We start from the raw sequence: 57,671 nt of genomic DNA, 5'->3' as shown, positions 1-57,671 counted from the left end.
GAAGCTTCCACACTCTCGTCCTGAGTGCCCAGGAGGAACTCGGTCGTCAGCCCCAACGCCACCGCGATCTTGTTCAGCTTATCGATCGACGGGTTGGGCTTGTCGCGATTCTCAAGCTCCCAGATGTAACCCTTGCTGGTGTCGGTTCGCTTGGCCAATTCATCAAGACTAAGACCCATCGAGGTCCTCTTGGCGCGAATTTTTTCACCCAGTAACGAGGGCATAAGCACTCCTGGCGCGGCTAGCCGCACATTATAGCGGTATAACGAACATAAAAATACCACTTGACAGAACAGTCAGCGAAGAGGGAGTCTATGCCCGTCGTTCGTTTTATCGAACGATTTCATCCTTCCATACAGGACAGCAGCAACATGAACACTGAAGCCAAGCATCACCAACCTCCGGACCTCTCTACCGTTGTCGTCAACGGTCAAGCCTTTCCGATTGCCGATCTTACCCCCACAGGCCGCCAAATCCTGACTGCCGCGCGCCTGCGCCCCGAAACTGAGCATGCGTTGGTGCTCTGGCCGGAAGACGGCCCGACCAGTGTCATTGAACTGGACGAACTCTGCCCCATTCCGCCATCGGGCTCCCCTTCGCAGTTCTTCGCAGCCAAGACCGATGGCGTGAAGTATTTCATCCTCGATGACACCCGCTACGCCTGGCCTGGTCCCCTCATGCTGACCACCCTGCGCCAAGTGGGTCGCGTCCCGGAAGAGCTGGATGTGTGGATTGAACATCGGGGTGAAAAGCCTGACGAGCAGATCGCCGAGAACGCCGTCATCGATCTGGACCAACCCGGCATTGAGCGCTTCTTCACGGCTCCGCTGAGCATCAAGGTGTTCGTCAACACCCGGGAAGCAGTCGTTCACAAGCGCACTCTGTCCTACTGGGATGTGGTCCGTTTGGAACACCCCGGTGCAAGTCCCCAAGACACCAACACCACTTATACCGTGTCGTATGCGCAAGGCCCGGCTGAAAACCCGGCAGGTAATTTGCTTGACCACCAGACCGTCCACATCAAGCAGGAGATGGAATTTTATGTCGTCCTCACTGATAAGTCGTAGTCCGGAACTTCAACGCCTTCGCGACGAGGGATATGACCTAGACGTCCGGGATAACCACCTGCTCGTCAAGGGCATCGCTTACGCCACGGTTGATAAGACCGTGGCAGTCGGAACGCTTGTCATTGCGCTTCATCTCACAGCGGATGTTGCTCAAACGGCACCTGACCACACCGCATGGTTTGCTGGCCAAGTGCCGTGTGACTCGTTCGGCCAGCCTCTGAACAAGATCATCAACAGCAGCAGCCGGATGGAGCGCGCGCCCGGGCTTTGGGTTGATCACTATTTCTCGTCTAAGCCCAAGAGTGGTCTTTACTCCGGCTATTACGAGCAGGTGTCGACCTACGCCAAGATGCTTTTGGTCCACGCACAAGCCATCGATCCCCGTGCCACGGCAACACCTGGAGCGATTTCAGTTGTCGATCAGTCCCAGTCGGTCTTTGCCTACGAGGACAGCGCTTCACCCCGCGCGGGGCTCTCAGTGCCAACCGCCAAGCTCCGAGGCCAGCGCATTGCGATCGTCGGGCTGGGTGGAACGGGCGCACACCTTCTAGATCTCATCTGCAAAACGCCTGTGACTTGCCTTGATCTCTTCGATGGTGACCGAATCGAACAGCACAATGCTTTTCGCTATCCGGGCGCGGTCCCTTTCTCGGTCCTGAAAGAAGCCCCCTACAAGGTCAACTATCTGGCTCGGGTCTACGGCGAAATCCATACGCGCATCCAAGCTCATGCGGTCATGGTCACCGAGGTCAATGTCCGAGCGCTGCTGAACTACGACACCGTCTTCGTCTGCGTGGATCGCGGAGCGGTTCGTGAGCTGATTGCCAACACACTAGGCGGTTCACAGGTGATCGTGATCGATGTTGGCATGGGCGTGAAGTTGAATGCTGCGAACGAGGTCTACGCCGTCGTTCGCACCACGGTGCTCGATGGGGACAACTGGGATGCCGCCAAAGCCACGCTACCGCTTGGCGAAGGCGGTGAGGATGACCTTTACAACACCAATGCCCAGATTGGCGAACTCAATGCCCTCAACGCCATCCTGGCTATTGAGGCTTGGAAGAAACGCTGCGGCTACTACTCCGCGCGGAAAGGCGGCTACCTCACGACCTACACCACGCATTCGAGTTCAATGGCCTCGACATTGGGTGCCGCATGAAGGTTGACCACTATCAGCACCGCTTCATTGAAAGCTTCCCTCGTCCATTGGACGAGGGAGTGCTCTATGTCTCAACGCGCTTCCCCTGCACTGCGCATGCCTGCGCTTGCGGCTGCGGCAAGGAAGTCATTTCCAATCTTTCGCCAACCGATTGGAAGCTGATCTATGACGGCGTCGGCGTCTCGCTGCGCCCATCGATTGGCAATTGGCAGTTCCCCTGCCGATCTCACTACTGGATCACCGAAGGTCGCGTGGAGTGGTCTTCCGATATGACCCAAGAAGAAATCCAAGCAGGGCGCGACCGTGATCGTCGCGCTAAACAGCGCTACTACGGCTCTGAGTCTATATCAGCACCCCAGCAGAGCCCCGGGACCAATCAAACGCCTCAGCCGAACGGGAAATCGTCGGGCTGGAAATCCCGACTCAAACGCTGGTTCGGCGATTGAGGATACGTATGGCTCAGTCACTCATACCGGAGTTATACAAGCAATGACCGCAACTTCTTCTCAGCCCCCTCTCGGCTTGTAAAGTGGGCGACCCTCGTCGGCGGCCTTGCTGCGCTAGCCACTATGGTGGGCTTTGTGTTGCACGGCTGTGGCCACGTGGCCGATACCACTAACCTCCGTCAATGGGGCATTAATGATGGCCTCTTTGAGCGAAACGCCGATTGGAAGGTGGTCAACGGCTATTACGCGGTGGTCTTTCAAGGGTTGGGGGTGCTCACCGCCATTCCTTGGTATGCAGCGCTCGCCGCTTTTTGATGCTTGCCCTCGGCTTTTTCATGATGCGCATCCCGAGTCGCAAACCTCCCAACTGGATATCTAGTCTGCAACGGCTACCACTTTGGCTGCGCATGGTTGGCACGGCCCTGGGTCAGTCTCTTTTCGCTGTTTATCTGGCGGGCATGCTCTTCATTTTCGGGCTTCTTTTGGTCTCAATGCCAGGCTTGGTTGGTGAGAAGGCAGGCAAAGAACAGGCCGCCGAAGAACGCGCAAAGATTGAAGCGATGCCCGAGGATCAATGGCAAGAACTTTGGCGCCAAGGCCAACGTATCGCGCGCGGCAAGATCGTCACCAGCAGTCCAATGCGCTATGCCATTTACGATCGCGATTTCAATGAGGTCCGCATCTTGCCTAGTGACGACATCGAAATAAGGGTGCCTCAGCAAAAGGCCACACCGGTTCAACACGAAAAGAAGCCCCCAGCGGCAGGGAGGGAATGACCAGCTCTCCACTTCCAATAGGAGGAGGCAGGAAGACAAGATTGACAGCTTCGTGCAAGCGCCTATGTTCCGGGCTAGGGATGGTCTGATCAATGAGACCATCCCTAGGCGTCATCCTTGACTGCAAGTGCGGCCCCCACCTCAATCAGCGCGAAATCTAGCGTCTGATAAACCACCCGAACGGCAGTGGCATAGCCCACTGCCGCAGTGAAAGAAACAGAGAAGAACACAAAAGCTACTATGAGCGGGAAAACGCTCGACTCAACCACCTCAGGCGGCACTGTTGGAGAAAAGACGCGAGCACCGGCAAACCAAAACAGCACACCCCATGCAATGCCCGTGAACACATTGAAGCGTGCCAAGCGCTCAGTAGTTTGAACTTTGACTAGCTGCACGCCGGAGGACAGTCTTTCCAGCTCATCCTTGCTGCGAACCTGCTCACCGATAGCTACTGCAAGCGCACCGATGGCCCTACCGTTGACCCCTGCCAGAATCGTCCGACTTGGGAGTCCAAAATAGACACATAGAGTCGCAAGTATCAGCGCTCCGAACGCTGCCGAAGCACTGAAAGCATGGTCGAACAAGCGGAGATAAACCGCGATGATGATCGTCAAGCCCAGGACCCACACAAAACGCTTCCAGAGAATTCCAAGCCCGCTGAGGATCAGCCAAGGACCAACCAGAAGCTCATCAGAAAGCGCCCGGAGTAGATCGTCCCGTTTTGCAAAGGGCGTGCTCTGGACGACTGCATGTTCAGCCAGCCGAATAACTGACCTGATCTTGTCAAACTCCATCTCGCCAGCCGACATCAACCACCCCGTTCACGAAACAGCTCATAAAACGCCCCGCCCTCATTTCGCATCATCCAAGGTCGTTGCATCTCAACAACTCTGACCACCGCCAACCCGAGCAACAATTATGACGGGCCCATCGAAGGGAGGCACGCGTTAACTGGCAGATGCAGTTCAACCAAAGCAAAGGCCATGGCCTAGGGAACCTCTGAACAACGCACCATAGATACGCGACACTACCCGCCTCATGTTGAGGAGTAATCCATGCAACTGACGTTCGGCGACGCTGAAGGCCTGGGCAAGCGCAAGCAGACCCGCCGGGAGATCTTCCTGGCCGAGATGGAGCAGGTCGTTCCGTGGCAGCACTTGCTCGGTCTGATCGCACCGCACTATCCGGTGTCGGGACGCCCTGGTCGACAGCCATACGCACTGGCGACGATGTTGCGGATTCATTTGCTGCAGCAGTGGTATGCGTTGAGCGATCCGGCGATGGAAGAAGCGCTGCACGAGATCCCGATCTTGCGGAGGTTTGCCCAGCTCGGTGGCTTGGACAACGTTCCGGACGAGACCACGATTCTCAACTTTCGGCGCCTGCTGGAGACCCATGGCCTTGCCGCGCGGATGCTGGACGCGGTCAACGCGCATCTGGCACGCAAGGGGCAGAGCCTGCGGTCGGGCACGATCGTCGATGCGACGCTGATCGCTGCACCCAGTTCGACCAAGAACGCCGATCACGCGCGCGACCCTGAAATGCATCAGACCAGGAAGGGCAATCAGTGGTATTTCGGGATGAAGGCGCACATCGGCGTGGATGAATTTTCCGGGCTGGTGCACCACGTCCATTGCACAGCCGCCAATGTCGCCGACGTCACGGTGACGCACGCATTACTGCATGGCAAAGAAGACAGCGTGTTCGGCGACAGCGGCTACACCGGTGCGGACAAACGCGAAGAACTGCAGACCTGCAAGGCTGCATTTTTCATTGCCGCCAAGCGTTCGACGCTGCAAGCCATCGGCAACAAACGCGAGCGTGCTCGGGAACAGCGTTGGGAACACTTCAAGGCCAGCGTGCGCGCGAAGGTGGAGCATCCGTTCCGGGTGATCAAGCGCCAGTTCGGTTACACCAAGGTCCGCTATCGCGGCCTGGCCAAGAACACCGCACACGTGCTGACCTTGTTTGCGCTCTCCAATCTGTGGATGAAGCGAAAGCAGTTACTGCCTGCCATGGGGAGCGTGCGCCTGTAACCCGGGGAATTCCCAAGGAAAGTGCCAGAAATAGCGGAAGATCCGAAGATCCAAACGCGACTCTCCGGACCGACGCGACATCCCGCACTCTCAGGCCTCGTTATTCAGACCTTCCCTAGATCTGTAGAGCACCGCTCCTGACCCCATCCAGACGCGTGAAGTAGAATCTGGGTCACGAAAAAGAGCCCCGCATGGGGCTCCTGTGTCGCTGGATTGAAGCCTCAATCTCGGCGCCGGGTGCCAATGGCGGGCGGCGTTGTTCCGATCGTTTGGCGGGAACCTTTTGCGACAATCCTAGCTTCCAGCCAAATGCCTAGGCGCACCATCCGTCTGCTGCGCGGTCAACGGTCAGAAATATCTGAGCCACCTCATAGACTTGGCTTCGGGGGACGGAATTTCAACTCCCAATGCCCTGCCTCACCCTCGGCCTGCGGTGGAAGTGCATCCTCGCCAGATGCCTCAGGCGTCAGCACCTCAATCGGCTGCAGAGAGAAGTTCTTCTCCAAGGCCTCAGCCGCCTCCACCATCGCTTTTCGAGCCCGCTTGATCCGCCCCTGCTGGATCGCTTGGATGCGCGGGGAGACATGCCTCTTCGTTCGCGCCAAGCGCCGCTGTGCTCTGGCCACCACTTTCGTATCGGGATCGTATTCTTGCTCATAGAGCTTGGCTTGCGCATCCAGCACGGCCACGCGCGCCTTGTAGGGTCGCACCAGCGCATGGGCATACTTGCTGATTGAGCGAGCAAGCATCTCGGTGTCTTCAAAGAAAAATGGCTTGGTGGCGTAGCTATCCGCTCGCCGGCAAACGAGTGTGGAGTGCGCCCGCTGGAACTCGGGCTCAATCTGGATACCCGGGATCTGCCGCAAGACTTCGAGAGACTGCTGAGCCACCTCTCGCTGGGCTTCGAGCCAATCTTCAATCAGTTGCGCCTCCGCATTGAGCAACTCAGCGTCTTGTCGGCCCGAGGACCGAGCCAGACGCGTCACACGACCAAGATGTCGGGTCTGACCGCTGTAAGGCGTGTAGAGACCCGGGCGAGGCGCTGGCGCACGCGCCAAGCGCTCTTTGATCTGCCGCACCCGCTCTGCGCCTGACAATCGTATCTGCCCAACCGCTGTGCGCCCGTCCAATCCAGAAGCCTGTGCGTTGGCCCGATCCCGAAGTGCTGCCGCATGACTGTGGGACGGTGGCACTTCGTGCACGAGACCACCGCTTTTTTTCATATGCTCAGCGACAAGCTTTGAAAGCGACAAGGCCGCAGCTTGACCGCCCCTACCTCTGACTTCTGCTGTGAACTTGGTTTTGCGCATCACCGCCACTTTGGCTTTCCCCAAGTGCTTGCCAGGCCGGCGCGTGAGTTCGCGGGCGCGTTCAAACTCTCCATTACGCGCGGCTTCGTGTGCCTGTGCTCGGAGACTGCGATGATCTACCCGAGCCGGGTCGCTCGCATTTTTCAAGTGCGCATTGATGACCATTGCAATGTCTTTGCGGATTTGCCGCAGCGCTCGTGTGCCGCCGCCTTGTCGCGCATCAAACTCAGCGCAGGCGCGCTGCCCCAGTCCTCCCGGTCCGACTTGTCGCGCTGACATCAGCAAATGCACATGATGATTGCGCTGATCACCATATTTGCTTGGTGTGTGCACAGCGACCAATACGGCGACCTTGAACCGATTGACGAGCAATTGGCCAAGCGCCAAAGCGAGCACTCTCCGTTGTTGTGGATCGAGTTGGTGCGGAAGCGACACCTCGACTTCTCGGCAAACGCGTGCGTTCTTGCGCGTCTCGGCCGCTTCGTTCGCGTTCCAAAAATACTGCGCATCAAAGCACCACTCGGGCGCTCCTTTCGGCGCAAGCATCTGATGGAAATCGACACCGCCTCGGTGGGAATAATTGTGGCCAAGCCCTGTGCTCGTATCGAGCAGATCAAACCCTGCGCGGTAAGCAGCTGCCGCGACCGAAGAGTCGCCATTGCCTCGACTGAAAGACTTCATTGTTGCGTGATAAATCGCCATTTGTGAAACTCCTGTTTGTGGAGCACACAAAGAAGCGGCACAACATTCCTTGTCGAGAGTTAAGCGAACTCGACAGCAGAGAGACCTTGATCACAAGCTTTTGAAGAGGCCGTGTTGCCTAGCGAAGCATAGGCAACGAGGTGGCGAAAGCCACCGCACCAACGCGCAGCGTTGGCGCACGGTTTCTGCAAAGCAGAAAACCATAAGTGCGCTCTTGCTCTTTAATTTTCTTTTGATTTGTTTTCGCCAAAGTTGGATCAACCATGGCTCTTTGTTACGTATAAATAATAATTATACAAAATAATGAATAAGACCTGTACAAATCTGATTATGGCAATGCCGTGTGTCCCTTTTACGCTGACTGTCCATGCAGAAGTGGTCTCCCGTGGTTTTCAGAAAATCCAAGCAGCAGGACGAATTGCCGTCAGATTGGTAGCATCACCTCTAACGATCGAACGCTAAGTCGCAACAGCTGCGGAAACAAGGAAGCGAAATGCCCAATGACTACTGGGACATGGATGACAAGAACGACCCCAACCTGTTGAACCTTGCCAGCGTGAGCACCTCAATGCTCGTGCCCTTTCCAGTGGGAAAACTGCCAGATGCTTCCGTTCTCTGGCTCAATGAGCGCTGGTTTCATGACTTAGGCATACCCATCCACGACGCGCCAACTCGAGCCCGCATCTCAGCGTCCCTGCTTGAGTGCTTTGCCGTGACCTCTATCGAAGCTCACTGCGTTGCCGGCAGCTTCGGCGGACAGACACTGGGCGCGGATCGCTATGGTGGGAGCGGTGGGGCAATCCACGGAGGGAGTGGCCGCTGTGGCTCCGACGGCATGCTCATCGCCAAAGGAACCGGCCCCACGCCACTGGTCTCCGAGGCCCATGATTGGTCACACTCGCATGGCTGTCTCTATCTTTACGATGCCATTCGCGAGGCAGTTGCTAGCGAGATCCTCAACGCAGAGCTCCCCCACGGGGCAGTCCCCATCGTTGCCATCATCGATGCCGGCTTCTCCCTCGCACGCACCGATGCAGACGAACCGGAGCGTTGCGCCATTCTGATCAGGCCCGCTTTCCTGCGCTTGGCGCATTTCGAGCGCAGCCTGTATTTCGGAACATCAGGCAGCGCAAACAGCGATCAATTTCAAGATAGCCTGCGGGTCAAAGATGCCATCCACTTTGCCGACGAACACGCGCAGCTCGATGCGGGCAATCCCAATGGGCTAGGCGTTGACTTGTCTGAGCTCTACCTGCGCCTTGCCGAGCAGATTGCCGCAAGTCGCGCGCATCGCCTTTGGACCGGACGCCCGACAAGCGACAACATCACATCGAACGCGCAGTTCCTGGATTTCGGCGGCTTCCGCGCAGTTCCCAGCTGGAAGCGTGGCACCGATGGGCATCGTCACTTCTTCGGCGATGAGATGCGTGATGTTCGCCACTCGCTTCCCTCGCTTGCCTATTTCTTCAAGAAGTATTCCCGCTTTGACAAGGCAATCGCCAACATCGATCAGCTGCTTATCCAGATCGAGCATCACATGGAAGCTGCGTTTCTCCATCACTGTGCAGAAGCGTGTGCCTTGCCTGAGTCAAGCCCAGAGGCGTTGCATTTCAAAGCGCTCATTGCGCGCTACTACCGCGAGCAACAGCGCATTGACTATGCGCTCGATCAGCCCACAAAGCACGGCGAGCGCCACGATTGGCTCTCCGACCACATCAAAGGCAAAGCAACCCAGGGCTCTCAGACAGGCGAAGAGATCAACTCGCTCCTGCGCGCACTTCCGAACGCAGCTCTCCATCTTTGTGCGGCCAACCGCTGGCTGAGACCACGACCACGGCTTTCCTATCGCGTCTCCAAGCGCCGCGCGATCAAGCTGGTGCGGTCGATCCTTGCCGATCGGTCGTCGGGACCCGAGCGGGTCTCGGCCTTTATCGCAACCGAGGTCGCGGTGTCACGCCGCGTTTGGAAAGACTTACCGCCACACTGGCTTGTCCTTGGCTACGCAAGCGATCACGTGTCCACCGCTTTGTATTTCTTTGATACGCATCGTATGGCCTATACAGTCCAGCTGGAGGGGCCACGCGTGCATGGCGGAACACTGCTCTTCGGTGCCGAAGTCGCAGATGAGACACTCGGCATCACCAATTCTGGCCATCGAACCGTCGTGCTTGTCGACTGCGAACCCACCAGCTACCTGGTGGGTCTAAGCTTGAACGGGCGTGCATCAATTCCTGCCGCACTGCTCACCTTCCCGGACGCTGCAGTTGCGGCGCAGACATTGAGCTCAACCACCGCCCATGCAACCTAATGCCGTTGATGCGCAGGCGCTTGGCCTGGCAATGCAACTCCTGTTCAAGACTGACCGTAAGAGGTTCAGTATCGCAGCTGCCTATGTATGGCTATGGCCGGCGATTCGCCTAGGCCAGCTCGTCACGATTGAAGACGAAGACGGGGTCTGGACCGGCTACGCCTTATGGGCTTATCTGACGCGTGAAACCGCCAGTCATTTGGTTCTGCAAGATCCCCCGTTCTTGCCGATTAGCGACTGGAACGAAGGTGATCAACTCTGGGTTCTGGATTTCGTGGCTATTCCAGGGCACCACCGACGCCTGGCGAGAGCACTCCGGGACCGCTTGCGCCCTCACTTCAAGCAAGCGCATCGCTTGGTGCGAGATAAGACCGGCGCTATGCTGGGAACCAAGACTCACAGACTTCGCAAAGATGGCTGAGGAAGACACGTTGCTTCCTTGATACGAATGGACGAACCGAAGCGACAAGGCAGTTGCAGCCCATGCAGGAAGTGACATCAAGGCCGACCAAGGCCTGGACTGGATTTTTGTTCCTGGGCTTCGGTTCTGGTTTGCCTTATCCGCTGATCGGCAGCACCTTAGGCTATTGGCTCAGCGAAAAGTCGCTTTCGATCGCAGTCATCGGTGCCTTGGCTTGGACCGCACTTCCCTACTCCCTCAAATTCCTATGGGCCCGCCATCTCGACCAATGTCGTGCGCCGGTCGTTGGAAGCACCATGTCGCACCGTCAAGGCTGGATTGTCTTGTCTTCGATCATGGTCGCCCTCTCTCTCCTGGGCCTTGTCCTGAGCGTCGTCTCCGGGAGCCTTCCGCTCATTGCACTGAGCTGCATCGCAGCCGCGTTTGGCGGTGCGACGCTGGATGCCTCAGTCGATGCGTTTCGGATCGAACAAGAGGCAGTGCACCAGCAGCCAGCCAAGCTCCTCACAGCCTATCAATTTGGCTACCGCGTTGCTCTGCTGCTGAGCGATGGACTGGTGTTCTTGCTCGCAGCGCGGCTGTCCTGGCAAGTTGCTTATGCACTTCTGCTGCCCCTGATGTTGGTGCCCATCTGCGGAACGCTCTTTCTGCGATCTCATCCCGATAGGGTTCTCACCCCAGATCGCGCGAGTGCGAAGAAGCAAGGGTCCCCGCTGATATCCCTTCGACCCTCCACGCTCCAAGGATGGATCGCGGTGGTCGTCTTCATCGGCTGCTATCGCCTACCGGATATTCTTCTGGGTCCCATGATCAATCCTTTCTTCTATGCCCTTGGCATTGGAAAGAGCGTGGTCGGATCCCTCCATATCTGGCTTGGCATCCCAGCAGCCTTCCTCGGAATTTTGGCTGCAGGCACAAGCTTGAAGCGCATGTCCTTGAGCACGACCATCCTTGTTGGCGCAGCTCTCCAAGTCCTTGCCCTCCTCGTTCTTGCATTGCTTTCGTCGAACGAGCAGTCTGCTGAACTGCTTTGGGCTAGCGTTATTCTTCAAAACCTTGCCAGTAGCTATACCGGCATCGCATTGGTTGCTTATATGTCAAAGCTGGTCACGCTTGGACGAGCAGGTGAGCACTACGCATGGCTAACCAGCTTCTACTCCATCTTCGGTAGGGTGCTTGCCGGCTTTTCAGGCCTTGCAGTGGCCTATCTCACCACGCTCTATGGACAAAGCCAAGGCTATGTCACTTTCTTCATTGGCATCTGCCTGACGTGCATGCCTGCCCTCCTCGTCTACTCGCTCATCATTCGGAACAACTTGAAGGAGCGACCCGAGCCGTAAGTGCCATCACGCTACTGCTTTGCAATGACTGTCTCTGCTACTTACGGACATCTAGTGCCTGCGCTCATTTATTTCACACCGATCCCAATGTCTATCCACCTTAGCGCTAGCCAATTAAATTTCTAATTGGCTAGCGCCGGCAAGCCTCATCAGTTTCGACTTCTCGTGAGCCCCAGTAAGCACTCGCCCTTCGAACTCGCCTTTATATACACTGACGTTTCACCAAGATTAGTTTTATAGAAGACATCCTTACTAACGTTGGCGATTGGCTCATGGGGATTTGGGGGCAAGACATATGGAGTGAGCGCAAATTTTTGCTTGATCTTAGACACTTCATAACAGCGCCCGGGAGCTAGCTCCATATACATAAAATTCACTCCTTTATCGAGCTCAGGCGGGACCCTGAACTCAATAAAAGAGATCCCATACTGATCCCGCGTCTTGAACGCATTTGAGCGAAAAGCAATATTCAAAGATCGACTTGAACTCACCTGATGGAAATCACTAAGCCCAATTTCGCGAAAGGTCTCATAGTTTACTGGCTTATTAGGGTCAAAGATTCTACCAATCACTTCATCCAAAATTAGTTCGGAATCTTTGTTCTCAGCGTGCGCGCCCGCACTCACCACCAAAAATAGAACCACAAAAAACGCCAGCTTAATTTTTATAGACATACCAATTGCCCTCGGGAATTAAAGATCTTTACAAATGCCATCAGCCCGCTGGGGGATGCTTACTATCCCAGTAACTCCCATAATATTGCTCATAAGTAATGTCATCAGCGGCATTGGCGGGCGTCCCGTTTACATCAATTCGCTCACCATTCCTGAAAGACTCGCCGATTTGCGCTGAGGCAGCATCCCAGTTTATTTGACCAGCCTGATACGCGTCATATGTTGCATTATAAGACGCCACATTGGCAGGAGCTGCTGGGATATTGAAACTTACACCCTGCGCAGTAAGCTCTCTTTGAACAGCAATGGAATAGATTGTTGCTTCGCCTTCAGTAGCCAAGCCCATATTGATTGCTGACGCTCGATCTGCGACCGTATTCCACTCCCCATCAAAAAGCGTATGTCCCAGCTCATGCGTCAATTGTGCTGCGGTATCGCTCGGACTAGCATAGGTTTTAATATAAACCGTCCCTCCGCCAGTGGCAGCATACTCTGTACGAGAATACGTGTCAGAGGTCTCTATTTGAAAGCCCTTCGCTTGCGCTAACTGAACCAACCCTTCCAGGGTTGCTGACTTGTTAACTATGACGTCGACCTCTGCGCCTAGATCCGTCGTCGTATTTTTGTCTGTGGGATTCGGAAGTCCGCCGCCGCCAGTGCCGGGAGGCGTGATCGGCCCCGGCTGCTCAACTGGCGGTGAAGGAGGAATAGTCGGAGGCGGACTCGGAGGTGGACTCGTAGGCGGGTTAACCACAATTGGTGGAATCTCAGTGGGCGGCTCGCTTGGATCGACGTCCGCAGCGGCCGCTGCACCTGCCACTAGGAACAGCTCTTCGTTTGTCAATTCTCTCATTACAGCGCTCCATCCTGTGAGTAGATTTTTTTCCTGATCGTTTTTTCTATTGAATGTTCCATATCTCTTTTTCCTTTGAACTTATTTTGATAAGCGTTGTAACTCCTCATTGTTGACTGGACTTCTCAGCCGTTTCCCCGGCCTCGTCCTGTTCAAATTTGCTGGGCTGCTCTTTGATCAAAGGCCTTAGCATCCCGTCCACAAAGAGATAGTGCATATCGCACATCCGAGAGATGTTCTTGTCGTGCGTCACGATGACTGTGGTCGCGCCAATGCTCCTGATGTTCTTCATCAGCTGTATGCCCATCTGCTCATCAACCCCAGTCGTTGGCTCATCCATCAACAACAACTTGGTGCGCCTGTAAAAGGCTCTGGCCAAGAAGATCCGTTGTTTTTGACCGCCTGACAGCGTGTTTCCCAAGTCGCCGACTCTGGTGTTGAAGCCCATTGGCATGCGCTGAATATCGTCGTGGATGCATGCCAATTTCGCAGCCTGCACGAGGCGTTCCTGGTCAATGTGCTCATCGAACATGGAGATGTTTTCCGACAACGTCCCGGACAACAGATTGTCTCCCTGCATGACGATGCTGACCTTGCTCCGGTAGCTCGACTTACCGACTTTGCGCAGATCCTCTCCATTGACTAAGAAGTCCCCAACTTGAAGATCTTCAAGCCCCGCCAGAACGCGGATGAGTGTGGTCTTACCCACGCCTGAGTTCCCGACAATTGCAATCACTTGGCCTGCCGGGGCCCTGAGCTGCAAAGCGCTCATGATCCACTTGTCCGTAGACGAGTAGCGGAAGTAGCCGTTGGCAATGGCAATAGCGGGCGCAGCATCCTGCAGCGCGCCGTTGCCATGCAGAAACGACTCAGGCTCGCTGTGCGTGATGTCTGAAATGCGCTCGGTGTGTAAGCGAAGCAGCCGGAGCTGCATCAAGTAGTCGGCCAGATTGATGCTGCGTTGGCTGAACTGGGTCGCGTAGATCAAAAAGACCGTCAACACCCCGACCGTCATATCCCCACTGAGCACCAGCCGGGTGCCTTCCCAGATTACGAAAATGCGGCACAGGCCCTGAATGAGAAGCTGGACAGAGTCGAACCCAATGCGGATACGCTCGGCCCCGATGGTCGCATTGGTGGCTTTCGCGCTGTAGTTCGTGAAGCGCGACGCCCAGAGCGCTGACTTGTTGAACAGCTTGATGGGCTGGATGCTTCGGACCGTTTCGTAGAGCAAGCTTTGCCGGCGTGCATCAATGTTGATCTGATCGAGGTTGGCTTCTTTGAGCTTGGCGTAGTAGGCGTAGCGCGAACCCACATAGGCAATGGTGAAAGCCAACAAGGCGAAGGCAAGCGGCGCGTCGTAGCTCATCAAGAGCAACAACATGAGGAAAGACATCACCCCATCGATGACCGCTTCCATCATCTTCGTCGTGAGTGACTGCTGGATGGAGTAGATCGACTGGAAGCGGCTTGAAATATCCCCGGTGTGCCGTTTCACAAAATATGACTGGGGTAGCGACACGAGGTGACGGAACAAGTTGCTGCTCCACCGTAAGCCAGTGGTCGAAGAGATCCACAGCAAGGTCCACTTCCTGGCAACGGTCAAGACGAGCTGGACCAGGAGCACGATCGAAAAGCCGATCGCCAATGTGGTGACCAGACCATCGTCCTTGACGCTGAGCACCTGATCCATAGTCAGTCGCAGATACTGCGGCACAATCAGCGCACAACCTTCCAAGAAGAGCGCCAAGATGCCAACAACCCAGAACGCGGGCACCAGGGACCGAAGCGAGCCTGCCAGATCGCGAAGCGATACCGATGGCACACTCTTGATCTTCTTGAAGGCCGGGCCTGGATGCGCTTCCAACGCAATGCCGCTAAAGAGTTCATCGAACTCGTCGAGCTTGATCTTCTTGACGCCTGTTGCGGGATCGCTGATGTGCACATGCCCGCCCCGCACAGCCGTCAACACGACAAAGTGCCCGTGGTGCAGGTGGACCATGCAAGGCAGCGACAGCTTGGGCAGTTCGTAAAGTTCCAAGCGAAGCGGACGCGTTGTGAGCCCATTGGCATCAGCGATTTCAATCAGCGAAGCGAGCGTTGCCCCACTGGTCGACACCGTAAAGCGGTTGCGAAGCTCCCCGAGGCTCGTTTCATGGCCGTAGTAGGAGAGCAGCATCGCAATGCAGGCCAGGCCGCACTCACTCGACTCCGTCTGACGGATATGCGGCACACGGCGCTTCGAGGAGAACACCAGGCTTGGTTCAGCAGAGCGATCCGTCTCGGCATCGCCATTGGCTGATGGTGTCAAGACGTCCTTCATCGCTTTTCACCCGTCAAGCGTGAACTCATGGTTTGGAAGGGGTCAAACATCCACTCCCAGATCTTGCGGCCTTCCAAGATCAGTTCCGCATCCACTTCCATCCCCGGCAGGAAGGACTTCGCTTCTTGGGCGACGCCGATGGTTTGAGAAGGCAAAGCCACCTTGGCGGTGTAAACCGGCTCGGTGGGCGACTGGCGACCATAGCGGCGCTCCAACTCACCGAGGGGACTCGTTTGCGTCGACAGCGATGCGATGCGCCCCTGGATGGCGCCATATTTTGCTTTCGGGAATGCGGCGATGTTGAGCAGCACCTCGGTGCCGACCGTCACATGTCCGATGGCTCTTGAAGGAATGAGAATTTCAGCTTCGAACACCGACTCGCTTGGCGTGATGGACGCGATGATCGAGTCGGTGCCGATACGCTGACCTTGGGATGCATAGATCGCTGCAACGGTGCCGCTCAAGGGTGAGGTGATGGTTTGCAGCCGGTCGGACTTGGCTCTGGCCACTTGATCTTCGATCGTGGATTTCTCGCGCTCGATTTCACTCGCTTGTCTGCTGGCGGTTGTCTTTATCTCGGTGATTTCACCCAGCAATGCGGCACGTTGATTGCGAAGTGTGGACTGCTGCGCGCGTGCATCCTGGATCTGCGCCTCTGCATCCAAGAGAGCATTTTCGTAAGTGAGGTAGGTGTATTTGGACACATACTTCTCAGCAAGCAGCGGCTCAATGGTCTTCAACAATTCTTTGTTCTTGGCGTATTTCTTTTCCAAGATTGAGATCTTGCGAGCGACTTCCTGCATCGCGCCGCTCGTTTCTTCGACTTGACGCGTCAGTTCCCGTTCGCGCTGGCCGGAAAAGTCATGCGTCTGCAATTGCTCCTTGGTCAGCTCTTCTGATCGGGTGAGCGCACGCTTGATCGTCTCATCGGACAAAGAGCGACCCGCTTCGTCGGTGATGTCGGCTGACAACTCCGCGAGCACTTGGCCCTTTTTGACCAAGGCGTTGGGCTTTAACGTCGTTGACAGGATGAGGCCAGGCGTTCCACTTCGGATGTCCACTCGCCCATGCGTCGAAATGATCTGGCCCGACACGTGCTCCCGCTTGGAGTAGGACGCGGTCAGAACAAACGTGGCCAGCAAGAGGAAAAGCACACAGCCACAGCCAATCCAGATCCGGATGGACGAGGGAAACGCATCTTTTAGGTCGCCGAGTGTGGAAGTTGTCTCCGGCCCCTTTCGCTTGCGAAAGAGCGGTTGTTCTGCGTCATCCGTCTGACCTAACTCGCTATCCATAGCACCTACACTTCGAGATCTACTGCACACTTGCGTGAGTTGAGGCTACCCGCGCAGACATTAAAATTACATTTGCATTTTGTTGATCTGGCGTTGGCATTGGCGCCAAACCTAAGGTTGCAAGCCCCACGCTATTTCTTTTTCAGCAACCAAGGTTTGCGTCAAGCGAAGGTGCGTTGCGCAAAGCGCAGCCGCACATTGCGGAGTAGGAACAAGGCGGATAGCGCGCAAAACGCGTCAACATCAACTTAGAGCACGTGCTGCTCCCAATCGTTATCACGCCAATCCTAGGCTTCCACCACATTAGCCACCGCCCCCATCACCACTTGACGTGTCTGACATCGCCTGCTGTTGAGAGCGAGCGGCCATCGTCATCACGGGACCTGTTGGATTCTTGTCGATCTCTTCGCGCTCCCGCTGGAACTGCACTATCTCCTGCGCCCGTTGCTGATCCAGTGCTTCCGTCTTCTGCAAGGTGTCATTGATGCCAGGCGATGGCGTATTGAGCGAGGTTTCCGAGTGAAAGCCGGGCGTTTTGCCAAAGACAAAGGCGACATCATCTTGGATGGTCACCTTGCGGAGTTCATCCGCGCGTTCGATCCCTGACTCTTTGACGGCATGCAATACCTCAGCCGTCTTCTCATCGGATGTGCCCTTAGGGAGCCGCGCCTGGATGGCAGAGAACAACGCGTAATCCCGATGATCAGAGGGAAACGCCTGCTGAGCGGCATCTTGGAGGGGCCTTGCTTGCTCAACCCGATCCTCATCGTGTTCGTGTGCGTTAGAGCGGGCAGTTGTCCCACCAAAACCTGGCGACGACGCATAGGCAGCGGGTTGGCGCTCCGGCAATACGATCTGCGCCGGCACTTCGCTTTGCGTTGGAATTGCCGGCGACGGCGCTCGCACCGCCTCTTGCTGCTCTGCCTGCAATGGAACAGCCGATGGCGCACCGTTCTGTGGTGCAACTCCTTGCGCTTGCTGCTCGCTGCCCTGCTCCACCGGCCCATTTGCCGATGCCGGCGCTGCGGATTTCAAGGCATCTCGGCGCGCGCTTTGTGCCTGGGACAACGCCGCATCCAGGTCTTGGCCGGCAACGCCCGTTGCCGGCAAACCTTGGTCTTGCTGGAACTGCCTTACCGCATGTTCCGTCTCTGGACCATAGTGCCCGTCTTGCGGCACGGCCTGACCGTTTGGCCCCCGGGCATCCACTTGCTGCAATCGATACTGCAAGAACTCGACCTCTTGTCCCCGGTCGCCGAGGCGCAGCCCTTCCACCTCATGCGATGACGGCGGCGTTGGAACAGTTGCCTGAGTTGGAGTTTCCTCACGAGACGTGAGAGCTGATGAAGGCGATCCGACACTCGGCGCAGACGCGCTTGCAGAAGCTGGCGCCACTGCCTCTGCCTTCGGCTGGACTGCGCCGGCTGTCGGAGGTGCAGCAACCTCAGGTGCTTGGGTCTCTTGTGGTTCGCGTTGCGGGACAGGTTCGGACTTCGGCTCAGCAGGCTTAGCGACCGGGCGCACGTCTTCCTGCAGAGGCGCGCTGGCGGATGCAGGCATCACGACCGTAGCAGGCGTTGCCGTCTCCGCAACAGCAGGCCCGTCGGGTATGCGTGCAGCGTCTCGATCCCGCTGCGCATCAATGGCTGCCTGAGGCGCTTGGGTTTCATCCACATGCGGAGCTGTAACGGTCGTTGCGGCGAAGCTTGCGACCTGTTGCGCCTCTTGCGTGGACACACCTTGCCGATTGGCTTCGCGCAACGCTTGCTCGTAGGCGTCGCGCTCCTGAGGCGACTGCGCATCAATGCGCAGGTCTGGTGCACCGGCCGAAGGCGGTTGCTCCTGCCGAAGTAACTGCACCTCGCCAATTGCCTGATGGATCTCGTCAGCGCTGGTGGTCGCCGCAACACGCACAGCACCATCGGCGTCACGGCTCAGATGCTGGATCGGACTGTCCACCGAGTATTGACCGGTCGCATCACGCTCCAATGCCAAAGAGCTGGTCGCTGCATCGATTCCGTTTGCCTCACGTGTCCGTTGCACCGCGAGCTGGATCGCGCCTGCGGTCTGTGCATTGGGCGCAACGCCATAGGCGGCATAGGTCGCTTCGGTATTGGCCTGGTCTTGCTGCTGTGGCGTTGGCGTTTGCCTTGCCGGCATCTGTGCCAATGCCTGCGCATGCTGCTCCAAGGCCGGCTGCAAGTGTTCACGCGTCGCGTTGAGTTCCAACGGGACATTGCCTTCGGCAGCAACGCCGTCATGCCGCCACTGACCTTGCGTATCGCGCTGATACTGCCTGCCGTCCGATGCTTGCAGTGAGTCTGGGTTCAGGGCTGTTTGCACGGCCGCTGGCACGGGGCCGAAGTCATCCCAGCCATTGCGCTGATGGGCAGCCTGATAAGTCGCTGCGATCGCAGCCGGACCTCGGGCGATGTTAGCGTCTACCACCTGGGCTGCTTGTTGATCCAACGCGGCATTGCGCTCAGGGCTTGCTGGATCCACCGTCCAGATGGGCCGATCGTTCCGATCGACGTCGTCGGCGACCATCCGAGACCACTGGCCACTTGCCGGATCATGCCGCCAATCCCGTGCGTAAAGATGCGCAGCATCTGCCTCACTGGATGGCTGCACATAGGGATTACTGGGTTGCACCTTGCCCAGCGCCTGCTCGGTCGCTTCGCCACTGGCGTGATAGTTCAGCTCGCGCGCCTTTTCAGGCAGTGCGAACATGGCCTGCTTCTGCGGCCTATCCACGCCATCGTTGGGCAGATCGGCCTTTTCTTGGCGAAGCCACTGGCTGCCGTTGAACTCCCAGCTCACGCCCTGCTTGTCGGTCTGCGCATATATCTGACGGTTGTCCCACAGGGTCGCGGCCTTGTCGGCAGCGGCACTGAACAGATAACCATCGGCAACTACCAACGCGACAGGGCCTGCACCGGTTGTGCCAACAATGGCAGCGGCAGCGGCGCCGCCCGCCCAGCCGCCCGCGCCCCGGGCAGCAAAGTGCAACGCTTCTGAGCGTGCAGCAGTGAGGTTGTCTTGTGCCAACAGCGTGCCAACACGCTCTCCGGTTTGCGACGCATCGTAGGCAGTGGCGGCAACACCCAAGCCCGCAAGCCCTGCTGTCATCCCGGCGCGACGCAAGCCTGGGATTTCAGGTTCCGGCGTGGTTTGGATGTTGCGTCCCTGCCATTCATCCCAGCGCTGCTGACCCGCCTGGGCATGCTCGGTTGGCGGTTTCATACGCTGACTGAGCGGAAGCGTGCTCTGGTCTAACGCCCTTGAAGTTCCCTCAATGGCTGTTCCTCGAAAATACTCTCTGTTGTCGAGCCTCAGAACTTTGTTCTCGCGAAGCGCATCATCAGTGGCCGGGATGCGCAGCATGCCTTCGTGTTCACGCGCACGGGCCACGATCAGCTCAAAGGCTGCTTGCTGACCGAGCCGATCCTTCACACCAACCAGCGCTTCACGTGGAAGCCCCTCAATCGAGGTAACGTTTGGATTGGCAAGAATGCGAGGCACTTCAATTTCGCCAAAGACGCGGCTTGGCTGAGCGTCGCCCACGATCGCATGAACTTCACCTACGGTTGCATCGGCAAACCGTCCGGAAGCATCTGCCCAAGGACCTTGCGTAGGGTGGTAGAGCCACTCCGTGGCAGGCCCCCGATGAGACCCCTCTATCAGCTCACGAGGCGAAATTTCATAGATGTCGGCGAGCGCGGTATAGAACTCGCGGGAATTAAGAAACTTCGATGCCTGACTTTTATCGATAACCCGGATGTCTTCGCCAGAATCGATCATCGACCCAATGACATCAGTCGACCAGATGTCCTTTGCTGCTGGGCCACTGTAGAGAACAGTGACCTTGCCGGAGGCATTCGCATCCACCTGCGCGGCGAGCGACCGCAGCGATTCTGGTGTTTGATAATCGCCAGGGTTCTGACGAATCCTATCGATTGCGTCCTGGGCAGATATCGAGCCATTCACACCAAGCACCCCTCATCGATTTCAAAAACGATGTGGTAGTCCGTGTTTCTGGAGTGGACGCCAAAATCCTTGTATGCGAGCAAGGCCTCTTTGAGGTCAGCTATGAATTGCTCCTTGTCAGCCTTGAGATGCTCAGGCAGTCCATCTCCACCATTGATCCACATCAGTCTCCAATGGGACCAACCGGACTGACCTCGCGCGCCTCCACCGTCGACCAAATCCAGTCTCAGCGTCAGGAGTTCGCCATGCCAATAGAAGGAGAACTTTGCCTGGTTTCTGACCTCGATTTCGGTGCCGCCACCGTTTGCGACATTGCGCAAATACATGTCGCGATCACGATCAATTGTCCAGTCTCTTGCATTGGTGCCACCGACCACAAAGTCTTTGTCGATTGCTTCCAAGTCGTATTTCGCAACATCCGGCTCAGGAATATATTCATTTACAAATGGCATCTTCGTTTCCCGGCATGGCTTAAATTTGTGGTCGAGAGCTATTTTTATGAGCCCGAGACGGCGGCAGACAGCTTCTTCACCTCGGCTTTTGGTAGCAGCCGTTTGGTGAAGTAGGCATCTTCGTAATACTTGATCTTTTCGCAGAGCACCGGGCTTGGGATGCCTTCATAGAGGAAGACTTCCTTGTCAAAGCCCATCGCCTTCAACTCTTGCGGCAGCATCAAGGCGCGGCGTTGCTCGGTTTCGGAATAGGACACGCTGCTTTGCTTGCCGTTGGTGTGCGACTTGTTCTTCTTGCGCACCGTGGTGTAGCCAAGCATGTCCGAGTAGTCGTTGGCGTCTTGCTGCTCGCGCGGGGCATAGACGATTTGCAACGCATGATTAGTGATGATGGTGCGCGAAACATCCTTGCCATAGGTCGCGTCCAGCTGCGCCATGCTCTGGATGATCGGCAGCAAGCGGATGTTGTAGCCGGCCATGTAGCTCACCGCGCTTGCGATGATGTCGACCCGGCCGATGGCTGTGAATTCGTCCATCAGCAGCAAGCACTGGTGCTTGAGTGCCGGGTTGTTCTGCGGCAGCTCTTTGGTGTTGAGGTTGATGAGCTGACTAAACAGCAAGTTGATCAACAGGCGGCTTTCTGCAAGCTTGTTCGGCTGGATGCCGATGTAGATGCTCATCTTCTTCTTGCGCACATCGGTTAGCAAAAAGTCGTTATCGCTGGTTGATGCATCCAGGATCGGATTGATGAACTGGTTGAGCGGCTCCTTGAATGTGCCCATGATCGAGGCGAAGGTCTCTTCGGCTTGCGAGAGCAAATTATCGAACGCCGTCTTGGCGTCGCGACCCAGGAAGTCGCGCTGCGAGAGCTTTTTGAGGTAGCCCTTCAAGTCGCTTCCATCCCCAGACGACACGCGATAGAGCATCCCAAGGGTTGGGAACATCCAGGTGTCTTTCGGGTGCTTGCGCTTGATCTGATCGTCCAAGCTATCGAACAGATAGAGCGTAAACGCCATGAACGCGTTGCGGGCCTGGCTCACCCAGAACTTCTGGGCGTCGGAGCCATCTGGGTAGAGCATCGCCGCAACACTCATCAGATCCGACACACGAAATGCGGGATCGGGCGAGATGTAGCTGAGTGGATTCCATCGGTGCGTGCGCCCGTCTTCGGCAAAGGGGTTGAACAAAAAGACCTCTTGGCCTTGGCTCTTGCGCCAGCCGGAAGTCAGATCGAAGTTTTCTTGCTTGATGTCCAGGACCACCACCGAGCCTTGGTAGTCGAGCAGGTTGGGAATGACGATGCCTACGCCCTTACCGGAACGCGTGGGCGCTGCCAGGATCACAAACTGTTGCCCAGGTAGGCGCACCAGCTTGCCACCGTGCTTGCCAACCACGATGCCGGTTGGCGACGGTTTGAGCATGTCCTTCTTGGCGAGATCACTGCCCGAAGCAAAGCGCGCGTCGCCATGCAAGGCGGCGGCCTTCGGCTTGAACAGTGGGATCAGCAGTGCGAACCAAGCCAGCAGTGGCACACCAAAGCCGATGGCGCCGGCCAGCTTGATCTTGCTGACATAGGGAGCGAACTGCGGGAGTTCGAGTGCTTTGACGTAAGACCAGTAGGTGCCGATGCTGAGGGGACCGGCCACCTTCAACAGCATCAGGATCAACTGACCGGAAAGGTAGACCCCTGCAATGAGGGCAAGAAGCAAGAGCACGGCGGCGACACTGAGCTTGGTCTTGCCGGTCATGACGCGCTGCCTTCCATCTGTGATCCCTGGCTTGTTTGAAAACGACCGTCCGCTCGCAAGATTACAGGATCACACCGCACGTTCAGATCGGATGGGTGTTGGCATCCGTGTAGGAATTGTCTGACGGGAAGCATGCCAAGACAGCAACGGGACCTTTCGCACCATGGACTAGGCGGGCCGCTGCGCTGGGCTGAGCCGCAATTTTGCGACGTCCTTCGCTGCTCCCCGAGTGAGAGCTTGTCCGTCGCCTAGGTTGTTCGGCCTACTCTTTTTCGGCCTTCGAAGGAGAAGATGCGGCGAGTGCCGACAAGTGTTTCGCCAGCTCTTCCTGCTGACCCTCGGGCAGCTGGCGCACCAGCTCGATGATCTGACCAAGTCGATCAGACTCGGCGACCAGGGAACTGAGGGACACACCAAGTGCCTCGGCCAGATCCAAGGCGGTCTTGAGATCTGGGACATGCGTGCCCGTTTCGTAGCGGCTGATGCGAGCCTGAGCGATGCGACTCTCCAATCCAAGAGCGACACCCAAGTCCTGTTGCACAAGGCCAATTGCTAGGCGGCGCGCTTTAAGCCGCGCAGCGAACAACGACAGGATGTCAGGTTGGGGGGTGCTCATCCCTACAAGGATGAACGTGAGTTACGCGCCTTGCAAAAATTCGTTGAACGAATCATTCGTTGAACGCATACTGACGCTGCCCCGGCACGCTGTCAACTGCAACGGGGCCGATGCCTGAGGCGGCCATGCCGGCCTTAAACGGCTATGCATCTGTGCCAATCCGTTTGCTCTCGCTTATCCAAGGATTCCTATGTCCAAAGCTCGCTTTGCCATCATCGGCACGTTGATCGTCTCTCTAGTGGCTTGCTCTGGCGGCGGCCCCGCTGAGACTGAGCGGGAGCATGCTTTTTGCAGTTCGTCAAAGCGAACAGCAACGAAGAGGCGCGCATCGAAGACTTCGAGAGTAACCAGTGCACGAAGGCGGAAGGTGCGCCCAGCTACACCTGTGACGTAAGTGCCAAGGTTGAAGCCATGGAGCGGGACTTTGGTCATCAAATGGATGGGGTCTACACCTTCACCAAGGTGGGCGGCACTTGGAAGATCACCGGCCGCGTCCAATAGCCATCCGTCTGCAATCAACGATGGTCCCATTCTGTTCTCAGGAGTTCACATGACCGTTAGCACGTTTCTCATCTTGCTTGCCCTGGGCACAGCGGTGCTGGTCGCATTTGCCGTCAATCGGGCTGACCGATTGCGCAACCAGCGGGAGGTCTTTGGTCGGGAATTTGATCGCTCCTATTTTGGGCGACAAGGAGCTTTGGCGATCTCGATTGAGCGGTCGCGGTTGAAGATTCGTGTCGGCAGAACAGTGAAGATCTACCCGTTGATGGATGTTCGCTCCTGGGAGAAGCACTGGCACAACTCAAGGCGGGAAGGAACGATCACGGTCAGCGTTCGAGATGTGGACCATCCAGTCTGGACGATCAAGTTCGGCAGCGAGCGCGAGATGAACCAGTGGTATGAGATCTTGAATCAGGCGATCAATGAGGGCGAGAAGCTCTGACCGCTCGTTTTGCGAGTGGCCAGAGGCGGCTTGACGAAGATCCGCTTTGTGCTACGAATCAAGTGCATCAGCCACTTGGATTCTTCGCCATGCCTCCTTCCGTCAGCCAGCAAGCCTTACCTCTGGACCACCAAGAACATCAACTCCGCCAAGCCCATGTTGAAGGCTGGATCGCCCAACAGCATGCGGCTGGCTTTGGTATTGATCAGCACATGGCCGACGCCCTCAATGCGTATCTTGATGGCCGCTTCGATCTGCCTGGATTGCTGACAGAGCTTCGTCTCCCCTACTTGAACTGAGTCTGCCAACGGATGCCGGCATGATAGGCATCTTCGCCACCGAAGCCTCATCAGCTGAAGTGTCCATGCCTGGTCCTGGGCGCTCTCGCTGGGCCTGTTCCGCCGTGTGGCCATCCGGCACGCTCAACAGTCGTCCCTCTTGGCGGTAGCGGGACAGAAGCTGCTCAAAGCTTTCCTGGCCTTGGACATAGATCCCGTTGCCTCGCATCGCTTCCAAGCGTTCCGTCAAGGGCCGATGCTCAACCGCCTTACCGATGCCAGCCTGTTCAAGATGCGCCTTGATCCGATCAGCGATCATCGCGCGGATCCACTCGACTTCCTCCTTGCCATTGATGCGCCCATCTAAGACGCGCGTCTTCTGGGTCAAACCCGAGGCTTCCGTCTTTCGCGTCGTGGCAAGCAGATGGCAATAGAAGTATCGCGGATCATCTTTGGTCGGGCGATGGTGACTCGCTTGCAGGGCAAAGCCATATCGCCCAATCAGGCGATGAGCGATATCGAGCACCAACTCCCAACGCTTGGGGTCATCGAGTTCGTGCGGCAGCGCGATGGCGAAGTCGCGGCACACAGTGCTGTTGCAGCGTCGCTCTGCGGCTTCTGCAGCGGCCCAAAGTGCTTGCGGGTCATCCGCCCATGCCGGCGAACCAGGTGGCGCCAAGCAACGCGACTGGATGATGCCTGCCCTACCCCGGTAGTCGTGGCGAGCGTCAGACTTGGGGTCGATGAGCAAGTAGCCGCCGCGATAGGCCGCAGCTGCGATTGCAGAGTGCCCCTTTGCTCGACTGTAAGTTTTGATGCGGGTGTGATGGATGGCCATGTGCATTTCCTGAGTCAGAGTTCATCGGTTCTGACTCTAGATTTCGCAAAGCGCAATAGCGTAGAAAGCCTATTTTTGAGGACTATAATTTTCCCGTTATGGAATCACTTTTTTTCGCAACCACCCGGTTTGAAGCGTCCTTCTTTTCCGCAGATTTTTCGCGTTTTCGATTCACACTTTCCTTGAGATCCTTACTTTCCTTGAGATCCTTACTTTCCTTGAGATCCTTACTTTCCTTGAGATCCTTATTTTCATTGATAGCTTTGACCTTACTTACTACGGTAGGCGACGAAGCATCTAGCGAGTTGTCCCAGCCATTTGGGTCATCGGTGATCACATAGATCTTCATCAGCTGCCCAATCTCGGTAAGCCTAATTGCACTGGGAAGCGAGGACAGTTCAGAGCGCTCGATAGTCCTCCAGTAAGTGGAGCTTGCCCCGAATGCATCAGCAATAACGTCTGTAAAAACGACACTGTTATTTTTATTTACAGGAATACTCTTTTTCACACTCGGAATATTTTTAATAATCTGTTCAACCTGCCCACCTATTTTTGATATCGGAACACAGCGAAGTCCGCTTTCAAACTGGCACAGATAATGAATCCATCCCAGCTCATTCCAAGCGACTTGATCGGCGCTCCCTTCGCTCGCAATACGACTTGCGGTTTCTACAAGTCGCTTTACTTGCAATACTTTCTCACCCTGTTCTTTTCGAGACTGGTTGAGGACAAGCGTGTTGTTGGTAGACCGCTTGCTGGAGTCGCTCTTAGCCTGGAAGATGGCCATCCTAGACTTTAGTGTCGACAGATCGAACACAAGGCAAAAATCTGCTCCAGACTCAGACTCAGGCCAACTGCCTGAGCTCTTGTCGTATTTGAGCCATGCGTAGTCTTCCCCTTCTTGTCGCGAGTAAGCTAATACGCTTAGGGAAGCGAAGCAGCAAGTGCGCCAAAGAAAGCTGCCGTGAATGACTCTTCGTCAAGACGCTTTTCCACTTCATTTAGAGAAGTTGCTGCTTTGGCTGCTAGACGGGCGGTGCATTCAATGGCGGAATTGATCCGTCCATTGTTCATCTCCAAGTGCTGCTCGATTGCTTGCTTTACGTCCATTCGCACGCTCCTTTTCAGCTTTTCTCAGTGCACTTTGATTCAAATCAAGTGGTTCATCCTCCTTGCGTTTTAATTCCCAGTCAAGCAATGCATTTCTCAGCCTCATCCAAAGCGGGCACCACGCCAGATGCATGCGCCCGCCCAGCTTTTCAATGGCGAGAGCACGCCAGTGGCGAGGCATATCACTGAAGATACGCCCCTCCCTCTCGACTTGGCGCAATTGTGGGTCAAACCATCGACTAAGCACATTGGAACAAAATGAACGAACCATTTCGTTCTTTTGTGAAGTCTCAGCGCAGTCATAGATTTTTCTTAACTCGTGGATCGCATTTTCGACCCCAAGTTCCTCGCGCAAGGTGGACTTAACCCATATGTCAACGCTAGTCACGCTATTTGGCGTGAATATATTTTCTCCAACGATTAGCACCCAGCGGGCTTTTTGTGTCTCATCAGGATCACTAAAATTTGGTCTTCTCAGCTCCATGCCAAGCTTTTTTATAAAGCATTTGTAGTCATCGACAGTCATTTGAGCCTCTGCGCTGAAAGCTAAGGCAAAAGGCGTTTCTGTCAATCAGCACCGCTCGTGGCTGGAGCGTTATTCCATACGGCTCAAATGCTTGTTCAACACCCACCCTTGGATCTCGTTGCCTTCTTCGTCAAACGCAGAAATCAAGCGCCACTTGCCCGCTGTCCGAAGAACCAACACCTCATCGCCCCGTTCAAAATGGCCGATTTTCTGTCCACCAGGTGACATGCGAAGGGCAGTCACCTTGGCTATGATCGTGTAGCGATGCGAGTATGAGACAAGGGCGTGCAGGGACTCTGCGACCTGGGTGAGATGCGCAATGTGCTTCTCTTGTGTGGCGGTTTGTTCCGCAGCAGTATCACGGGTAGTCTCCATCGTCTCCATAGCGTGCGCTTGTGTCTTGCGAAGGTCCGACTGCTCCAAATCCGCGCGCGCAGCACTAAGCTTTCCTTCGATGAAAAGGAGAAGCGATAGAACCAGCAGCAAAAAGTCTTTTCGCTGTTGAGGATCCGCCAAGAAGTCGACCACGGCGTGCGGCATAGCCACTCGCCGGCGCCCCAGTCGCTTCGGCTGTTCCGACTCAGCGGTAGCGTCTTCAATCGATTTCAGCCAATCACTGACATGGCGATCAATTACTGGACTAACAGCGTCATCCGCCCAGCGCAAGAAATCTGCATCGCCAGCCAACTTGGCAAGAATAGAAAAGCGCTCACCCCACTCAATCTTCCCGAACTGCGTCAGAGATGAGGTTTCACTCATTCTACGGACGACATCTGCGAAATGATTATTGGCACCCCAGAGCATTGCTTCGTGACGCCTAGCGCTCTCTGACAACATATCAGCACTGACTGACCCGAGACGAAGCCGCTCGATATTCTGCATGTAGGAATTGTTAAGCGATGCCTCATACGAGCGCTGATAAGCCGACAAACTTTCGGTCCGCGCCATGAGTTTCTCGACCTTGGACCCCACAGCTCCAAATGATTGAAGCGGAGCGAGTGCCTTAGCACTTAGCGATTCGAAATGAGAAATCTCAGAGACCTGCGACGCGAAACGATGAGCAGATAGCCCATCCAGCATGTCCTGAACCGACTGCAAAGGTTGGACAGCAGCCAACGCCCTATCCTGCATCTCCTTGTAAGCGGACATCTCAATCCCTTTGGCATAGTCGCGTAGGGTCTGTGCAGGATCGCGCATGCGGAAAGCCTCCCGAATAGGGTCACTGAGTGCCATGGCTCGCTGCCTTGACCCATTCAACACTTCTTCTAACATCTTCCCTGGCATGATCGCCCTCGCGTTAAAGGGAGGCTCTGGAAAACTGGACGACATGCATCCTCCCAAAAGATTCAACTGAGTGCAGGCGGCTACGGCTACGGCTACGACTACGACTACGACTACGACTACGACCAAGCTTATGGAAGATCTAGTCAGACAACAAGGAGCACGCTCAGTGGCAGACATCAAGGTCGGACTCAGCTAATGCTCAGCGCTGCCTATGTCGAACTCCATCAGTAATTGATCAAGAGAACCAAGGCACAGCCTTGCAGATCCCGACGCCCATAAGCTCCGGTCTCTGTCCCTATCTCAGACTACTTATGTCTCAAAAGCTGAGACTGCGTTTCGGGAGTTTGCCAAAGCGGAACACAGTGAACTCGGATTGCCTAACTGTCTTCTTAAGGATGATTAGATTAGGCAAACCTCACCCTAGTTTAACTTGCGTTCATTTTTATAAGTGAGATATCTCTCACTTTTCGCCCTTTGTTACTTTTAAACACTACATGCGCATTGATGGTTACAAGCCCATTTATAACACTGCAGCCATTGCCCCATATAGCTTATCGATAAATTCGTTTATAAAAGTCAAATTGAAAATGCAGCTGTTTGGATAACAGTTAATGAGGCCGCCTTAGGCAATCGTCGACACGAAATTTCTGTCCTATTTTATCATTGACAGAAAATCCCCTCCCCTTATTGATACGCCCAGGGTTCCGTAGACACTCAAGACCCTCGTTGCGCGTAGCGCCGTTCAAACTCTACAGGGGACAAGTCGCCAGTTGAACCGTGGCGGCGGTTGGGGTTGTAGAACATCTCGATGTAGTCGAATACCTCGGCGCGAGCGGCGTCCTTGGTGGGATAGGTCCGCCGCCTGATCCGCTCGCGTTTGAGCAGGCCGAAGAAGCTCTCTACGGGTGCGTTGTCGTGGCAGTTGCCACGCCGACTCATGCTGCACACCAAGCCATGGGACGCCAGGAAACTGCGCCAGTCATCGCTGGTGTAGACAGACCCTTGGTCCGAGTGAACCAAGCAACCAGTGTTGGGTTTGCGCCGCCACACCGCAGACAACAAGGCCTGCACGACCAACTCGGTGTCGGCCCGATCGCGCATCGCCCAGCCGACGACCTGCCTGGAAAACAGATCGATCACAACAGCCAGGTACATCCAGCCTTCATGCGTGCGGATGAAGGTGAAATCGCTCGCCCAGGCCGTGTCCGGCTCCGTCACGTCGAACTGTCGGTCAAGCAGATTGGCAGCCGCCTTGCACTGCATCCCTCCATGGAAGCGCGGTTTGCGACCATAGCCCACCTGGGCACGCAGTCCCTCGGTGCGCATCAGCCGATGCACCCGATGGCGACTACAACGCTCACCCAGATCGCGCAGATCCGTGGTGATCTTGCGATGCCCATAGACACTGCCGCTGGCCAGCCAGTGGTGCTTGATTAGTCCAAGCAAGCGATCATCTTCCTTGGCGCGCTCACTGTTGGGCGAGCACAACCAGGCGTAATAACCCGACCGGTTGACCCGCAATACCCGGCACATCGCACACACCCTGAATTCCCTGCAGTGGGCTTGCATGAAGGCGTACTTTGCCTTTACCCCTTGGCAAAGTACGCGGCGGCCTTTTTTAGGATGTCGCGCTCCTCGGTCACTCGACGCAACTCTGCCTTCAGCCGCCGAACCTCGGCGCTCTGGTCCACCTCGGCGCGATGCACCACGCCAGACTTGCCGAACGTGCGCAGCCAGGCGTACAGGCTGTGCGTCGTGACACCCAGCCGCTCGGCGACTTCTGCCACCTTGAACCCACGATCAGTCACTTGCCGGACCGCCTCGATCTTGAACTCATCCGTATACCGCTTGCTGCTCATAGACACCTCCGAATCGACCATTTTCCATGGCCTTGAGATGTCTAGGAAACCCTGGGCGTATCATATCAAACGTCTACCTCCTCAAAATTGGATTGTAGATGCGCTTTAAAAACTCCCAGCTTCATCAGTATTTGCAACACCCCAAAGGTCAGTTACTCATCCGCAGCATTCGCATCGGCAAAGTCGAATTCAGCGACATGGTCGTTCAAGACCGAGCCGGCGCGCTTCACCTTCAGGACCTGGTCCAAGCGACTTACGACCATCATGAAAAGCTGCGACGGCTTCGCCGATCCGGAACTCGTTATCCAGAACCCCTGCCCCTTGCCACTCCGGCGCGGCTCCTTTCTGAAGAGGTCGACGACTTCCTCAAAGACAAGGAACGGCAGAACCTTCGCACTACCACGATCGATGCTTATCGCCGCACGCTTGCCATCCTACAGCGCGTGAGTGGCAACACGTCCGTTGCCCGCATCGAGCACACGCACATCTACCAGATGTGGGATCTGCTTCGATGGGCGCCCGAAGACTTCATGACCAACCCCAAGCATCAGGGATTGAGCGTCGAAGTCTTGATCGCCAAGGGTCAACGCCAAGGGCGGGCGCAACCTGCCAATGCCACGTTAGAACTGCACCGGCGCTTCCTCGCGTCCTTCTTCAACACCCTGGTCAAGGCGCGTGCCATCCCGCACTCCCCAATGGATGCGTTCAAGCCAGCTAAGGAAGAACTCCTGGCTGATCAGGATGAGCCCGAGCGTCTGCTTTCACTAGAAGAAATTCAGAAGATCTTCAACCCGGAGACCTTCCTGCCTTGGGCCAAGAAATACCCGCACAGATGGTGGTGCCCGCTCATTGCCCTTTACACGGGCGCCAGGATCAACGAGATCGCGCAGCTCAAAGTGGCCGACATCGTGCAAGACCAAGGCATGTGGTGCTTCTCGATCCAGAAGACCGTGGACGAAGATCTGGCGCAAAGCGCCGGCAAGCGCACCCGGCAAAGCCTCAAAGGCAAGAGCGCAATCCGCAAGGTGCCGATCCACCCAAGTCTCATCCAGGCGGGCTTCCTCGACTTCTTGGCCGACATCAAGGCGTCCGGTCACCCGCGCCTATTCCCCAATCTGTCAGCAGGCACCTGCCGCAAGACCGGCGAGCCAAACGGGCGCTACAGCCAAGGCTTCGTCAACCAGTTTGCGAAGTATTTGAAGGGATTAGGGTTTGGCAAAGGCATCGGATCACATGCGTTCCGGCACACGATTGCTACAGAGCTGGATGCCAAGGGCGTGCGGGTAGAGCACATTGCCTTGATCACCGGCCATGCGCTCAACAAGAAGGCGCCCGTGCTGCAGGACAACTATGTCCACAAATCGGCCGGCAACACCCGGAAGATCCAAGTCGAAGCATTGGCTCAGTATCAGCCGTCAGTGGCACTACCGAGCTACGTGCGCGGGCAGTTCAAGGAGCGGTTGAGGAAGGGAGCGAGGATGTATCCATAAGACTCAGCTACGCACCAGTTCGAGAAGGGCTTTATAGGCCATGACAACGCCCACAACACAGCGCAGCACGTTGCTCAACAGTTGAGCACGCTTTACAGTCAAAGTCGCCAAACCCACCCTAGCCACAATCGACTATGATCCGGAGCATGGCTTCAACTCTAAAAACTATGAACTACAAATCGAGCGGCCTTTCACTCCAACTTGCGCGCTGGCTTCTCCGCGACCCGCTCCGGAATGGCTCAAGGAAGACCGCCCCGTTTAACATAGGCATTGCCACCGATGTTGGTCTTACGCGACAACATAACGAAGACCGCTCTGCTATTTGTAGAGGCGCTGACAAATATGGCAATTCTTATTTCATACTTGCTCTGGCTGATGGCATCGGTGGGATGCGAGACGGGATGGAGTGCGCTGCAACCGCGATTGCAGCGCTATTTGCTACGGTCCATGAACACGCGCAAATTGGCACTAGCGACCCCCTCTCGTGGCTTGAACAGGGCGCTCATGCGTCTAACCAAATAGTTCGTGATCTTTACGAAGGTAAAGGCGGGAGCACCTTAGTTGCAGCTTTGATAAGTGAAGTAGGAAAATCAGGTTGGATCAGCGTTGGAGATAGTCGGATTTATGCATTCTCCGAAGAAGCTTCTGTCCAAATATCCAAAGATGACACAATTGCTGGCCAACTCGGGCGACAAAGGGAAAACAGCTCAGAGCAGTCGCAATTACTTCAATATATCGGCATGCAGTCTCCATTAGATCTGCAGATCAGCGCTTTCGACAGCAAGACACCACATCGTTTAGTTTTATGCACGGACGGAGTTTACTTCACGTCTCATGACGCGAAGCTTTTGTCATTAATAACTTTAAATAAAGCCATAGGTCAAGACGAAGGTATCGTAGCTAGACGGTTAGTCGAACTTTCGCGATGGGCGGGGGGGCCTGACAACTCTACCGCTATAGTTGCAACTTTGCCATTAGATTTCACGTCCATACCCGATTCGGGCAGCTCAAATCTAGAACTTTGGGATTCACTGGGGCAGTTATATTTACATTCTGCAACAGCCTTAAAACCGAGATTAGAGCAAAAAGCACAACCTGCTGCAGAACCGCCTAATTCTTTAAGGTCCGCCGACAATAGCCATGCAGAACAAGTGCTGTTAAGGCATGAGACTGCGTCACCTGAGACCAGGAAGTCTCGCAAAGCAGCGAAAACTTCCAGCAAGGCAAAAAGGTCTTCGACGCGCGCAAGAAAAAAGTCCGGGAAGCTTGAAATCAATGATGCCCCAACGCCTGGGTTAGAACTTGATTTCTCATCCGTGAAAGATGATTAATTCTAAAAATGCACTGAGGGAATTAGGATGTTTCCAGATCGCTATCAAATTTTAGGACATAAACTGGATGGCGGAATGGGTTCAGTGCACCTGTGCTATGACCAAACCTTAGAACGAAAAGTTGCGATAAAAGTTATTCACAATCCTAAAAATGAGCGGCGAATCATTGATGAGGTCGACGCTCTTCTGAAGCTCAGATCAAAACACGTAGTGCAGGTCTACGACATCATCAGAGTAGGGAAAGGCAAAGGAATAGTTCAGGAATATGTGGAAGGTTCAGACCTATGGGACACGCCAGATTGCACATTATCTTCTGGCGAACTTTGCAAGCAATTGTGGCAAATTGCGTCTGGCATTGAGGACATACACAAGGCCGGCGTTATTCATCGCGACATAAAGCCCAATAACATTAAAAACGATTTGGAAGGTGTAATCAAAATCTTCGACTTTGGACTTGCCAGAGATGAAGGAATGAGCGCCTCTACAATGGGTTTTGTAGGCACATTTGGCTTTGCCGCACCAGAACTTTTTGATGACAATCCAAAGTTCACAACAGCTGTAGACGTATACGGGTTTGGCGCTACTGCATTTCATTTAATTGCTGGCAGCCTTCCCAAACACATGCAGAAACCGACACGCCCCGTTGACCTGCCTGCCAATTCTCTTGATGAATTTAAATGCGGATTACCCGATAGCGCATTAAGAGTGATCGAGTCCTGCCTCGCAGTCGAAGTTAATGCTCGCCCCACTATGACCCAAGTGAGAGAGACCTTAGCCAAAGATCTTCTGAGAAATCGCCATCGAGCGTTGTTAGTCCACAAGGGAGAAGCGTCTTATCTACATAACGAGAGAAGGGCAGTTCGGGCAAACTGGGATGGAGTTGGGTCGATCACCATAAGATATGACGGCTTAGTTTTCTTTGCAGGGGAAGTCGAAGGTGACGTCTACATTAATTATGCACCAGCAGTTAAAGGACAAGAACTACCGGGGTCTTGCGTCATTGCTCTAGGTGCACCAACCAGAGGTGCCACACGCATGTTCCTGACTTTTGATGTCTCGCACCCGGAGGTAATCGTATGAATGGACCGCTGCGCGCTGATGAAATAGTTGGCGGTCGATATCGAGTAACAAATTACCATGCCGAGGGCGGCATGCAGTTTGTCTATCGTGCTACCGACACCCTAACAAGCAGAATTGTTGCGTTAAAAACACCGAAAAACAGTTCCGCAAGCAAACGATTCAAGCGAAGCGCTGTAGTTGCAGCGCAGGTCAATCATCCCAACGTTGCCAAAACGCTTGACTATGTAAACGAGGAAGGAAAAGAATTTTTGATTGAAGAGTTTATTGAAGGACAAGACTTACAAAAATCGCTTTTGAACTCATGCTCCAACCTTGACCCATACCTCACCGCTAAGCTATTTCATCATATATCGAAAGGGGTGTCTGCTGCCCATCATGCAAAAGTAATCCACCGCGATCTAAAACCTACTAACATCATGATCGCAGGCGATTTTGATCTGATCGAAATAAAGATTACCGACTTCGGAATCGCGAAAATGGCCAGCGATGTGCTCGACGAGGCAGCAGCTGGCGGACCTGAAACAATGCTGCTATCCAACACGGCTGTTGGTGCTCTCCCTTATATGGCTCCAGAAGCAATAGAGACGCCAAAAGAGATCACGACTAAGGCAGACATATGGTCAGTCGGGGCTATGCTCTTCCATATCTCAACCGGCATCTTGCCTTTTGGAGAAGGCTTGAAAGCGGTGAGAAAAATCCTAGAAGCTGTGCCAGAGGCTGTTCCTGACCACGCGACCCGAAACCCACAATTTGCACCACTAGTCACTCAGATACTTGACCTAGCATCGTCCTGCTTAAAGCTCGACCCTAATGAACGCCCCACAGCTGATCAGCTCGTTAAATCGTGTGGAGATTTGTATTATAGCTTAGCCCATCGCGAGCATGGAAAAGTTACGCGCGTATTTGATCACAAAAAATTTGGCTTCATTTCTTCTGGTAAGGGTCCAGTTTTTTTTCATGCAAACAGCGTGTATGGAACCGAGCCATTGATTGTAGGTGATCAAGTTTGCTTCACCCGACACCACGTTGATGGTGGCGCTGCTCCACGCGCCCATCCTGTTCTAAAAATGAATAATTAAATGGGCGCTATAGCCAAGGCTTCGTCAACCAATTTGCGGCCTATTTGAAGGGCTTAGGCTTTGGGAAAGGGATTGGATCTCACGCGTTCCGGCATACGCTTGCAACCGAACTGGATGCCAAGGGCGTGCGGATTGAGCACATTGCCTTGATCACGGGCCATGCCCTCAACAAGAAGGCTCCGGTTCTGCAGGACAACTATGTCCACAAGTCAGCCGGGAACATCCGGAAGATCCAGATGGAGGCGCTCGGCCACTATCAGCCATCTGTCAATCTGCCGAGCTATGTGCGCGGGCAGTTCAAGGAGCGATTGAGGAAGGGGGCGAGGATGTATCCATGATCGGCTTTGCGGGATCTAGCCATCACTTGTTCCGAGGGGAGGACCATGTGGAAATCTGAAGTTTTATCGCTACTCATCGCTTTGCTCGCAATAGTGCAATCTCTTCAAGGCATGTTCGATAGACATCATGCAGAATATTTCCCTCCTCAATTCCGTCACGCTGCTGTTCGATTCTGCTACAGTCAATGCTGTGGAAATTCAATAAAAGAGAGATGGATCGATGGCTTATGGCTACGCACTGATTGTCGATGATAGAAATGCCTCAATCAATGAGGATACCTGGCAAGATTTGATCAAAGCGCCTGACTTCTCTTTCAACACAGTCGCAAAAGTAGTTGTTGAGCATGTGAGAAGCGGTGGCAGCTTCTCAATCATATCCATCGAAGATGTGGTGATGAGGCGCTTTGATCGGGTGGCGGAGCTAGAAAGCTTCTTGGCAGAGGCTAAGCTAGGGCGCCATCAGTCCTAGGCTTTGTCGCCTAGTCTTGGCATTTGCGCTGATAGGTTGCACGACGACCGGCAACGGTAAACATGGACTCGATATGCCAACCATCCCAGATGTTCAGATCCGCCTGCCTTTCCTGCTGAATGCGCTAACGTTGCATTTGGTGGAAGCGCTCTTGCAAATGGGCCTAAGCCCGGACCACATCGCTGTGATCCTGATTGAGCTTTGCAGGCGCGGTGAATCCAGCGGGCAAGACGCCATGGATCACCCCCGACTCGGCGCCGCAATTCTCAATGCCAAAGCTGGTCCAAAGGCACTCATTGGGGAAGTCGAGAAGTTCTATGAGAAGCTCAAATTGATGTATAGCGTCTCAATCCTTTGGGAGGAGGTGGCAAAGTGGATCAAAGAAATCGACAGCTCTCTTTCAGAAGAATTTATGATGCATATCTACGAAGATTTCCGAAACGGCAAAATTACTAGAAAAAGTCAGCTTTCGAATGCTATCGAGGGACTTCGCAACCAAGCAGTGGGCCAGCTATCGCAGCAAAGCTATGGTCAGCGATAAACTTGAAGTGCATTAGGAACACGCCCCGATAGCGAAAATCGCGGTTCGCCTCCGCCCAACTCAGCAGCCCCTTACTACTCCAACATTAAGCGGTGAAAGCTCCAACAGCTCGGACACGTCCACCGGATAAGACGCCTCGTGACCAAACGCATTGAGGAAAATCCGAGCCATTAGCTGAGAATTCTGCTCGTTAGCTGCGATGTATTCAAGATAGTTCGCGGCGTCCATGCTTATGCGTCCTCAGCAACGAGGCACACTTCCTCTTTACAGATCCGTACCAGACCAGCTAGCTCTTTTGAAGAGAGATCAGGCCGCCGTCTGTCTGCAAGAACATGGGAGATCAAGGACCAAGCCACGGCAGCCCTGTCATTCCGGAGCCTGCCTAGCTCCCGAAGGTCCACTGGATATCGCCGTCGATCAAAGCAAAGATTTAGCGCCAGGCGCGCCATCAATCGCTTCTGTTGCCAATCTTCCTGGATCGTGTTGACATACTGCACATAGTCACTCGGAAACATACGCCCTCCCAAGTCCACCCTAAGGCAAGACGGAATTTCGTCAATGGCTTCTTGCGGCTTGACGCGACGCTTCCAGTTCAATCTTCCTCAGCGTTCACGAACAATACGGCGACAGTTGGTGCACCGCTGTGCCAGCTGATCTCAGCTACTCATTGATGTTGACCTTAAAGATGTATCTCATGCAGTCGATATCGATCCAGTGAGGTCGTGCAAGGAAACGCACGTCATGGTCTCGCGCTCTTCAAGCATCGTTAGGCGGATTGAAAGGAATCAGCATGGCAGCAAATATCCAGCAGTTTGTCTCCGAGCGCGGCATTAAGGCCCTCTTCCACTTCACGCGTGAAGAGAATTTGGCATCCATCCTTAGTCGAGGATTGCTGAGGCGTGATCAGCTGCCTAGGGAAGGTCTAAACAACGCGGCCTGAGAGTGCGGAGTGTCGCATCGTTCCGGAGAGTCACGTTTGGATCTTCGGATCTTCCGCCATTTCTGGCGCTTTCCTTGGGAATCCCCCGGGTTACAGGCGCACGCTCCCCATAGCAGGCAGTAACTGCTTTCGCTTCATCCACAGGTTTGACAGCGCAAACAAGGTCAACACTTGTGCGGTGTTCTTGGCCAAGCCGCGATAGCGGACATTGGTTTAGCCGAACTGGCGCTTGGTCACCCGGAATGGATGCTCCACCTTGGCGCGCACGCTGGCCTTGAAGTGTTCCCAACCCTGTTCCCGAGCACGCTCGCGTTTGTTGCCGATGGCTTGCATCGTCGAAGGCCTGGCGGCGATGAAGAATGCAGCCTTGCAGGTCTGCAGTTCTTCGCGTTTGTCTGCACCGGTATAGCCGCTGTCGCCAAACACGCTTTCTTCCTTGCCGTGTAGCAATGCGTGCGTCACCGTAACGTCGGCGACATTGGCGGCTGTGCAATGGACGTGGTGCACCAGCCCGGAAAATTCATCCACGCCGATGTGCGCCTTCATCCCGAAATACCACTGATTACCTTTCTTGGTCTGATGCATCTCAGGGTCGCGCGCGTGATCGGCGTTCTTGGTCGAACTGGGTGCAGCGATCAGCGTCGCATCAACAATTGTGCCGGACCGCAGGCTCTGGCCCTTGCGTGCCAGATGCGCGTTGACCGCTTCCAGCATCCGCGCGGCAAGGCCATGGGTCTCCAGCAGGCGCCGAAAGTTGAGAATCGTGATCTCGTCGGGAATGTCGTCCAAGCCACCGAGCTGGGCAAAGCGCCGCAAGGTCGGAATCTCGTGCAGCGCTTCTTCCATCGCCGGATCGCTCAGCGCATACCACTGCTGCAGCAGATGAATGCGCAACATCGTCGCCAGTGCATACGGCTGTCGACCAGGGCGCCCCGACACCGGATAGTGCGGCGCGATCAGACCGAGCAAGTGCTGCCACGGAACCACCTGCTCCATCTCGGCCAGGAAGATCTCCCGGCGAGTCTGCTTGCGCTTGCCCAGGCCCTCAGCGTCACCGAACGTCAGTTGCATGGATCACTCCTCAACATGAGGCGGGTAGTGTCGCGTATCTGTGGTGCGTTGTTCAGAGCTTCCTTAGGGAAGCTCTGAATAACTCTTTAATGCGTTTCCGAACAACATCTGAGGCAGGCTCCATCACGCACAAGTGTTTGATTTTTCAGAATGGGCGACCAGCGCAATCGACCGGAATCCCAAGTTCGCTCGCAACGCTGCGAGTTGTTCAGACCTTCCTTAGCACTCCTTAGCGAATTGATAACCTGAAATTTTCAAAGGTCGCCTCCTCCCCGACCCAATGCAAGCGTTTTCCCTGTCAACTTATGACGGAGCAGGCAGCCTGGGAAATGCTTCGTTTAGATGAATCAAAGGCGGTCTTTATTAATTTAGCTGCAACTTGTCGGCGCAGTATTCTTACCATCTTTCTTCTGCTCAACATGCATTTCATTTCCCGAAAGATACATCGAGCCCTCGTAGTGCCTCGACAATACGCCTAAGCGTTGGCTCCTCGAAATCCTCACGATCTTCTTCTTCGTGGGTCCCCTTGTTCAATGACATCCATGCCAAGGAATTCGCTCGAACGTTGATAAGTGCATCTAAGTTATCCCGCCTGGTGATCCAGACCCCGTCTAGGTAGCCAGCACTGATCCCCTTGTTGAGAGCACTCAGTAAAGATTGGACAATGTTGCTCAGATCCGTAGGTGCACCGGGACGTCGCGTCTTTAGCGAGAGCTCTGCCACACCGGGGGCAACATCGGCTAACTTCTTCCAAACCCGTGTAATTAAACTTTCGAGCGCCTGGCGTGAGCAAGAAAGCGCCGCGCGCAAATCAAAGTCGTCGATGTGCGATTCAGCACGTTCGATGTAGTTGCGTGTCTTGCCTCCCGAGACTATTGGATGGTGGTCGCCCTGATGATGACGCAAGACGTAAAGTGGCGCGCCCTTTGTGTGATTATTGAAGATGTCCTTGATGAACTCAGGGCTATGGCATGTGATGATGAGTTGCTTTTCCTTCAACGCCGAATGGCCAAACAGCGTCATACGGATGCCCTCCCGGTGTTCGTGATCGATGGCGTTGACGGCATCGTCAAGCAGGACTGCCGGGAGTTTAAGCTTGATGTTCTGGGCCAATAGGATCGAAAGACCCAGACACCGAAGATGTCCTTCGCTCAAGATCGCCAAGGCGTTATGGAAGCGATCCGGCTCGCGAGCGAATGCGATCTCAAGCGGCGCACCGCCCCTTAATGGAAGGCGCAGCGTATGGATCAAGTCATCAGGGTGGTCATGCGAATTGAAACTATTGTAAAGGTCTACCGTGATCTCATTGAGATCAGCCATTAGCTGCTCAGGAAGAGTTGCCAGGTAGCTCCTCAATAAGCCTAAGAACAACTCATAGGCCTCTTTGACTTGCACTTCAACACCATGGGCTACTGCTTCGGCCGACACCTCCACTACTAGTGCGGCAGTTTGAGTGGCAAACGCCGCAACCCGCTCCTTAGCTGACGCGACATCTGCGTCGAACTGGTTCTGCTGACCCGCAATTTTTGCCAATTGCGTCCTGGCCGTTTGCAGCCTCTCAACCTCTGCCTCTAAGGATTGCCGCTCGGCCCTCTGGACTACAAGACTCTCGTCGAGTCGTTTGAGCGCACGCGCTGCCGTGAGTAGCTGACGCCAACCTTGCCGATCTCCATTTGCTAACAGCTGCTCCGTTGGCGCCAAAGTGCCGATGTTGGGGAGCTTAGCGATATGTTCGATTGTTTGGCGGAGCGCTATGTCTAGCGTGCTTTGGCTTCGGTCCACCTGTCGCTCCAACCGGCTCGCTTTTGCTTCAAGTTGGGAGAGTTCACCGAGTGCAACCAAGCCGGTTGCGGCCCGACCGAACGGATTGATAGCCACTTGGTCCAGCGGGGTCTCGCACGCCGGGCAGCGGTCTGCATGTGCGTTTTGGAGCGCAACGACAGAGTGATACAACTCCCGATACGAGACTTCCTGAGCGCGTGTTGCAAGCGCTCCCCGTGTTGTTTCCAGCTCTCGGGTCAGATCACGGTGTGCTCGACGCGAAGCGATCAAGTGCTCAGGACGAATTCCCGTTTCGGCAGCCAAAGGTGTCGCCAAAATCGCACGAATCTCTTGAAGCCGTCCCGGGGTCTGTGCAGTGCCAATTCGCGCTTTCAGACCCAAATAGTCAAGACCAAGCTCAAAAGCGGTGGCCACCTGATTGCGCTGCACATCAAACTCAGCGTGTGTGGCAGCTTCGGATGCGATCTTGACCTCATCGGCCTGGATCGCAACGCGTCGTTGCGCTAAGTCGGCAGCCTTGGGAAGAGAGAGGTTGAGTTGCCGATCCAAGCTTCCACCAAAACCCGCCACGAAATCATTGAACGCAGTTAGACCGAACAATGCCGCCAGCATGGACGATGCCTCAGCTGGCCTTCGTGCGCCGATGCGCGCAAATGATTCGATTCGGTTGCGCTCGATGATGATGAACCGATGACGCTCCTCGTCTGGTTGAACCTGGTGCTCTGCACCGTTGCTCTTAGCAATTAATACGGGCAACTGATGACGGCCTTCATGGGCATTGTCGAAGTAGCGCCGAGAATCCAATGCACGCTCGTCGGCCTCCTCAATGCGTCCGAGAAGTGCAAGTTCAAGCGCTTCACAGAGGCTGCTCTTTCCCGAGCCGTTGGCACCCAAGACAAGAACAGTTCGATGATCAAGCTCAAAAACCTCTTGGCGACGGAAACCCCTAAACGGCCCAAGTTGAAGCCTGGACAAGCGTGTCCATCCCAGCTCTGACTGGTCCGCCATTGCCGTCTCAGCCCTTTCAGGCAGCGGGCGCACCAGACCGGCACGGATCAAAGGCGTGATGAGCCGAGTGCGCTGACCGCCCGCGTGGGTCGTTCGCGCGATTTGCTCAAGGTTAGCTTCAACCACAGCGCAGATCTTCAAGACTACTTCGGGAGCCAGCTGATCTCGCGCCCATCTCTCAAACCGAGAAAAATCGTTATAAAGCACCATCTCGCCCCCCATCCCTGAGATTAGGATAGCAATCAAGCAGGCTCGATCTCAATTTCTAGCAGCCAGCCGAGAGCACCCTGCTTGTTTTCAAAGCGCTAAGATAAATAAGGATAGACGCCTTAGGCAGGGGGCCACGTGGCGCGACGCAGGAAAAAGCAAGGCTCAGACCTTACCGTGATCGCATTGGTGATCGCATTAGCGGTCATCGCGATGGTGCCTAAGCAAGTGTGGATTGCTATCGGCATTACTGTTGTGGTCGCCTTTGGGATTTATCTCTTCGTGAAGTGGCAAGCTCAGCAGAAGCCGCCTGCCCCGATCGTGCGTGAGCCGACGCTCGCCGAACTGACGGGAACAAAGAGAGTTCAAAGCAAACCTCGCGGCTCTACAGCCGCTGCTCCCGCAAGCGCCAATCGGAAGATCCTGTCTTCCATGCTAGAGGCCGCTCAACCACCGATCGCTCCATCGCCCTCGCAGAGCAACCGGGTTGCCAGCGAGCGCGTTGCGGAACCGACTGCAGCGTTGAGCCAATCAGCTCCCCATGCTCCCCAGGCGGCACCTCCACAGAACCCAGCTCGGGTTGCAACCGACCGACCGGGGAACTTGCGGACCGCGATGGCGCACATTGCCGAGCACGGCCCGACGACACCAGTAGCACCACAGACTCCTGCCCCTCCCGGGCAGGCGGAAATGTCTCCGATCATTCTGTCAGGCACACGTGCCGCACTGGAACCGAGCGCCACCGGAAATCCTCAAGATCGTCCCGTCCCTCAGCAGCCCAACGGCAATTTGCTTGAAGCAATGCGCGCTGTGGCTGAGCAACCATCAATCAGTGGGCAAGCGAACTCTGCCATTGATGCCGCATCAGACGCTTCGCGCATCATCGTGCCCACCCCGAGCCGCCCACGCCCAACTGCTTCGCCTAGTCCAAGCGATCTAGGAACAACCAAGACACCAGACGCGCAAACCATCGCCTCGGCACCTACGGAAGCCCCGTCATCGCCGCAGCAACTGAACAGCAATCTTCTCGACGCTATGCGTGCGGTCGTTGCTAGAGCTGCGATGCCTCCACCCGCCCAAACGGCTTCCGACCCCACACTTGAAAGTCAACGCGTGATCGCGCCAACGCCAACTGCTGAAAGAGTTGAGACGATCCCAGCACTGCCACCTGCATTGCCGCCTATTCCTGTTCCGACGAGCGAGACAGAGGTGTCATCCATTCCGCCACCGTTGCCTGCGGCCTCCCGCACGGAGCCGGCGAACGCCACGGACGAACTTCATCGCACCAGCATCGCCGGCAGTGCACCTGCAAAGGAATTCTTGGTGCCCAAGCCTCCTGCGGGCTGGGAGAAGACGCGTTGGGTGCAGCCGGGCGAGATCATCGAAGTTCGTGGAGTAAAAATCTCGGGCGGACTGTTCTACTCTGGGGTCAAGCTCGCAACACCAAGGGGTGGGAATGAACCCAGCTTGGTCAATGGTGTTCTCGCCGTTGCACCAACTGGCAACTACCGCGAGCCGGTCGGCTACCAGGAGAACTACGCTGACCTATCTGCAACCGAGCGCCGCGCCTACATCAATTGGCTCGCTTCTGATCGATCCGATCCCGAATGCAACTACCGATACGTGATGTTGTTCTTGTATGGCATTGAACGCCGGGTCTTGATCGATGGAGCCGATGAGCCAGACTCAAAGCAGGGTTGGCCAGCCATCAAAGCAGCACTGCGGCATCTAGAAGCCGCCTACGGCAAGATCTACACCGTTATCCGATTCCAGATCAACAGCTTGCTGGACTGGATGGAACTCGATGACATTGGGGAAAAGCTTTACACCAAACCGCTCCCCAGCTTTCAGCGCACCCATGAGCTTCCGTTTTATCTACGTCTAGCGTTGGGTCAATGCTCATTGGATCGCGCGCCGATCCCAGCACGTTTAGCTCTTGCCTGGGCACGCCTGAGTCCCGAAATCCCCCTCAGAACTGCCACAACGCGCTGCGCTGAAGAGTTCGATCAGCTCTTCGTTGAGCGCTACCGGGAGCTTTTTGATGCAGGGTTGGTCCTGCCCAAGAACCGCACCAAGCTGAAATTTTCGAGACAAACATTTTCCCCGGCCTTTTATGGCAACAGCTTCAAGCCCAAGACGTTTGGCGAGACACCCGATGTCACCGCGCTCACAGCGCCCATCAAGAAACTCAACGAAATCGTCCAGCAATGCACGGATGAACTCGGCCCGCTTAGTCGCCTTATCAACAAGAACCCCGAGGCTCGGAATACGCTGGATGGCTTGCTACACCTGCCAACCAGCATTTGGCCTGCCCCGCGCAAAGCAGCGCTCCAATTGCTGGTGGACGAGGTTCAAGGTCGTGCGATCACCCTGCCCCTGACTGAGCTTGCCGATCGCTTCGGCAATGGTGGCGCGCCGCTCAACCGAGAAAAGATCCGAGACCTTGCCAGGACGCTTGAAGCGGCTCACATCGGCATGGAGCCCAATGTGCTCGAAGGCGCGCGGGCGCCTGGCGATACTGATCCTGTGGTCCTCTTCGCGTTGCTGCCCGGCCAAACCCATCAAGCCCAAAGCAGCGCGTATCAAATCGCACTGTTGACCTTGCAACTTGCTTCCACCGTTGCACAAGCCGATGGCGATTTCAGTGCACACGAAATCGAACATCTTGGCCGAGAGATTGATGCATGGAGTCACCTCAGTCCCGCCGACCACAACCGCCTTCGTGCGCATCTTTTGTGGCTGAGCCTAGCGCCCATCACTCTGGCCTCGCTCAAGAAAAAGCTTGACCCGTTGGATCAACCCACCAAGGAAACAATCGCAGCCTCAATGGCAAGCCTTGCGCAAAGTGACGGCACCGTCTCGCCAGACGAAATGCGCTTCTTGGAGAAGGTTTACAAGACGCTCGGCGTGGAGACCAAGCGTGTCTTTAGTGATGTCCATGCAGTGAGCTCTGGAAGAAGCGCCACCCAAGCAGAGCCAGCCAAGCAGTTTCGCCTGGACCCCAAACGTATTGCCGAACTCCAACACGATACCGCCAAGGTCTCTGCCCTCTTGGCTGGCATCTTTACCGAGGATGTGCCTGAGCCCATCATCGAGCCCCAAGCACTGCCGCTCCCCAGTCAAGAAGCTGCTTCTACTCCTGGCCTGTTGGGTTTGGATGAAGCGCATAGCGCACTGCTGCGCCTCATGCTCTCCCGACCCAACTGGACGCGTGCCGAACTGGAAGATGGCGCTTCGGATCTGGAGCTGATGCTCGACGGCGCACTTGAACACATCAACGATGCATCGTTTGATGCTTATGACATCCCATTCTCTGAAGGAGACGATCCGGTGGAGATCAACCCAGAGTTCATCGAGAAAATAGAGCAATGAGCAACCCTATTCGTGCCAAGGATCGTGATGCGGTCATCCAGTCATTGCGTGCAGGTGTCGTGCCTCGTGCGGGTCAGCACCTGATCCAGGTTGGGCGCATTCGCGAAGTCGAAACGCTGGTTAGCGACATCGATCGCCTGGCCGATGGCGGCTCCTCGTTCCGACTGGTCGTTGGCGAATACGGTGCTGGCAAGACCTTCTTCCTCAATCTGGTGCGCGCCATTGCCATGGAGCGCAAGCTCGTCGTCGCCAGCGCTGACCTCAATCCCGATCGGCGCTTGCATGCCTCCGGTGGCCAGGCCCGTTCGCTTTACGCAGAGCTGATGCGCAACTTGGCCACGCGCACCAAGCCGGACGGTGGCGCGCTGCCAGGGGTCGTTGAGAAATTCATCGCGACCGCCAAGACCGAAGCCAAAGCAAAGGATGTTCCCACCGAGCAAGTCATCCGCGCCAAGCTTGAACAGCTGACGGAACTCGTTAACGGCTATGACTTCGCTGAGGTCATTGCGGCTTATTGCAAGGGCTTCGAACAAGGCAATGAGCAACTCAAATCCGATGCCATTCGCTGGCTGCGTGGCGAGTTCTCCACCAAGACCGACGCCAAAGCTGCGCTTGGTGTGCGCTCGATTGTCGATGATGCCTCGGTCTACGATCAGCTCAAGCTGATGGGGCGCTTTGTGCGCCTGGCCGGCTTTAGGGAAGGTCTGAACAACGAGGCCTGAGAGTGCGGAATGTCGCATCGTTCCGGAGAGTCGCGTTTGGATTTTAGGATTTTCGCCATTTCTGGCGCTTTCCATGGGAATTCCCCGGGTTACAGGCGCACGCTCCCCATGGCAGGCAGTAACTGCTTTCGCTTCATCCACAGATTGGAGAGCGCAAACAAGGTCAGCACGTGTGCGGTGTTCTTGGCCAGGCCGCGATAGCGGACCTTGGTGTAACCGAACTGGCGCTTGATCACCCGGAACGGATGCTCCACCTTCGCGCGCACGCTGGCCTTGAAGTGTTCCCAACGCTGTTCCCGAGCACGCTCGCGTTTGTTGCCGATGGCTTGCAGCGTCGAGGGCCTGGCGGCAATGAAAAATGCAGCCTTGCAGGTCTGCAGTTCTTCGCGTTTGTCCGCACCGGTGTAGCCGCTGTCGCCGAACACGCTGTCTTCTTTGCCATGCAGTAATGCGTGCGTCACCGTGACGTCGGCGACATTGGCGGCTGTGCAATGGACGTGGTGCACCAGCCCGGAAAATTCATCCACGCCGATGTGCGCCTTCATCCCGAAATACCACTGATTGCCCTTCCTGGTCTGATGCATTTCAGGGTCGCGCGCGTGATCGGCGTTCTTGGTCGAACTGGGTGCAGCGATCAGCGTCGCATCGACGATCGTGCCCGACCGCAGGCTCTGGCCCTTGCGTGCCAGATGCGCGTTGACCGCGTCCAGCATCCGCGCGGCAAGGCCATGGGTCTCCAGCAGGCGCCGAAAGTTCAAAATCGTGGTCTCGTCCGGAACGTTGTCCAAGCCACCGAGCTGGGCAAACCTCCGCAAGATCGGGATCTCGTGCAACGCTTCTTCCATCGCCGGATCGCTCAACGCATACCACTGCTGCAGCAAATGAATCCGCAACATCGTCGCCAGTGCGTATGGCTGTCGACCAGGGCGTCCCGACACCGGATAGTGCGGTGCGATCAGACCGAGCAAGTGCTGCCACGGAACGACCTGCTCCATCTCGGCCAGGAAGATCTCCCGGCGGGTCTGCTTGCGCTTGCCCAGGCCTTCAGCGTCGCCGAACGTCAGTTGCATGGATTACTCCTCAACATGAGGCGGGTAGTGTCGCGTATCTATGGTGCGTTGTTCAGAGCTTCCTTAGCGGCCTTCTGGTTTGCCTGGACGAGCTCGTCAATCTCTATAAGCTTGCTAATGCCCAAGCGCGCAACTCGAACTACGAGCAGATCCTGCGCATGCTCAATGACTCCTTCCAAGGCACGGCAGTGGGTCTTGGCTTCGTGTTGGGTGGCACGCCTGAATTCTTGATGGATCCACGGCGCGGTGTTTACAGCTACCAAGCGCTTCAAAGTCGCTTGGCCCAAAACACCTTTGCCAAGGAAGGGCTGGTCGACTTCTCCGGACCTGTGGTGCGACTTTCGAGCCTCACTGCGGAAGACTTCTACGTGCTCTTGACCAAAATTCGACACGTCTACGCGGGTGGCGATGCAGATAATTATCTGCTGCCTGATGAGGCCGTCTCGCAATTCATGGAGCACTGCGCCAATCGGATTGGTGACAGTTTCTTCCGCACGCCTCGCACCACGATCACGGCGTTTATCAATCTTTTGGCCGTCTTGGAGCAAAACCCTGGCACGGCTTGGCAAACCTTGATCGGCGAGGTTGAAGTCAAGGAAGACCACGGCGGCGACGAAGATCTAACGGTTCAAGCGGATGACAAATTGGCTTCGTTCAAGCTTTAATCCATGAGCCTGTCGAATGCCTTTTCTCTTCTATCGCCGGGCATCCAGCGCTATCTGTGGGCGGAGCAATGGGAAGCCTTGCGGGATGTGCAGGAAATGGCCATCCCACTGATCCTGCCTGCCGATCAAGATGTGATCGTTGCCGCCAGCACCGCCTCGGGCAAGACGGAAGCAGCTTTCCTGCCGGCGTTGACTTATCTTGAACAGCAGACCCCAGCGGGTTTAATTGTTTACATCAGTCCTTTGAAAGCCCTGATCAATGATCAATTCGGTCGATTGGAGCGACTGTGCGAAGACCTCGACATTCCGGTGTGGCCGTGGCATGGCGACATCAGCAGCACAAGCAAACAACGCTTTTTCAAGAAACCACATGGCGTCGTTCTGATCACACCAGAGTCTCTGGAAGCAATGCTGTGCAACCGAGGCACCTCGGTTGCCGGCATCTTCAAGCACCTGGCTTACTTTGTGATCGACGAGCTGCATGCCTTCATCGGCAGCGAGCGCGGCAAACAACTTCAATCCTTGCTACACAGGATCGATACCATCGTTGGTCGTAAAGTGCCTCGCATTGGGCTATCGGCAACATTGGGTGACATGCAGGCTGCGGCGCGCTTTCTGCGTCCAGCGGGCACCGCCGCGATTGTAGACGCCCCTTCCGATGCGTCAGAACTTCTCCTTATCATCAAAGGCTTTGAAGAACCTGTTCCTCAAAAGGGCGAAGCTGATGACAAGAAGGAGAAGCAAGAACTAGCACCATTGGCTGTGGCCGAGCATTTGTTCAAAATCCTTCGCGGTAGCAACAACCTGGTCTTTCCCAACAGCCGCCGTGAGGTCGAGCGCTATACCCACCTGCTCAATGAGCTTTGCGAGAAAGGCGGCGTGTCGCGTGAGTTCTGGCCGCACCATGGCAGTCTTTCCAAAGAAATTCGCTACGACACTGAGGCTGCGCTCAAACAAAAGGATCAGCCAGCAACTGCCGTTTGCACCAACACATTGGAACTCGGCATCGATATCGGCGCGGTCAAGAGCGTTGCCCAGATTGGCACGCCCCCTACCGTTGCCAGTCTTCGTCAACGCATGGGCAGATCCGGAAGACGCAAAGGTGAAGCTGCGATCCTGCGCGGCTATGTGATTGAAGACGCCATCGACTCGCAAGCGGATCTTCGAACACGCCTGAGGCTCGACACCTTCCAGACTTTGGCCGTGGTCATGCTGCTCACCGAAAAATGGTATGAGCCGCCTGTGGTCAAAGGTGCGCATCTTTCCACCTTCATCCAGCAGCTCCTTTCCGCCATTGCGCAGTATGGCGGCCTGACTGCACCTCAGGCATTCCAGTTGCTGTGCGCCCCCAATGCCCCTTTCAATCAAGTGTCTCGTGATGCGTTTGTCGAGCTGCTGCGCCATTTGGGGCAGCAAGACATCTTGATCCAAGATGGATCCGGGCTCTTGTTGCACGGACCTGTCGGCGACCGGATCGTCAACCACTACTCGTTCTATGCAGCGTTCACGGTCGACGAGGAATTCCGGATTGTCGCTGCTGGCAAACCGCTTGGCACCCTGCCCATTTCCCAGATGCTCACGACCGGCCAGCGTATCTTGTTTGGCGGGCGCACCTGGATGGTCGAGCAAATCGACGAAGGCCAGAAGACGATCTACGTGTCTGCCACCAAGAGTGGCGCGCCACCGTTGTTCAGCGGCGGCGGCGGACGCGTGCATACCAAAGTGCGTCAAACCATGCGAGCGATCTATAAGGGAACACTGACGCCGACGTTTGTGGATGCGTGTGCGCAGCGCTTCATCGACGAAGGACGGACCAGCTACCAGCAACACAGCTTGGATGATCAACTCTTTCTGGATAGGGGAAGCGACATCCTGCTTCTCACTTGGCTGGGCGACGCGGCCAACGATGCAATCGCTTGCTTGCTCAATGCCAGGAACTTCAAGGCTCAGGGTAGCCGACTGGGGGTCGAGATCACGCGGGGTCCGAATGCCCTTGAGAACATCGAGACAGCGCTCAAGGCGATTGCCGCTGCACCAACCCCATCCATTGAAGTGCTATTGGCAGGCGCGAAAAATCTGGCCAGCCAAAAATGGGACAGTCTGCTTTCGCCTCACTTGCTTCAAGTGTCCTATGCCAGCTCGAACCTCGATCTCGATGAAGCAATGGATTGGCTACGGAAAACCTTCTTGTCCAGCAATTGACGACTACGAGAACCATGCGCCATATCCAGATTGTCCGATCAAAGCGTCGTATCCCGCGACAAGAAGAGCAAGGCAAGTTGCTATCTAAGCAATCGTGGTCCATCACTCGTTTCGTCGGCAGCCTCGCTGCCATGACAACGCTGGCTGGAATCGTGCTTCACGGATGCGGACATGTCGCCTACACCAGCTATCTCAAAGCCTGGGGCGTTCAAGCCGACCTATTTCCCCAATCGGCCGACTGGAAGGTTGTTCGCGGCTACTACGCCATCGTGCTGCAAGGGCTTGGGATGATCCGATCCTTTCCCTGGATATCCGTGGCAATCGCTCTTTTCGTGGTTTGGTTGGCAGTCTGGATCTACAGACTACCCGACCTACCAGTCAACCAAGGTCTAATTGAGCAATTCGGCCGGCGACATCCAAGGATCATGCTCTTTCTTTCGTCCGGAGGTATAGCCGCTTCAGGAATTTACCTGGCACTGACCCTTTTCTTCGTTGGTTTGTTCGTAGCGATCCCGCCAGGGTTGCTCGGCGAGCATGCTGGCAAAGATGAGGCAATTACAGAAAAGAGCCGACTCCTTGGTCCTGTATCGCGAGGCGATTCAGAACTCTGGGAAAAGGGTAAACGAAAGATCCGAGGCCACATCATTGCCAGCAGCTCTGACCTGATCGCCATCTACGACACTGACCTCCATCAGGTCCGAACCCTATCACGTGGCGATTGGGAAATACGAAGAGTAGGTCTTTAGGAGCAGCGGCGTGAGGAAGCTAGTGACATCCAGGCGTATTTCGACAGCATCTGCTTACCTACTAGCGCTACGAAGTGGTAAATTTTCTGTTCGAAAAGAATCTTGGCAAAGGGTGGTCAACCATCCATCCGTCTGAGGAATCATCTCCCATTGCCTCGCCGCATTGGCACGGAGCCGTCCATGTTCATAAGGAGGTAATGCTTTGAGCCTTTCAGCCAATCAAATTACAGGACGAGCCGCTGAACTCGAGGTTGAGCAGCTCTTCAACAGCTGGGGATGGGTGGTTGGCACGGACCACATTGATGATGGCTACGACCTTCTCGTTATGCCTGATCGCGCTCTTTACAAGGGCGCTCGATTTTCGGTCCAAGTCAAGGGCGAGGCGAAAGTTGGTAAGAAGCGTAGCGTTACAGCACCGGTTGCTAAGAACCGTCTTCGTCACTATGCGGAAGATCCACAGACCGTTGTTATCGTCAGGCGCACCGGTAATGGGGAGCTCTATTGGGTTCACGCGCAGGCGTGGGCCAAAGCCAATCCAGGTCGACTGAGCGGCTCGGGCAATGCGGGTGTGCGGATGGACCTCAATCAAAAACTCAACGAACGCGAGAGCTTCGAACACTTCCTCCAAGCAAGTCTAACGCCAGTTGCACAGCGGCCTCATGCATTAGCTGAACTTGCGGAAGATCGTCGCGTCTACCTTAACTCTCTTGATCCTAGCCTTGAGGTTGACGTTGGGCTCGTCGATGGGCGTGAGTGCTTCACTGTGCGGGCTACTGTAGACAATTCCAAAGCCCGCATTCAATTTGAAGCTGCTGCTGGCGAGGCTAACTTAAAAGCTTTGTCTGACGCCATTAGGCTAGGTAAGCCTGCTGAGATCCAGGTAGAAGATGTACGCTCGATGGGGTCTCTCCTTCTCTCCACTCTCGGCTTAGATTCCCGGTCCGGTGGAACGATATCCATCGAACCAACTCGACGCCGCACAGGATTCATTCGCCTGCATGCGGGTGAACGTCACACTGTATCTTCGCCAACCGTTACGCTTCCCGCTGAACTCTTCATTGGGCAGGAAGGCGCGTCGGTGGTGGCATGTCATCCAGATCGCCTCATGGAGATGTCTGCCGACTTCCATCAACAAGGTGCCATGAGGGGAAAAGTAGATTGGCACATCGATTGGAGTGATGTGAGATTGTCATCGGTTCCCATGCGGGATCTCACCGCGCTTCGCGATTGGGAGTCATGGGCGACGTCAGTGGAGATCAAGCAGTGTGCAAGGATTGAATTTAGTTTCGAAGGTGCGCACCACGTTCTTCCCATTACGCTTGCCACGGCGCCGGAGCTCCAATCACTGATAAATACCGCCCGAACGTTTGGGAGGCTCCACCTTGTGGCCGACGCCGTCCAATCTTCTTTCCAATTGCCGCCTGGCTATGACATCACACCGAGCGAAATGGCAGATATCAACCTTGCTTATGCACTCTTGAAGGGCGAGACGCTACCAGTTGTTATGGGAACACTTGAGTTTGAAGCCAAGGCACCGGTTGAAGCCAAAGATTACGAAATCTTAGTTCAAACGACGCTTCGAATTGAGATTAGCGAACTGCTTCTTGCCGAGCTTCCCGTCAAGATCGAACTTCCCGATTTCAAGGTAGCGACGCTGGATGGATCGCCGATGCACAAGCTCACAAAGGAAGGAAAGCACCTCGGTATTCTTTCGCACGACGACCACACCACCGCTCCACGCTCCACAGACTTAGAGAACAAAATTCGGAAGATGCCATTCTGATGACTTTGAACAGCCGTGAATTTGGTCATACTTTCAACGTGCGATCAACGGAAGAACAGTAAAGGTGACCAAATCTCGTTCTAACCTGCGCTACTTTAAATCTATTATTTATAAATCCCAGCTTGCAACCGACAAGAGGTTATCATGGATCCGATCGCTGCAGCGTCAGGCTTAGCCACCATCGTCTCGCTTGCTTCCGACTTCGTAGCGCAGCGCAAATCTTCTCGCGACGCAGATATCGAAGAGTTCAAATCCTGGCTTGCTACGCAAAGGCATGATGATGTGATTGCCCTGCTCGAATCAAACCAAATGACCGCTTCAAGCACAAAAGCTTTCCTTAGGGAGTCGCATCAAAATTTAATGAAACGGCTGGATGACTTAAATGACCTTCTAATTCACATCAGAGCTAATGGCGCAACCCCTGTTTCACAAGCGCCATCAGCAATTGAAACCATAACACTGGGCGAACTGAACAAATTTACTGGCACACCAAGTGATCAGGAGGCTTTGGCCACGCGCATTGCGCTCCACGCGATTGAACAAAAGGCTGTTCAATTCAAGGTGAACTTGGAAAAAACGGTGGTTAGCGTAGCGGCCAATGATCAACTTCTCCTTGCCCGATACGAACAGTCGCGGATAAAGCTAGCCAAAGAGCTTGAAGAAAGGCTTACGTTTCTCACCTCTCCTCTTGCCCAAGACGCATGGCGTTACTTTTTAAGCACGACTCAAGATTGGAATTTGGCAATCGGAAAATTCATAAAACTTGCAAGCCTTGACCCTAACGATCGCCATTCTGGGAAGAAGATAGATGTGTGGCGAACCGAGGAGCCTGAGGTATTTTCAGGAATTTATCTAAATTCCGAAGAGATTTCTGCGATGCTAAATCACTTGGATTTTTCCTCTATGCGGGATTTAGCTATGGGTTCTCATTGGCGCGCAGCGATCGATCTGCCTAGCGAAATGATCACATGGCACGTAATTCCTGCGATCACCATTGCATTACGCGCAAAAAACATTGACATCCAGAGCGATATGTTGGCTCTTCACGACTGGCACATCGGCGAGGGCTAGTTTGCAAGACATTTTACGCTTGTCTATGAAGCATAGCGGCCCTTTGGGCGCAGCAACCGATGGTGGGTAGTCATCTTAAATTACTAGTTCCCAAGGTGGCGCCCGGGAAGCCAGCAGTGTTGAGCGTATTGCTGTCTAAGGCACAGAACTCAACCACATCAGGATTATAGCTTCGCGGAAGCCAACGAAAAGCCCTACGGAATTTCGAAGTTTTTCAAAACACCCAATCCATCGGCCAGCACCACTCACAGGCGAGCACCGCGAGATGGACGCTTTTCCATTGAATTTGGCGTATTGCTCTGCGCAACTCTCTGGCGCTCGTTGGATTGAAGCTCTCTGTGCTGCTTCGTAGCCTCAACTTTGGCGATCAAATTGTCTAGCTTTTCTTCGATCTCTTCGTCCGAGATCAATTCACGCACGTGATCTAAGTTCACTCGGCGAACCAGAACATCCGCCACTTGATCATGGCCATTTTGGAGTGCAGCAAACAAGCCGGCCTCCGGATAAGCGGTCTTATGGGCGAACTCCAAGAGTGACTTGACCATTCCTGCATCGCCCTTCGTCGCTGCAGCGAACAGTGCTTTCTCGCCAAAGTCGCGTGGCGCATGGCCTGTTCTGACGATCGCCCAAAGCAGACTCCCCACCAACGTTGCATGTCCTTTGGCAGCAGCGACGTTAAGTCCTAATGCGTAGGTGTCCTCGGGATCGGGAAGACCGGCTTCGATCAAGAACTCAACGACCTCGGCATGATTGTTCTCGGCCGCCGCCGCAAAGCCATGCAGCGCACATTGGATCTTCGATGAGAACGGCAACAAATGCTTGACCACATCCAAGTGGCCTTCCCGACAAGCGGCAATCAGCGCCCGGCTGTCCTGGGCCTTGGCGTCTGAGAAAATGACCAACTGAAAGACAACACCTGCGTGGCCATGGAGCGCGGCTTCATACAACGCCTGAGAGTCGCTTTGAAGGGGATTGCATTCTTTGAGCAGGCGTTTGACGCACTCCGTGTGCCCGTGCCTGGCAGCAAGCACCAATGCCTCGTCATCCTCTGCGTCGCAAAACGCCATGAGCTGCTCAACTGCCCGCACCGAACCCGCCTTGACAGCCACATCAAGCGGATAGACCGCAAAAGACTTCGACAATAGCGGCACCAGTTGATCAACCAAGCTTTCTTTGCCGCTCGTGATCGCCACATCAATGGCATAGCGTGCCGCAGCATCGCTATCGCCTTGAGCCTCACAAAGTGACTGCACATACGCCTCGCTTCCTTGCTTCACTGCCTGTCTAATACTCTTTCTAATTGCCTGTTTCATTTCGTCTCCTTCCATTCAATCTAAGGCCATCACGCCTTTCGTCAAGACCGCAGCGTGACAGCATCAGTCGGTTGGACAAACCGAAACGGCACTTACAGATCGTCGATGTCAGGAACTTCGTCCTCGTAGTCGCACGCAATGAGCGTGCCGGTTTCATCTTCGATGCGATGGATCTCGGGTGCGCTGTGCCATTCTTCGAACTCGAAGTCGCTATAAGAGATCGCGTCGATATCACATTTGGAAAGGGCTTCCTCGGGCGAGGTCGCCTCAATCGTTGCCCAGTGGACCAGGTGGGCAGTCGCATTAATCTCGATGGTGTATTTCATCTTGCTCTCCGTGCTTGGCGACCCGCCAAGCTTCGGAACGCAATCTATGCATCACAGCCGCATCGCTACAGGACTAGATCGCCGCGATCGCTGAACAACCATTCATCCGCTCGTCGCAAGGCAGCGGCAAGATCAAGCTATCTCCTAGTGCGCTGGTCGCTTTGGGCGGGCTTGGTGTCTTCGTCTAACTCTTGGCGATCCAGCCACGCCATCTTGGATGCATGGACCGTCATCAGATGAGAGCGGTAGGCATTTCGCCAATGCTTTTTCTCGGCGTTTGACTGCCAAGGCAGCGCCAAGGCTTGATCGATAGTCAGGGCCAAGATCGTTGCGCCTTGCTGGAAAGCTTCTTCGATCACACTCATATCGAGCCCAGTGATGCCCGCATGTGAGATCACGCTCTTGATCTTGCCGGCCGACTCGCGAATCACAATGAACGGAATAACCTTCCCCGTTCGACCGAAGTTGCCCGAGATCGGCTCTTGAATCTGCTCTCGGGCTTTGGTGACTTGGGCATACCACGTCAAGAGTTCTACCTTAGCAATTGAGCGTGGCGTGCTCTTGCTGATCAGAAACGGATTGCCGTGCTCACGCTTGAATTGGTCGAATTGGCGTCTCGGGATGCCGAGGTAGAACTCCGCCATGGCTTGCGTGAAGCGCGTCGTGCTCGCTGAGCGATCGAGTCGTTGCCTCAGGCCATTGAAATCACGGCTGGCGATGATGGCCTTGCGCTCATCATTCGTTGCGATGACTTCAAGTGCTGCACGGAAAAATCCGTCTTCGAAACTTTCCGCCTTGCTGATATTGGTCATCCAAACCGTCCTTCGTTCAAATCTCACTGCAAGCAACTTGCACCGCAAGCTTTGCCACTCACCAGTCTGACGACCCGTGGGCGATGGTGATGGGGCCGCAACAAAGCCTAACCTGTTCGTGGAGGAAGCACAGCGAAAAAGCCATCCGCCGTCGTAGCGACCCAGTGCACGGCGTCTTTGCTACCTATGGTGATCGCGAGTTGCATGTGAGCCATCACGACCAGCGCGTTGCTTTGTTTGACCACAAGTTCAACGAGTTCAAGCGGGAAGCCCGTTCGCAATCGGTGAAGTGCATGTGCGCCCGCGTGGACAAACGAGTTGAGTGCCACCCAAGAGTATTTCTTGAACTCCAAAAACGCCCGCAGTGGCTCGGCTGCCTGCTTCACCGTTTCCAGAGCTTGGAGCATCTTGGATAGCATGGGCAAGCGAGCAGCTAATGATTCACTTGTCGATGTCAGTTCTTCTTGTAAGCAGGCCACCTCATCATCGCTTGCGCAGTAAAAGACCCAGACGGCTCTCACCAGCGCTTCGAACTGCGCGCGGTGGATGATGACCGTCGATGGTCCCGCACCAAACGCAAGAAGGCAGCGGCTCGCAACAGCATGCTCAATCGAAAGCAGGCAAAGTGCGCGACAAACTTGCAGATCACTTTGATCAAACGGCGGAGCCGCTGTGATCGGCGCCAACGCCTCCAACAGCTCATCAGAACCTTCAAAGAGCTTCTCAACCTGCTCAGACATCATGCCTCCCCAAGCATTGGATCAGTTGAATCGCATCCTGGCTCATCAACAATCGCCTCCTTCGATTTTTACCGATGCCGTAAAAATTTTCAGCGGCCTCTCTTTCACTTGGATCTTGCCGTAATGGCGTAAGCGACGAAAGAGCGTGATGACCGAACTCAAGCTTAGCGCCATATCTCTTGCAAGATCAGGCGCACCGGGTGGTCTTCCGCCGACAACCAACGAAAGAAAGGGAGGGCCACGCTCATCCCCGTGCTGCCAGGCTGTTGTGCTGAGGACCGCCGATGACCAAGTGGTCTCGTGTCTTGATCTGCCAACTTGGCTCAGCCACTGATGCGCTCGGTCACGAAAGCCCAGTAGGCCTGGTCACGCATTGCCGTTCCCAGGCGCACTGAGCAATTGACTCGCCTTGCGGCCAGGTTTATACGTCGAAGCAATCGACGACACTTTCCGAGGGTTCGCCAAGAAACCAATAGAGCGCCCTTGATCTCCAGGTGTGCCTAGATGCAAGGACTGCACGGACGGATGCAGTTCTCGTCGCCACTGGGATGGATGGATGCGCTACACACGCATGCGATCTCGCCACCCAGCCGAATGCTAGGACATCCATGGAGAAGGTTTGTATGAGCGCGACCGAAACGCACGCCACATTAGGCATTATTCCCAAAGCCCCCCGCCAGATCGTCGAACAACCGCTTGCCAATTTCGAGGCCGATAAAGCGGCATTGCAAGCCTTAGTCCAGGCCGCTGTCAATGTAGAGCTGTTCACCGTCCCGCTTTACATGTGCACAATGAAGTCCATCCAGGGCACGCATGCGATCAATGCCAATGGCATTTCCTACTACAAGGGCCGTCGCTGGCCGGGCATGGCAACCGGGACAATACCGCTTGGTGCTCCACCCGAACAGACCGCTCCGCAACGCGCTTACAACCTGCTGTTCTCGGTCTTTATCGATGAGATGCTGCATCTGCAGATGGCTGCAAATCTGTGCGGCGCGGTCGGCGTCACCCCGACCTTCAATAGCCCGCTCCTGCAAGACGCCAATTACAACTGGATCTGCTACGGCCCCACGCAAACCGTCATTCCGCACATCATCGATCTGCAAGACCTTGAAGACGGCACGGTCGGCAGCGGGCTGAATGTCGATCTTGCGGGCCTGAC

The 57,671-nt window shown here is 55.3% G+C and carries 44 protein-coding genes and 5 pseudogenes (2 of these 49 cut by a window edge); 26 read left to right on the top strand and 23 right to left on the bottom strand.

The features are described from left to right. Positions 1–224 carry the 5' portion of a helix-turn-helix domain-containing protein gene (locus NDY25_RS16630; protein ID WP_168958932.1) on the bottom strand. 103 nt of this gene lie to the left of the window's left edge, so only the first 224 of its 327 coding nucleotides appear in the window; the start codon lies at positions 222–224; its stop codon lies off the left edge, out of view. A 90-nt stretch (positions 225–314) separates the two neighbouring features. Here NDY25_RS16630 and NDY25_RS16625 point away from each other — a divergent pair, with 90 nt between their 5' ends. The 5 genes from NDY25_RS16625 to NDY25_RS16605 all read left to right on the top strand — a co-directional run bounded on the left by NDY25_RS16625 (position 315) and on the right by NDY25_RS16605 (position 3,448). Then, positions 315–1,067, top strand: a complete 753-nt coding sequence (locus tag NDY25_RS16625; protein WP_251756890.1) for a multiubiquitin domain-containing protein — start codon at positions 315–317, stop codon at positions 1,065–1,067. Beyond that, on the top strand, positions 1,042–2,226 hold the full coding sequence (locus tag NDY25_RS16620) for a ThiF family adenylyltransferase (protein WP_168958930.1): 1,185 nt from the start codon (positions 1,042–1,044) through the stop codon (positions 2,224–2,226). The genes NDY25_RS16625 and NDY25_RS16620 overlap by 26 nt, the downstream gene beginning before the upstream one ends. Further along, positions 2,223–2,672 (top strand): ubiquitination-like system serine protease family protein, encoded by a 450-nt coding sequence (locus NDY25_RS16615; protein WP_168958929.1) that lies wholly within the window; start codon positions 2,223–2,225, stop codon positions 2,670–2,672. The genes NDY25_RS16620 and NDY25_RS16615 overlap by 4 nt, the downstream gene beginning before the upstream one ends. A gap of 156 nt (positions 2,673–2,828) precedes the next feature. Next, positions 2,829–2,987: a hypothetical protein gene (locus tag NDY25_RS16610; protein WP_256627576.1), complete on the top strand. Its 159-nt coding sequence runs from the start codon at positions 2,829–2,831 to the stop codon at positions 2,985–2,987. Next, a complete protein-coding gene (locus tag NDY25_RS16605; RefSeq protein WP_256627575.1) occupies positions 2,987–3,448 on the top strand; it encodes a hypothetical protein in 462 nt (153 codons plus the stop codon). The genes NDY25_RS16610 and NDY25_RS16605 overlap by 1 nt, the downstream gene beginning before the upstream one ends. Before the next feature lie 104 nt (positions 3,449–3,552). On the opposite strand, the gene NDY25_RS16600 is transcribed toward NDY25_RS16605, so the two are convergent. Further along, entirely contained in the window at positions 3,553–4,242 is a 690-nt protein-coding gene (locus NDY25_RS16600; protein WP_233366544.1) for a hypothetical protein, read from the bottom strand. Positions 4,243–4,503: 261 nt separating this feature from the next. On the opposite strand from NDY25_RS16600, the gene NDY25_RS16595 reads away from it, so the two are divergent. After that, on the top strand, positions 4,504–5,484 hold the full coding sequence (locus tag NDY25_RS16595) for an IS5 family transposase (protein WP_256627476.1): 981 nt from the start codon (positions 4,504–4,506) through the stop codon (positions 5,482–5,484). Positions 5,485–5,852: 368 nt separating this feature from the next. On the opposite strand, the gene NDY25_RS23220 is transcribed toward NDY25_RS16595, so the two are convergent. Next, positions 5,853–7,496 (bottom strand): MobA/MobL family protein, encoded by a 1,644-nt coding sequence (locus tag NDY25_RS23220; RefSeq protein WP_168960047.1) that lies wholly within the window; start codon positions 7,494–7,496, stop codon positions 5,853–5,855. 493 nt (positions 7,497–7,989) lie between these two features. Between NDY25_RS23220 and NDY25_RS16585 the strand changes: the two genes are divergently transcribed. From NDY25_RS16585 to NDY25_RS16575, 3 genes are all read left to right on the top strand, one after another. Beyond that, a complete protein-coding gene (locus tag NDY25_RS16585) occupies positions 7,990–9,804 on the top strand; it encodes a protein adenylyltransferase SelO family protein (RefSeq protein ID WP_168960048.1) in 1,815 nt (604 codons plus the stop codon). Continuing rightward, positions 9,794–10,225: a toxin-activating lysine-acyltransferase gene (locus tag NDY25_RS16580; RefSeq protein WP_168960049.1), complete on the top strand. Its 432-nt coding sequence runs from the start codon at positions 9,794–9,796 to the stop codon at positions 10,223–10,225. Before NDY25_RS16585 ends, NDY25_RS16580 begins: the two co-directional genes overlap by 11 nt. Positions 10,226–10,287: 62 nt before the next feature. Further along, the gene (locus NDY25_RS16575; protein ID WP_168960050.1) at positions 10,288–11,565 is read left to right on the top strand and encodes an MFS transporter; all 1,278 of its coding nucleotides are present in this window, start codon (positions 10,288–10,290) and stop codon (positions 11,563–11,565) included. Between the two features lie 149 nt (positions 11,566–11,714). On the opposite strand, the gene NDY25_RS16570 is transcribed toward NDY25_RS16575, so the two are convergent. From NDY25_RS16570 to NDY25_RS16535, 8 genes are all read right to left on the bottom strand, one after another. After that, positions 11,715–12,239 (bottom strand): hypothetical protein, encoded by a 525-nt coding sequence (locus NDY25_RS16570; RefSeq protein ID WP_168960051.1) that lies wholly within the window; start codon positions 12,237–12,239, stop codon positions 11,715–11,717. A 40-nt stretch (positions 12,240–12,279) separates the two neighbouring features. Continuing rightward, a complete protein-coding gene (locus NDY25_RS16565) occupies positions 12,280–13,092 on the bottom strand; it encodes a hypothetical protein (protein WP_006450247.1) in 813 nt (270 codons plus the stop codon). 106 nt (positions 13,093–13,198) lie between these two features. Continuing rightward, a complete protein-coding gene (locus NDY25_RS16560; RefSeq protein WP_251755259.1) occupies positions 13,199–15,415 on the bottom strand; it encodes a peptidase domain-containing ABC transporter in 2,217 nt (738 codons plus the stop codon). Continuing rightward, entirely contained in the window at positions 15,412–16,710 is a 1,299-nt protein-coding gene (locus NDY25_RS16555) for an HlyD family secretion protein (protein ID WP_168960053.1), read from the bottom strand. The genes NDY25_RS16560 and NDY25_RS16555 overlap by 4 nt, the downstream gene beginning before the upstream one ends. A gap of 303 nt (positions 16,711–17,013) precedes the next feature. After that, a complete protein-coding gene (locus NDY25_RS16550) occupies positions 17,014–20,697 on the bottom strand; it encodes a peptidoglycan-binding protein (RefSeq protein ID WP_233366659.1) in 3,684 nt (1,227 codons plus the stop codon). Next, positions 20,694–21,149 (bottom strand): hypothetical protein, encoded by a 456-nt coding sequence (locus NDY25_RS16545; RefSeq protein WP_168960054.1) that lies wholly within the window; start codon positions 21,147–21,149, stop codon positions 20,694–20,696. The genes NDY25_RS16550 and NDY25_RS16545 overlap by 4 nt, the downstream gene beginning before the upstream one ends. A gap of 44 nt (positions 21,150–21,193) precedes the next feature. Next, a complete protein-coding gene (locus NDY25_RS16540; protein WP_168960055.1) occupies positions 21,194–22,897 on the bottom strand; it encodes a type IV secretory system conjugative DNA transfer family protein in 1,704 nt (567 codons plus the stop codon). A gap of 262 nt (positions 22,898–23,159) precedes the next feature. Continuing rightward, complete coding sequence (locus tag NDY25_RS16535) at positions 23,160–23,513, bottom strand: helix-turn-helix domain-containing protein (RefSeq protein ID WP_180336617.1); 354 nt, start codon at positions 23,511–23,513, stop codon at positions 23,160–23,162. 190 nt (positions 23,514–23,703) lie between these two features. Here NDY25_RS16535 and NDY25_RS16530 point away from each other — a divergent pair. Both NDY25_RS16530 and NDY25_RS16525 read left to right on the top strand, forming a co-directional pair. After that, a pseudogene (locus tag NDY25_RS16530) lies at positions 23,704–24,014 on the top strand (hypothetical protein). 49 nt (positions 24,015–24,063) lie between these two features. Then, positions 24,064–24,456, top strand: coding sequence for a hypothetical protein (locus NDY25_RS16525; RefSeq protein WP_168960056.1), 393 nt, complete (start codon positions 24,064–24,066; stop codon positions 24,454–24,456). Positions 24,457–24,681: 225 nt separating this feature from the next. On the opposite strand, the gene NDY25_RS16520 is transcribed toward NDY25_RS16525, so the two are convergent. The 5 genes from NDY25_RS16520 to NDY25_RS16500 form a co-directional block, all read right to left on the bottom strand. Continuing rightward, positions 24,682–25,572, bottom strand: coding sequence for a MobA/MobL family protein (locus tag NDY25_RS16520; protein ID WP_251755212.1), 891 nt, complete (start codon positions 25,570–25,572; stop codon positions 24,682–24,684). A gap of 82 nt (positions 25,573–25,654) precedes the next feature. Continuing rightward, positions 25,655–26,359 carry a hypothetical protein gene (locus NDY25_RS16515; RefSeq protein ID WP_256627574.1) on the bottom strand — a complete coding sequence of 235 codons (705 nt, stop codon included), beginning with the start codon at positions 26,357–26,359 and terminating at the stop codon, positions 25,655–25,657. A 255-nt stretch (positions 26,360–26,614) separates the two neighbouring features. Continuing rightward, a complete protein-coding gene (locus NDY25_RS16510; protein ID WP_251755207.1) occupies positions 26,615–27,253 on the bottom strand; it encodes a hypothetical protein in 639 nt (212 codons plus the stop codon). Positions 27,254–27,277: 24 nt separating this feature from the next. Next, a complete protein-coding gene (locus tag NDY25_RS16505; RefSeq protein WP_168959854.1) occupies positions 27,278–28,441 on the bottom strand; it encodes an SH3 domain-containing protein in 1,164 nt (387 codons plus the stop codon). Between the two features lie 765 nt (positions 28,442–29,206). Then, a protein-coding gene (locus tag NDY25_RS16500) for an IS3 family transposase (RefSeq protein WP_256627573.1) occupies positions 29,207–30,351 on the bottom strand; the annotation gives its coding sequence in 2 pieces (ribosomal slippage) (positions 29,207–30,114 and positions 30,114–30,351; 1,146 coding nt in all). 314 nt (positions 30,352–30,665) lie between these two features. Between NDY25_RS16500 and NDY25_RS16495 the strand changes: the two genes are divergently transcribed. From NDY25_RS16495 to NDY25_RS16465, 7 genes and pseudogenes are all read left to right on the top strand, one after another. After that, the gene (locus NDY25_RS16495; protein ID WP_180336612.1) at positions 30,666–31,841 is read left to right on the top strand and encodes a site-specific integrase; all 1,176 of its coding nucleotides are present in this window, start codon (positions 30,666–30,668) and stop codon (positions 31,839–31,841) included. 146 nt (positions 31,842–31,987) lie between these two features. Further along, the gene (locus NDY25_RS16490) at positions 31,988–33,172 is read left to right on the top strand and encodes a PP2C family protein-serine/threonine phosphatase (protein WP_225970185.1); all 1,185 of its coding nucleotides are present in this window, start codon (positions 31,988–31,990) and stop codon (positions 33,170–33,172) included. Positions 33,173–33,199: 27 nt separating this feature from the next. Continuing rightward, a complete protein-coding gene (locus NDY25_RS16485) occupies positions 33,200–34,252 on the top strand; it encodes a serine/threonine-protein kinase (RefSeq protein WP_168959857.1) in 1,053 nt (350 codons plus the stop codon). Beyond that, on the top strand, positions 34,249–35,331 hold the full coding sequence (locus NDY25_RS16480) for a serine/threonine-protein kinase (protein WP_168959858.1): 1,083 nt from the start codon (positions 34,249–34,251) through the stop codon (positions 35,329–35,331). Before NDY25_RS16485 ends, NDY25_RS16480 begins: the two co-directional genes overlap by 4 nt. Continuing rightward, a pseudogene (locus NDY25_RS16475) lies at positions 35,331–35,669 on the top strand (site-specific integrase); the annotation flags it as partial. The gene NDY25_RS16480 and the pseudogene NDY25_RS16475, both read left to right, overlap by 1 nt. A 220-nt stretch (positions 35,670–35,889) precedes the next feature. Further along, on the top strand, positions 35,890–36,138 hold the full coding sequence (locus NDY25_RS16470) for a hypothetical protein (protein ID WP_168959859.1): 249 nt from the start codon (positions 35,890–35,892) through the stop codon (positions 36,136–36,138). A gap of 73 nt (positions 36,139–36,211) precedes the next feature. Beyond that, positions 36,212–36,679, top strand: coding sequence for a hypothetical protein (locus NDY25_RS16465; RefSeq protein WP_168959860.1), 468 nt, complete (start codon positions 36,212–36,214; stop codon positions 36,677–36,679). 1,030 nt (positions 36,680–37,709) lie between these two features. Here NDY25_RS16465 and NDY25_RS16460 read toward each other — a convergent pair. Both NDY25_RS16460 and NDY25_RS16455 read right to left on the bottom strand, forming a co-directional pair. Continuing rightward, positions 37,710–38,690, bottom strand: a pseudogene (locus tag NDY25_RS16460) (IS5 family transposase). Between the two features lie 426 nt (positions 38,691–39,116). Beyond that, on the bottom strand, positions 39,117–41,690 hold the full coding sequence (locus NDY25_RS16455; protein WP_168959862.1) for an AAA family ATPase: 2,574 nt from the start codon (positions 41,688–41,690) through the stop codon (positions 39,117–39,119). Positions 41,691–41,864: 174 nt separating this feature from the next. Between NDY25_RS16455 and NDY25_RS16450 the strand changes: the two genes are divergently transcribed. Together NDY25_RS16450 and NDY25_RS16445 are read left to right on the top strand one after the other, a co-directional pair. Further along, positions 41,865–45,059: a tellurite resistance TerB family protein gene (locus tag NDY25_RS16450; protein WP_256627571.1), complete on the top strand. Its 3,195-nt coding sequence runs from the start codon at positions 41,865–41,867 to the stop codon at positions 45,057–45,059. Further along, positions 45,056–45,754, top strand: a pseudogene (locus NDY25_RS16445) (BREX system ATP-binding domain-containing protein); the annotation flags it as partial. The gene NDY25_RS16450 and the pseudogene NDY25_RS16445, both read left to right, overlap by 4 nt. 116 nt (positions 45,755–45,870) lie before the next feature. On the opposite strand, the gene NDY25_RS16440 reads toward NDY25_RS16445, so the two are convergent. Next, positions 45,871–46,851 (bottom strand): IS5 family transposase, encoded by a 981-nt coding sequence (locus NDY25_RS16440; protein ID WP_256627481.1) that lies wholly within the window; start codon positions 46,849–46,851, stop codon positions 45,871–45,873. Positions 46,852–46,916: 65 nt separating this feature from the next. On the opposite strand from NDY25_RS16440, the pseudogene NDY25_RS16435 reads away from it, so the two are divergent. The 5 genes and pseudogenes from NDY25_RS16435 to NDY25_RS16415 all read left to right on the top strand — a co-directional run. Further along, positions 46,917–47,516: pseudogene (locus NDY25_RS16435) on the top strand (BREX system ATP-binding domain-containing protein); the annotation flags it as partial. Positions 47,517–47,519: 3 nt separating this feature from the next. Beyond that, positions 47,520–49,718 carry a DEAD/DEAH box helicase gene (locus tag NDY25_RS16430; protein ID WP_168959864.1) on the top strand — a complete coding sequence of 733 codons (2,199 nt, stop codon included), beginning with the start codon at positions 47,520–47,522 and terminating at the stop codon, positions 49,716–49,718. 14 nt (positions 49,719–49,732) lie between these two features. Beyond that, positions 49,733–50,464: a hypothetical protein gene (locus NDY25_RS16425; protein ID WP_168959865.1), complete on the top strand. Its 732-nt coding sequence runs from the start codon at positions 49,733–49,735 to the stop codon at positions 50,462–50,464. A 202-nt stretch (positions 50,465–50,666) separates the two neighbouring features. Then, complete coding sequence (locus NDY25_RS16420; protein WP_168959866.1) at positions 50,667–52,247, top strand: DUF4365 domain-containing protein; 1,581 nt, start codon at positions 50,667–50,669, stop codon at positions 52,245–52,247. 144 nt (positions 52,248–52,391) lie between these two features. Continuing rightward, entirely contained in the window at positions 52,392–53,318 is a 927-nt protein-coding gene (locus tag NDY25_RS16415; RefSeq protein ID WP_168959867.1) for a hypothetical protein, read from the top strand. 245 nt (positions 53,319–53,563) lie between these two features. Here NDY25_RS16415 and NDY25_RS16410 read toward each other — a convergent pair whose 3' ends face one another. From NDY25_RS16410 to NDY25_RS16395, 4 genes are all read right to left on the bottom strand, one after another. Next, positions 53,564–54,631 (bottom strand): ankyrin repeat domain-containing protein, encoded by a 1,068-nt coding sequence (locus tag NDY25_RS16410; RefSeq protein ID WP_168959868.1) that lies wholly within the window; start codon positions 54,629–54,631, stop codon positions 53,564–53,566. 92 nt (positions 54,632–54,723) lie between these two features. Beyond that, positions 54,724–54,957, bottom strand: coding sequence for a hypothetical protein (locus tag NDY25_RS16405; RefSeq protein WP_168959869.1), 234 nt, complete (start codon positions 54,955–54,957; stop codon positions 54,724–54,726). Between the two features lie 137 nt (positions 54,958–55,094). Then, positions 55,095–55,769: a hypothetical protein gene (locus NDY25_RS16400; RefSeq protein ID WP_168959870.1), complete on the bottom strand. Its 675-nt coding sequence runs from the start codon at positions 55,767–55,769 to the stop codon at positions 55,095–55,097. 107 nt (positions 55,770–55,876) lie between these two features. Next, positions 55,877–56,512 carry a DUF6988 family protein gene (locus NDY25_RS16395; RefSeq protein ID WP_343243412.1) on the bottom strand — a complete coding sequence of 212 codons (636 nt, stop codon included), beginning with the start codon at positions 56,510–56,512 and terminating at the stop codon, positions 55,877–55,879. 620 nt (positions 56,513–57,132) lie between these two features. Between NDY25_RS16395 and NDY25_RS16390 the strand changes: the two genes are divergently transcribed. After that, positions 57,133–57,671 carry the 5' end (the start) of a ferritin-like domain-containing protein gene (locus tag NDY25_RS16390; RefSeq protein ID WP_168959872.1) on the top strand. It continues 1,525 nt past the right edge of the window, so only the first 539 of its 2,064 coding nucleotides appear in the window; it begins with the start codon at positions 57,133–57,135; its stop codon lies beyond the right edge, outside the window.

This window comes from Xanthomonas hortorum pv. pelargonii (assembly GCF_024499015.1).
Taxonomy (GTDB): Bacteria; Pseudomonadota; Gammaproteobacteria; order Xanthomonadales; family Xanthomonadaceae; genus Xanthomonas; species Xanthomonas hortorum_B.
The sequence above is the reverse complement of the archived record's forward strand: the minus strand, read 5'-3'. Positions and strand labels throughout refer to the sequence as shown.

Coding starts and splice junctions, on each gene's coding strand:
- NDY25_RS16410 (WP_168959868.1), bottom strand. CDS start 54,631: ATGAAACAGGCAATTAGAAAGAGTATTAGACAGGCAGTGAAGCAAGGA.
- NDY25_RS16415 (WP_168959867.1), top strand. CDS start 52,392: ATGGATCCGATCGCTGCAGCGTCAGGCTTAGCCACCATCGTCTCGCTT.
- NDY25_RS16440 (WP_256627481.1), bottom strand. CDS start 46,851: ATGCAACTGACGTTCGGCGACGCTGAAGGCCTGGGCAAGCGCAAGCAG.
- NDY25_RS16575 (WP_168960050.1), top strand. CDS start 10,288: ATGCAGGAAGTGACATCAAGGCCGACCAAGGCCTGGACTGGATTTTTG.
- NDY25_RS16620 (WP_168958930.1), top strand. CDS start 1,042: ATGTCGTCCTCACTGATAAGTCGTAGTCCGGAACTTCAACGCCTTCGC.
- NDY25_RS16430 (WP_168959864.1), top strand. CDS start 47,520: ATGAGCCTGTCGAATGCCTTTTCTCTTCTATCGCCGGGCATCCAGCGC.
- NDY25_RS23220 (WP_168960047.1), bottom strand. CDS start 7,496: ATGGCGATTTATCACGCAACAATGAAGTCTTTCAGTCGAGGCAATGGC.
- NDY25_RS16485 (WP_168959857.1), top strand. CDS start 33,200: ATGTTTCCAGATCGCTATCAAATTTTAGGACATAAACTGGATGGCGGA.
- NDY25_RS16455 (WP_168959862.1), bottom strand. CDS start 41,690: ATGGTGCTTTATAACGATTTTTCTCGGTTTGAGAGATGGGCGCGAGAT.
- NDY25_RS16470 (WP_168959859.1), top strand. CDS start 35,890: ATGGCTTATGGCTACGCACTGATTGTCGATGATAGAAATGCCTCAATC.
- NDY25_RS16580 (WP_168960049.1), top strand. CDS start 9,794: ATGCAACCTAATGCCGTTGATGCGCAGGCGCTTGGCCTGGCAATGCAA.
- NDY25_RS16545 (WP_168960054.1), bottom strand. CDS start 21,149: ATGCCATTTGTAAATGAATATATTCCTGAGCCGGATGTTGCGAAATAC.
- NDY25_RS16615 (WP_168958929.1), top strand. CDS start 2,223: ATGAAGGTTGACCACTATCAGCACCGCTTCATTGAAAGCTTCCCTCGT.
- NDY25_RS16605 (WP_256627575.1), top strand. CDS start 2,987: ATGCTTGCCCTCGGCTTTTTCATGATGCGCATCCCGAGTCGCAAACCT.
- NDY25_RS16555 (WP_168960053.1), bottom strand. CDS start 16,710: ATGGATAGCGAGTTAGGTCAGACGGATGACGCAGAACAACCGCTCTTT.
- NDY25_RS16490 (WP_225970185.1), top strand. CDS start 31,988: ATGGCTTCAACTCTAAAAACTATGAACTACAAATCGAGCGGCCTTTCA.
- NDY25_RS16515 (WP_256627574.1), bottom strand. CDS start 26,359: ATGGCCATCTTCCAGGCTAAGAGCGACTCCAGCAAGCGGTCTACCAAC.
- NDY25_RS16570 (WP_168960051.1), bottom strand. CDS start 12,239: ATGTCTATAAAAATTAAGCTGGCGTTTTTTGTGGTTCTATTTTTGGTG.
- NDY25_RS16560 (WP_251755259.1), bottom strand. CDS start 15,415: ATGAAGGACGTCTTGACACCATCAGCCAATGGCGATGCCGAGACGGAT.
- NDY25_RS16465 (WP_168959860.1), top strand. CDS start 36,212: ATGCCAACCATCCCAGATGTTCAGATCCGCCTGCCTTTCCTGCTGAAT.
- NDY25_RS16480 (WP_168959858.1), top strand. CDS start 34,249: ATGAATGGACCGCTGCGCGCTGATGAAATAGTTGGCGGTCGATATCGA.
- NDY25_RS16520 (WP_251755212.1), bottom strand. CDS start 25,572: ATGGCCATCCATCACACCCGCATCAAAACTTACAGTCGAGCAAAGGGG.
- NDY25_RS16540 (WP_168960055.1), bottom strand. CDS start 22,897: ATGACCGGCAAGACCAAGCTCAGTGTCGCCGCCGTGCTCTTGCTTCTT.
- NDY25_RS16525 (WP_168960056.1), top strand. CDS start 24,064: ATGACCGTTAGCACGTTTCTCATCTTGCTTGCCCTGGGCACAGCGGTG.
- NDY25_RS16585 (WP_168960048.1), top strand. CDS start 7,990: ATGCCCAATGACTACTGGGACATGGATGACAAGAACGACCCCAACCTG.
- NDY25_RS16505 (WP_168959854.1), bottom strand. CDS start 28,441: ATGGCACTCAGTGACCCTATTCGGGAGGCTTTCCGCATGCGCGATCCT.
- NDY25_RS16625 (WP_251756890.1), top strand. CDS start 315: ATGCCCGTCGTTCGTTTTATCGAACGATTTCATCCTTCCATACAGGAC.
- NDY25_RS16405 (WP_168959869.1), bottom strand. CDS start 54,957: ATGAAATACACCATCGAGATTAATGCGACTGCCCACCTGGTCCACTGG.
- NDY25_RS16595 (WP_256627476.1), top strand. CDS start 4,504: ATGCAACTGACGTTCGGCGACGCTGAAGGCCTGGGCAAGCGCAAGCAG.
- NDY25_RS16565 (WP_006450247.1), bottom strand. CDS start 13,092: ATGAGAGAATTGACAAACGAAGAGCTGTTCCTAGTGGCAGGTGCAGCG.
- NDY25_RS16535 (WP_180336617.1), bottom strand. CDS start 23,513: ATGAGCACCCCCCAACCTGACATCCTGTCGTTGTTCGCTGCGCGGCTT.
- NDY25_RS16600 (WP_233366544.1), bottom strand. CDS start 4,242: ATGGAGTTTGACAAGATCAGGTCAGTTATTCGGCTGGCTGAACATGCA.
- NDY25_RS16395 (WP_343243412.1), bottom strand. CDS start 56,512: ATGATGTCTGAGCAGGTTGAGAAGCTCTTTGAAGGTTCTGATGAGCTG.
- NDY25_RS16400 (WP_168959870.1), bottom strand. CDS start 55,769: ATGACCAATATCAGCAAGGCGGAAAGTTTCGAAGACGGATTTTTCCGT.
- NDY25_RS16425 (WP_168959865.1), top strand. CDS start 49,733: ATGCGCCATATCCAGATTGTCCGATCAAAGCGTCGTATCCCGCGACAA.